The following is a 54,681-nucleotide window of genomic DNA, read 5'->3' as shown; positions in this document are numbered from 1 at the left end:
CAAAATAGAACCGTAACTTCGGGAGAAGGTTCGCTCCTGACAGTGAAGTCCCTTGCGGATGGAGCAGTTGGGAGTCGCAGTGACCAGATGGCTGGGACTGTTTATCAAAAACACAGCACTCTGCAAACACGAAAGTGGACGTATAGGGTGTGACACCTGCCCGGTGCCGGAAGGTTAATTGATGGGGTTAGCGCAAGCGAAGCTCTTGATCGAAGCCCCGGTAAACGGCGGCCGTAACTATAACGGTCCTAAGGTAGCGAAATTCCTTGTCGGGTAAGTTCCGACCTGCACGAATGGTGTAACCATGGCCATGCTGTCTCCACCCGAGACTCAGTGAAATCGAATTCGCCGTGAAGATGCGGTGTACCCGCGGCTAGACGGAAAGACCCCGTGAACCTTTACTACAGCTTGGCACTGAACATTGAACCTACATGTGTAGGATAGGTGGGAGGCTTTGAAGGCGTGACGCCAGTTGCGCTGGAGCCGTCCTTGAAATACCACCCTTGTATGTTTGATGTTCTAACGCAGGGCCCTGAATCGGGCTCGCGGACAGTGCCTGGTGGGTAGTTTGACTGGGGCGGTCTCCTCCCAAAGAGTAACGGAGGAGCACGAAGGTTGGCTAATCCTGGTCGGACATCAGGAGGTTAGTGCAATGGCATAAGCCAGCTTAACTGCGAGACGGACAGGTCGAGCAGGTACGAAAGTAGGTCATAGTGATCCGGTGGTTCTGAATGGAAGGGCCATCGCTCAACGGATAAAAGGTACTCCGGGGATAACAGGCTGATACCGCCCAAGAGTTCATATCGACGGCGGTGTTTGGCACCTCGATGTCGGCTCATCACATCCTGGGGCTGAAGTCGGTCCCAAGGGTATGGCTGTTCGCCATTTAAAGTGGTACGCGAGCTGGGTTCAGAACGTCGTGAGACAGTTCGGTCCCTATCTGCCGTGGGCGTTGGATGATTGAAGGGAGTTGCTCCTAGTACGAGAGGACCGGAGTGAACGAACCTCTGGTGTTCGGGTTGTCACGCCAGTGGCACTGCCCGGTAGCTAAGTTCGGAATCGATAACCGCTGAAAGCATCTAAGCGGGAAGCGAGCCCTGAGATGAGTCATCCCTGACCCCTTGAGGGTCCTAAAGGGCCGTTGGAGACCACAACGTTGATAGGTGGGGTGTGTAAGCGCGGTGACGTGTTGAGCTAACCCATACTAATTACCCGTGAGGCTTAACCATACAACACCCAAGAAGTGTTCTGGGCCTTGTAGCGAATGAACGAACTACTCAAATTCAGTGATAGTGACAAGCCAAGCGCAACATCACTACTCACGTCAGCTTTCCAAGATTGAAGAATTTGCCTGGCGGCCATAGCGCCGTGGAACCACCTGATCCCATGCCGAACTCAGAAGTGAAACGCGGTAGCGCCGATGGTAGTGTGGCATTCGCCATGCGAGAGTAGGACACTGCCAGGCACCCAATACAAGAAACCCCGCTCATCGAGCGGGGTTTTTTATTGTCTGAAAATCAGCAAATAGCCTGATAATTGCCCCGTTTTATTACTATCCCTTTGAATTCCTCGTCTTCCCCGTCTGTTTTACTCATAAAAAACGGTCGCAACAGCTTAAAATGGCGCTTTATTTCGTCGGAGATAGCCCATGTTTTGTCCAAAATGCGGCGGTCAAACCCTGCAGAGCGTCAGCCCCAAAGAGCTTCGTTGTGGCTGCGGTTTTCATTTTTTCCAGAATGTGGCGACGGCGGTAATGGTGGCGCTTTGCTGGCAGGATGAGGTGCTGGTTGCGGGGCGTGCCCGCAATCCGGGCAAGGGGTTGCTGGATCTGCCTGGCGGATTTGTCGATCCCGGCGAGTCGCTGGAGGTAGCGCTGGTGCGCGAGTTGCAGGAGGAGCTGGGACTCGATGTCAGCGCTCAACCTTTTACCTATCTTGGTTCCTTCCCCAATATCTATCCCTACGATGGCATTACCTATCACACCTGTGACACCTTCTTTGCCATCAGGCTGAGTGAAAAACCGGTCATCCAGCCGGCTGACGATGTGGCCGCCTGTCAGTGGTTGAAGATCAGCGATATCCCCTTGTCCCGCTTTGCTTTCGAGTCGACGCGCACCGCTATGGCGCGGCTGCAGCAATCCTCTTTGCAAGCCTGATCCCTGCTGATGACGATGGGGATTGGCAGCGACCATCCCTGTCTCATCCTTGTCCGCTTTTGTCTCGTAGACGCCATTCGTCAGACGGTGAGTGGTATAGTCAGCAGTGGATCCGGATTCAAGGAGCATATCGTGAAGAAGATAGTTCTCATCTTGCTCGGCATCGCCGTGGCGGCCTTGCTGGCCATAGTGACGTTGATAAGCCTTATCGACCCCAATCAATTCAAGCCCCAACTGGCTGAACAGGTGCGCAAGAGCACGGGCCGGGAACTGGTGATGGCGGGGGAGATTGACTGGCGTTTCTGGCCGAGTCTCGGCCTCTCGCTGGAGAAGGTTGCTCTGCGCAATCCGGCCGGTTTTGCCGAGCCGGATCTGGTTCGTTTCGAACAGGGGGAGGCCTCGGTGGCCCTGTTGCCGCTGCTCTCCCATCGTCTGGAGATTGGTAAGGTGACCCTGAGTGGCGCCCATCTGTTTATCCAGACCAAGGCGGATGGCAGCTCCAATCTGAGCGGACTGATCAAGGATGCCACTGCTGATGCAAGCGAACCGGTCGTCCCTGCAACCCCTGCGCCAACCTCTGATAGCAAGCACTGGCAGATCAGCTTGCAGGGTGTCGCGCTCTCCCAGGCCAGTGCGCTGGTACAGGATGATCGCAGCGGCACCTCGCTGCGACTGGATCGCCTCGATCTCGATATGGGGCAGCTGGCCACCGGTCAGTGGGTACCCGTAACGCTAGCCGCCAAGGGGAGTGCCGACAAGCTCGCTTTCGATGTTAAAGGGCAGACCCAGGTCAAGCTGGCGCAGGAGGTGATGGCCAGTGAACTGAAAGACTTGAGCCTCAGTGGCAGCCTGAGTGACCCGTCCCTGCGACTCGACAGTTTCTCCATCAAGGGGGATCGACTTGCTCTGGGTGAGTGGAGCAATCTCACGCTGGCGCTGAAAGGAGCCAAGGGGGAGGGGCAACAAGCTTCACTGGCTGGCTCGCTGGAGGGTACGTTCAAGGGGCGGCTCGATAAAGAGATGAAGCTGGCCGAGCTCTCCGATATGGTGCTGACAGCCGCGCTGGAAGGTGATGCGCTGCCGCGCCCGCAAATGAAGCTGAAACTGGCCGGTTTTGCCCGTGCCGAGCTCGACAAGCAGTTGATTACCCTGAGCAAGCTGGTGATGAGTGCTGATGAGGCGCTGCTGAGTGGTGATGGAACCGTGCAGCTTGGTGCCGTTCCCGCAATCAGCTTCGATCTCAAGGGGGAGAAGCTGGATCTCGACAAATGGCTCGCCAAATCGGCACCTAACACACCTGCGCAGGCGAAAGAGGACAAACCGGCGGCCGGTGTTGCCAATACCGCGGTAAGTGGAAATAAAGCGGTAACTGGCAAGAGCGAAGCCCTCTCCGCGGTCGAACCGGATCTGGGCGCGCTCAAAGGGGTGGATCTGGATGGTAGGTTGCAACTCGGCAGCCTGCGCCTGAAAGGGCTGGATCTCGGCGCAGTCGATCTGCAGGTGGATCTGGCAAAAGGGCTGCTGATGCTCAAACAGTTCAGCGCGACCGTGGCAGGTGGTCAGGTAAACGCGAACGGGGTACTCGACGCACGCCAGCAGCCCGCCACCTACAAGGTGCACAAGCAGGTGGCCGGAGTGAACATTCGTCCCTTGTTGCAGACTCTGGCCCAGAGTGAGCTGCTGGAGGGCAAAGGCGATCTCGATGTGCAGGTGCAAGGACGTGGTCTCTCTGAGTTGGCACTGCGCAACGGGATGCAGGGCAAGATTACCTTGAAGCTGAGCGACGGTGCCCTGCACGGCATCAACCTGCCGGAGATGATCCGCGAGGCGCGGGCAACCCTCAGCGGCAAGGGGGCCGAACAGGTGAAGGAGGCGCGCAAGACCGACTTCAGTGCCCTGACCGCCAGTTTCCAGATTGCCGATGGTATCGCCCGCAGCAACGACATCCAGCTCTTTGCCCCGGCCTTGCGGGTCAAGGGGGAGGGGCAGACGGCGCTGGTGCCGGAGAGCCTCGACTTCCTGTTCCTCACCTCCATCGTCGAGAGCAGCAAGGGGCAGGGGGGCAAGGATGTGGATGAGCTCAAAGAGATCACCATTCCGGTGCGGATCGCCGGTCACTGGCAGGCCCCCAGCTATCGGCTCGACGTAAAGGCGCTGCTCAGCAACAACAAGCTGCTGGAGGATAAGGCGCGCAAGGAGGCCGAACGCGGCCTCAAGAAGCTGCTGGGTGACAAGGCCGACAACGAGGCCGTCAAAGGGGTGGCTGACCAGCTGCTCAAGGGACTGTTCAAATAGGTGACGGTTCATATGGGCTGGCGGGAGCTGTGCCAATGCCGTTAGCGGTTGACCGGATGTCAGCGCCATTGAAAAATGGCGCTGACATTTTTTATGGCGCAGTGACCTGCTGCGCCTTGATCCGGAATCATCTCGAGTTGAACCCATGCGCCTGATCCTGCTGCTTTGCTCCCTGATCTGCTACGGCATGGCGTATCCTGTGCGGGCCGGGCCGCTGGCGGATCGTCTGGCTGGCGAGCTGGCGAGGCAGGCTCCCGAACAGGCGCGGCCTCTTGACGAGGTGCAGCGGCTCGACCGTCGCCTGATTGCTCCTGACTCCCTTCATCCCGCCTGGCAGCGCTATCCGCTGCGCCAGTTGCGGGCCATCTATCGTTACCAACAGGAGTGCGGGACAGAGAATGACTTGCCCGCCGAGTGGCTGCCACTGCTGCGGGCGCTTTGCGGCCAAGGGGCTGCGCCCTCGACCCGCTGGTTTGCCGCCCACCCCATCTATCCGTTGGGTGGCTCCAGCGCGGCTCGCTGGCAGGATGGTCATTCGGCGGCTGGGCTCGACGCTCTGCTCCATGTGCGGGAGCGGCGAGATCAGTTGGGGCAGCTTGGCGAGCTTGACGATGACAACCTCGACGCCCTGCTGCGGGGTGATCGCTGGCTGCTGCAATCGGGTCAGCTCTGGCTGCTCGCAGATCAGCAGTGGCGCCGTTATGGCGCCGGGCAGTGGCAGCCGCTGGCCGAGCGGCTTGGCGTGACGCTGGATAGCCGGGTCGATGGCTCCTGCCAGGAGCGGGTTGGGGGGATCTGCATCAACGAGCGCCCAACGCTCCATTGGCAGTGGCTGGCGCTGGCCAGCACGCTTGGCTTTATCCTGTTGCTGGGGTGGGCCAGCTGGCAGCGCTGGTGCCTGCTGCGGGAGCGGCGCGTCGCGTTGCAGATGCTGACCCACGAGCTGCGCACTCCCATCATGGCGCTCTCCGGCATCAGCGAGGAGCTGCGCCACGATTTCGACCGGCTGCCCCCTTCCGCCCAGCAGAGCGTGGGTCAGCTGCTGGGCAGTGTCGCCCGCCTGCATCAGCTGGCGCAGGCCAGTCGCCACTATCTGGCGGCAGAGACCCTCGAGGATGAGCGGGTGGCGGTTAGTCTGGCCGAGTGGCTCACCCTGGCCTGCGAGCGGCATGACGCCACCTTCTGCCTTGAGCGGGAGATGACTCTGGCGCTCCCCTTCTACTGGCTCGATCTCGCCCTCGACAACCTGCTGCGCAACGCCAGCCAGCATGGCCGCGCACCGGTTCGGGTCTTTGCCAGCTGGCAGGCGGGGCGCTTGATCCTCGCCGTTAGCGATAGCGGCGAGCTACCGAGTTATCGGCTCGCCACCCTGCTGCGCCGCGGTGCCCGTGCCGATGGTCTGGGGCTGGGGCTTGCCATCGTGCGCCATCTGCTGCGCCGTCTTGGCGGGCGGATCACCCTTTCCGGCCCGCCCACCACCTTCACCCTGACGCTGCCCTGCCAACTCTGGAGCGACCCCGAATCATGAAGACCATCCTGCTTGTCGAAGACGAGGCATTGCTGGCGGAGAATCTGCAACGCTATCTGACCCGCGAGGGGTATCGCTGCCTCTGGTGCGACACTCTGGCTGCTGCGGAGCAGCAGTGGCTGGCGGCGGATCTGGTGCTGCTGGATCGCACCATGCCGGAGGGGGATGCTCTCGACTGGCTGCCCCAGTGGCTGGCGCGCAAGGCGCTGCCGGTGATCGTGCTCACCGCAAGGGTGGAGGTAAGCGATCGGGTGGCCGGGCTCGATGCGGGGGCGCGCGACTACTTGACCAAGCCCTTCTCCCACGACGAGCTGCTGGCGCGGATCCGGGCTCAGCTGCGCCAGCTGGGGGATGGCACTCAGGCGGTGGGCGGCTTGCAGCTCCATCCCGCCCGGATGCAGGCGAGCTGGCAGGATGCGGATGTGAGCTTTACCCCTACCGAGTTTGCCCTGCTCACCCTGCTGGTGCGAATGGCGGGGCGGGTGCTGAGTCGGGAGGAGATCCTCAATCGGGTGTGGGGCTATCAGGCGTTCCCCTCCACCCGCACGGTTGATACCCATATTCTGCAACTGCGCCAGAAGCTGCCCGGGCTGGCCATCGAGACGGTGCGCGGCATCGGCTACCGACTGGAGGTAGAGCAGTGAAGCGCGCAATACTGGCCGCGCTGCTGTTGGCTCTAAGCACTGGCTGCGTTATGGCAACTGAACGTGCCGATCCACTGCAACCGGCTACCCTGGCGCTGTTGCAGGGGGATAACCGGCACGCCTGGCAATCTTTGCAGCAGGCATGGCCTGCGCTCAACAGCGATGCCGAGCGCCGCAGCTGGCAAGGAATGCTGGCTGCGCTGAGTGCCCAGCATTGCGGCAAGGATTTCCCGCTCACTCTGCCTGATGGGGTGAGCGAGCTGCGCCTTGAGCTGATCCAGCGCGATGCGCCGCTGCTGCGGGATTATCGGGTGCAGCTGACCGGGGAGGGACCCATCACAGCCGCTGAACTTATCGATCCCGCTGGCCGCAACCGCTTGGAAGGTGCTCAGTGGGAGGCGGAAGAGAATAAAGGGGTCAGGGTCGTGGGGGCCGATCTGCCGAAGCCTTTACCAGCCGGACTCTATCAGCTGCGGCTGACGGTGGCGGGCAAGGAGTGGCAGGTGGCGTTGCCGCTGCCTGCGGTGCAGGATCTGGATTGGCTCTCCCGCTCGCCGCAGGCGGTGGCCAATCCCCCCTCTAATCCCGCTTCGTGTACTCCGCTCTGGCTCGATCAGGCGGTGTTGGCCCGCCCGCAATACACCCTGCTCTGGTGGCACCGCATTGCGCCCGATGAGCCGGTGAACTGGCCTGCTGCCACGCCCGACAGCTGGCGTACCCTCTCGCTGGTGCAGACCAGCCAGCGCGGCCAGCTGGTGTTGCAGCTGAGCCACAGTCAGGCGGGGCCGGTGGAGTGATGCCGGGTGATTGAGTCGCTGCTTCTGGCAAAGATTGTTTCGCAGGTGCAATGACTGTTACTTTTTGCTGATGTTATTTGCAACAATTGGCCAGTGGATGGTGGTGGCTATCAAACAGGAAATGGCAGAGCAGCCTCTCCGCTTCTGCTCTGGGCTTAATCCTGACATTGGCCTGACAATCTGAGCCTGCCGATCTGCTGCAATGGCGGCTCCCGTTTGTATCAGGAATCTCCGACCATGACTTCTTTCCCCGTGCTAACGAGCCGGATCCGCCCGCTGCTACTGTTGGCGCCGCTGTTCTCCCTGCCTGCCGAGGCGCTGACCCTTGCCAACGATCAGTGGCGCATCGAGCTGGATCCCGCCACCCTGGCGGCCGAGGCTGTGCTGCCATCGGGCAAGCACCTTCTCATCTCTTCTCCCGGCCCGCGTCAGCCGGTCACCGCCTTGCAGCAGGAGGGGGAGCGTGCCAGCTGGCTGACCCGCGCCGATGGCGAGGTGCGGGCGTTGGCTCGCCTCGAGGGCAACCGCCTGATCCTCACCCTGAGCCGTGCGAGTGCTGGCGAGCTGGTGTGGCCGCGAGTGCCGGCAGGGGCACAGGCGCTGATGCTGCCGATCCACGAGGGCTTTCGCATTCCGGCGACTCATCCCGCTTGGAGCAAGGCGCTGGCGCAGGAGTATCAGGGGATCAACACCACCGAAGATCTCACCCTGCCGCTGGTCGGGCTGGATCACGGCGATCAGCAACTGGCGATCCTCTTTGCCAATCCCTTCAACAACCGCCTCACCTTTGCCCCGAAGCAAGATGGCATTGCCCTCACCGCGACCCATAGCGTCAATCGTCTCAATCTTACCGACCCCTATGAGGTGGCGGTATTGCTGCAGCCGGGCAATGACTGGCTGGCGGCCGGCAAGGCCTATCGCAGCTGGTTGCAGGCGCGGGGCGAGCTGGTCTCGCTCGAGAGCAAGCTGGCGGCGGTGCCGGATGGCAAACGGCTGATTGGCGCCTCTCACCTCTACCTCTGGGGCGAGCGACTGCTGGTGCCACAGGATGTGAAGAGCTGGCCCGCGTTGCGCCGCCTGATCCCTGCCGACTGGCTCAAGGGGGAGAGCAAGCGTGCGCTGCAAGCGTCCGATCTCGAGCGCAACCGCTACCTGCAAAATCTGGTGTTGGCCGGAGTTGAGCAGGCGCTTGCGCTGCGCCACCCGGGTCAGCAACTGGCCGATTTCACCGCCCGGCGTGCGCTTGCGGCCACGCAACTGGGCGCTGCGCTCAATGACCCGCAGAGTTGGGGTGATGGCAGCTCGGCCAAGATGATCGCCACTCTCAAGCAAGCTGGACTACCAAAACTCTGGCTGGGTCTGCCCCAGTGGACGGCGGGCTTTGCTGCGCCAGAGGGGATTGAACTTGCCAAAGCGGCGGGCTATCTCATCGCACCTTACGACTCCTACGATACCGCGCTGCCGGAGGAGAATCGGCAGCAGAGCTGGCTCACCGCACAGATGGGGCAGGATATCTACCTGCGCTGCGGCATCATGCAGGAGAACGGTCGGCGCAAGAGCGGTTTTCAAAGCAGCGGCGTCTACACCAATCAGGCCTGCGTGCGCCCGGTGATGGAGCAGCGAGTGCCAAAATTGCAGCAGGCGAGCCACTACAACAGCTGGTTCCTCGATGTGGCGGCGACCGGCATGGTGTTTGACGACTTCGACCCGGCCAAGCCAACCACTCAGGCGCAGGATGCGGACAACCGGATGGCGGGGATGGCGTGGATTGCCAAGAGTCAGGGTGTGCTGGTGGGCTCCGAGGAGGGCGGCGCGGTTGCCAACCGCACCGCGGCCTTTGCCCACGGCCCCCAGACCAGCGGCTTTGGCTGGCATGATCCCGATATGCGCCGCAACAAGCGCTCCCCCTTCTATCTGGGGGTCTGGCATCCCGAGTTTCAGCCCGATTACTTCTTTCGCCAGAGCCACCTCAAGCCCGAGTATCAGGGACTCTACTTCGATCCGGCGCTGCGGTTGCCGTTGTTCCAGAGCGTCTTTCACGACAGCATAGTGACCACCCACCACTGGACGATGGACAGCCTCAAATTCAAGGAGAGCCGCCAGGTCACCGAGCTGTTGCAGCAGCTCTACAACGTGCCGCCGCTGCTCAATCTCAGTCTGGATAGTGCCGGTACGCGCATTCCCTACCTCAAGGGGCTCGATGCTTTCTTCCGTCCGCTGCATGAGAGGCTCTACAACCAGCCCCTTACCGGTTTTCACTGGCTCGATAAAAGAGGTGTAGTGCAGCAGAGCGAGTTTGCCGATGGCACCCGACTGATCGCCAACTTCGGCCCGGCCACCGAGCTGACAGGGATAAAGCTGGCAGCGCACAGCGTGCTGGCGCTGCTGCCCGATGGCAGGCAGTTGCAGTTTGTTTCGCAAGCAGATTGATTGGCGGATCACTCATCGGCTGTAGCAGAGACCACAAGGGCCCGCCTGAATTGCTTCAGGCGGGCCCATTTTGATTGCAGTCGGCGGGAATTACTCTCCCAGCAGCTGTTGCCAGACCGCCAGCACATGGCTGCGCTCACTATGCAGCTGATCGTCGCTCACCTTGCGGGAGATCTCCGAGAGGTTGAGGCGATGGCCGAGGTTGCGGATCTCCAGATAGGCTTGTTTCAGCCCCTCCGCCTGCTCCAGCGTCAGCACCCCCGCCATGACGCACTCGTCGAAGATGCGCACGTTATCGGACCAGCGAGTGAGGGCATCGGGCTCGCCGCAGGCGTGGGCCAGCACCAGATACTGGGCGATAAACTCGATATCCACCATGCCGCCGGGGGACTGCTTGAGGTCGAACTCGCCGGCGCCCGCCTTGAGCAGGTGGTCCCGCATCTTGTGGCGCATCTCGCGCACCTCGCGGGCCAGGGTCGGCAGATCCCGCTCCTTGGCCAGCACATCGCGGCGGATGCGGGCAAACTCGGCAACGATGGCGTCATCGCCATAGATGGGGCGAGCCCGCACCAGCGCCTGATGCTCCCAAGTCCACGCCTCGTTTTGCTGGTACTGCTCGTAGGCCGACAGCGACGAGACCAGCAGGCCGGAGTCGCCGGAAGGGCGCAGCCGCATGTCGATCTCGTAGAGGATGCCGGAGGGGGTGCGGGTGCTGAACAGGTGCAGGATCCGCTGGGCGAGGCGCAGGTAGAACTGGCGGCTGTCGATGGGCTTGCGACCATCTGTGTAGCTGTTGGGGTCGCCGCCGTGCAGGAACACCAGATCGAGATCCGAGCCGTAACCGAGCTCGATACCGCCCAGCTTGCCATAGGCCACCACCGCAAAGCCGCGCTGGCCGCTCAGTGCCACCTCGGGTGGCACCCCGTAGCGCTCGCTCATCTGGGCCCAAGCCTGATTGACCACCTCTTCGGTGATCGCCTCCGCCAGCCAGGTGAGGTGGTCGCTCACCTTCATCAGCGGCAGGGCGCCAGCGATGTCGGCCGCCACGATGCGCAGCAGTTGCACCTGTTTGAACTGGCGCAGCGCCTCCATCTGCTGCTCCACGTCCTCTTCGGGGATGCGCAGCAGGAACTGGCGCAGCTGGGGCTTGTATTGATCGAGCGGGGTGGGGTGATAGAGGTGCTGGGGATCGAGCAGTTCGTCCAGCAGGATGGGGTAGCGGGCCAGCTGTTCGCTCACCAGATGACTGGCATCGCACAGCCGCACCAGCTGGCGCAGGGCGGCGGGGTTCTCCGCCAGCAGTTGCAGATAGGCGCTGCGGGTGAAGATGCGGGTCAGCAGCTCGCACACCCGCTCAAACAGGCGGGCAGGCTCACGGCTTGCTACCACCAGTCGCAGCAGCTCGGGCATCAGCCAGTCCAAGGCGATGCGCCCCTGCGGGCCCACCTGACGGCGTTTGTACTCCTCCTTGAAACGCAGCAGCGCGGCGCAGAGCGGGGCGGGCTCGGCCACCCCCTGCGCGGTCAGCAGTTTTTCCAGCTCGGTGGCGTCGAGCTCGGTGCGCCACAGATCGAGCCAGAGCTGCTCCAGATGGGCGGGAGCCTCTTTCTCTTCCCCCACCACGGCGGCGAACTCCTGATGGACGGCGGCCATCTCCTCATCCAGATGAGCCATAAAGGCGCCCCAGTCAGCAAAGCCGAGGGCGGCGATCAGCCGCTGGCGATCACGCTCCTCGGTGGGCAGGGTCTGGGTCTGCTGATCGCCGATCTCCTGCAATATGTTCTCGACCCGGCGCAGGAAGCGATAAGCCGTCAGCAGGCGGTCGCAATGAGCGGATTCGAGGGCGCCGCACCGGGCGATGGCGGCCAGCGCCTCGGGCAGGTGACGCACCCGCAGCGCCGGTTCACGACCGCCGCGAATAAGCTGCAGCGCCTGGGCGATAAACTCCACTTCACGGATGCCGCCAGCCCCCAGCTTGATGTTGCCCTCCAGCCCCTTGCGGCGCACCTCGGCGGCGATCATCGCCTTCATCTGGCGCAGGCCGTCGATAACGCCGAAGTCGATATAGCGGCGAAATACGAAGGGGCGCAGCATCTCGGCCAGCTCCACCGCGTGCTCGCATTGGGGGCCCAGCACCCGCGCCTTGACCATGGCGTAGCGCTCCCAGTTGCGGCCGTGATGCTGGTAATAATCCTCCATGGCGGCAAAGGAGATGGCCAGTGGCCCCGCATCGCCAAAGGGGCGCAGCCGCATGTCGACCCGGAACACCTGACCATCCTGGGTGGGCTGGTGGAGGGCGTTGATGATGCGCTGACCGAGCTTGATAAAGAACTGCTGGTTGGCGAGCTCGCGCCGTCCGCCGACCGTGTAGCCGTTCTCGGGGAAGGTGAAGATAAGGTCGATGTCCGAGGAGAAGTTGAGCTCGCCGCCCCCGAGCTTGCCCATGCCGAGAATGAGCAGCGGCTGCGGGTTGCCATTGCCGTCCATCGGGGTGCCCAGCTCGCCGCACTGTTTGGCGTAGAGCCAGTCGCGGGCAGAGCAGATCAGCGTATCTGCCAGCTTGGTGAGGTGGATAAAGCTCTCTTCTACTGTCGCGTGGCCCAGCAGCTCGCGCCAGGCGATCACCAGCATGCGGCTGCGGCGGAACTGGCGCAGGATGCGCTTGAGCGCCTCTTCATCACTCACCTCGGTGAGCAGGGCGGTCAGATCGCTCTGGTAGGCGGGCCACCGCTCGGAGCGCTCCAGATCTCCGGAGGCGAGCAGTTCGGTCAGCAACTCCGGCTGTTTGAAGAGAGAGTCGGCGACAAAATCGGAGAGGCCGAGCAGGGTCAGCAGGGTCTGGCGCACCGGCTCGGGCTGGTTGCCGTAGTCGGGGGCCAGTTCAGTCAGCCGTTGCCACTGGCGCTGGGCCAACTCCTGCAGCAGGGGGGAGAAGGCGGAGAAAGAGGGAGAGTGCTGGGCCACGGTTGCCGTCCTTGTGATTAACGAAACTGCCGGATAAAAAGCTGGCTGCCAATCTAGCACCGTCAGGCCCCCGCGTCACAGCGCAGGGGCGAGAAGCATGATCCAGAAAGGAAAATGGGTTGCTGGTGGGGATATGAAGAAAGGCCCCGCAGGGCCTTTCTGTCTATGCGCTGTGGTCACGCCAGCTTGAAGGACTGGATCTGGCTGTCGAGCTCCTTGCTGTGCTGCTCGACCAGTTCGGAGGCCTCTTGCAGTTCGCGCAGCACCACGACGGAGCCTTCGGCGATCTGCTTGACCTGCTCCAGATTGCCGCGCATCTCTTCGGCGACCGAGCTCTGCTGCTCGGAGGCCGCGGCGATGTGGCGGTTCATGTCGGCGACACCCTGTACCCGCTGCACTATGGTGGCGAGCTGGGTACCGGCCTGGGTCACCTGTTCCACCCCCTTGTCGGCCTGCTGTACGCTTTGGGCCATCAGCTCGCCAGCCTGATGGGCATTGCCCTGCAGCTGTTCGATCATCTTCTGGATTTCGACGGTGGCGGCCTGAGCCCGGTTGGCCAGTTCACGCACTTCGGAGGCCACCACGGCAAAGCCACGACCCGCTTCACCGGCGCGAGCCGCTTCGATGGCGGCGTTCAGTGCCAGCAGGTTGGTCTGCTCCGAGATGCCGCGAATGGTGTCGACCACAGAGCCAATGCGCTCGACCCCCTGCTCCACCTCGTTGACCACGGTGGCGGAGCGCTGGATGTTGCCGGAGAGGGTGTCTATGGTGCTGACGGTGTCGGCGACGCAGCGGCTCCCCTCTTCCGCCAGTTGGCTGGTTTCGGCGGTGGCGTGAGAGGCCTGATCCGCATGGGCGGCCACTTCGCGAATGGCACCGACCATCTGGCTCATGGCGCTGGCCAGCTGTTCGATCTGGGTGAACTCTTCGTTGATCGCTTCGTTGGCCTCTTCCATGCAAAGGGTCACCTGGGAGGCGATGTCGTTGAGCTCCTTGCAGGCGGCGCGCTGGTTGCCAAACACCTCTTTGAGGTTCTCCTGCGAGTGGGAGACCGCCTTGGCGATGTCGCCGAATTCGTCACGAGACTTGAGCAGTACCTTGTGGCTGAGGTCCCGCTTGGCGAAGCGTTCCAGCAGGCCCACCAGATAGTGCACCTGCTTGACCATCAGGCGGGAGCCGGTGAGCAGCAGGATCACGAACAGCAGCCCCATGATGGCGGTCTCCATCAGACCGGTCCAGAGCAGGCGATTGGAGATCGCATCCGCCTTGGCGGGATCGAGCCCTTCGCTGAGCAGGGTCGCTTCCAGATTGTTGGCGTCAAACCAGAGTTTTGTCAGTAGCAGGAGGGTACTGAACACCATCAGCAGCACCACTTTGGGTACCAACCGGATGTTGCTCATTCTTTTCTCCAGCAGGTTCAGCTGCATTGTCATTCTCCTTTTAAAAGCCGTTTTTTCCTTTGCCCTCAGGACTATCGGCATTATCTTCTCTTTTATTAATTTGCACTGTGCTTAAAGTTGGAAAATGTATGCGACATCACTTAACTCATCTGCGGGCGATGGATCTGCTGATGGCATTTCTGTCGATAATCTCGGTTGTGCTGGTGACGGCCCGCTGGTGGGGCCATGAGAGCCTGACACCACAGACTCTGCAGCTCTTCTATGACCTCGACAGTCTGATCTGCTACTTCTTCCTCGCGCACTTTGCTTATGGCTGGATCCGGGCCTCCGATCGCAAGGCCTATTTCAAGGCCAACTGGATCTATCTGCCGGGTAGCCTGCCGATGGCGGAGCAGTTGCGCTGGGCGCGGTTGATCCAGCTGTGGCGGGTCTATCAGCTGTTCAAGGAGCACCCGGATCTCTGGGCCATGTTTCGTCGCGAGCGCAACGAGACTACTCTCTCTGGCATCCTGTTCCTCTTCTTCCTGCTGCTGGGGGTGGGCTCCGGCGTCATGTACTGGATTGAGTCAGGCCAGCCCGGCAGCCAGATTGAGACACCCTATGACGCGTTCTGGTGGACGCTGGTGACCCTCTCGACAGTGGGTTACGGCGATCTGGTGCCCAAGACCGAGGAGGGGCGGTTTGTCGCCAGCCTGCTGATCCTGTTCGGAGTCGGTCTGTTCGGTGCCATCAGCGGTTTTATGGCCAGCCTGTTTTTGCAGCCCAACAAGGGGGATGGCGAGACCGACAAGTGGCGTCATCACTACAACAATCAGCAAGAGGAGCTGCTGCGGGAGATCCGCGCCCTGCGCAGCGAGGTGCAGGAGCTGAAAAACAAGTGAGACCGCAGACGGGCAAGTTGCGAGGTAACTCGCAACTCTGCGCTCTTTATCTGGGGGGAGGTGCTTTTTCTTTGCTTGTCCTTTAACCTGCTGGCGGCTTAACATTCAACCTCTTGTCCAAACCTGAAAAAGAGAATCGATCGACCATGCGCGCCCTTCTCGGGATTTTGATCTGCTTGTGTGCCCAACAGGCACTGGCCGATACCCGTTATGTTTCAGACAACATCTTTACCTATATCCACAATGGCCCGGGTACCCAGTACCGGATCCTTGGCAGCGTCAAGGCTGGTGAACCGCTGGAGGTAAAGGCGGTGAACAGCGAGGCCGGTTTCACCCAGGTGGTGGACGGTCGTGGCCGCGAGGGGTGGATCAAGAACAGCGAGCTGCAGAGCCAGATCAGCCTGCGCGAGCGTCTGCCCCAGGTGGAAAAAGAGCGCGATGAGCTTAAAGATCGCTTGCAGAACCTCAACGGTGACAACGAGAAACGCTTCACCGAGAAGGATGGCCAGATCGCTGCCCAGAGCAAGGAGATCGCTGCTCTCAAGGCTCAGCTGGTCAGTCAGGGTGAGGAGATGAGCAATCTCAAAGAGCAGAATGATGCCCTGACCCAGAGCTACGACAACCAGGAACATGACATGCAGATGGACTGGTTTATCCGTGGTGGTGCCATGGTGGGTGCCGGTATCCTGCTTGGCATCCTGCTGCCCATGCTGCCCCGTCGTCGCAGCCGCGGCGATCGCTGGATGAACTGACAGCATCTGGCTGAATGAATTGCTGAGAAGGGTCGCCGTGGCGGCCCTTCTTGTTTTGGGGCGTATTGGGCGAAATGCGTGGCTGCTTTGCGATAGAGCGGCGGCAGATCGTATACAAAATGAAGTCAGATGACCCTCACGCTTGCTGGCGTATTGGCTTCAAAAGGGAATTCATGGGGGGAATGAGCGATCTTTGTTAAAGAGTGGCAACAAATTCATTTCATATAGGGTGCAACATTGTATACATTATCGGCGTTTCGGCGGCGCGTCCGCCTTTGTCGATATCAGCCCTAGGGCGTACAGGAAGACCCCATATGTTCAAAGCTACTCAAGTGCTTGCCGCTGACTATATCCCCTCCGATCTGGCCGCCCTGCGCGAAGCCATCACCCAAAACTACGTGGTAGATGAAAATGCCTATCTGGCCGAACTGTCGGCCATGTTGCCGGGGGATGGCGCCTCGCTGGAGCAGGTGACCCAGCGTGCCCGTACCCTGGTGACCAAGGTGCGCAAGGAGAGCGGCTCCGGTGATGGTATCGACGCCTTCCTGCAGGAGTACAGCCTCGATACCCAGGAGGGGATCATCCTGATGTGTCTGGCCGAGGCGCTACTGCGCATTCCCGATGCCGAGACCGCCGATGCCCTGATCAAGGACAAGCTCTCCGGCGCCAACTGGTCCTCCCATTTCCGCAAGAGCGACTCCACTCTGGTCAACGCCTCCACCTGGGGGCTGATGCTGACCGGCAAGATCATCAAGCTCGACAAAAAGCTCGACGGCAACCCGGCCAACCTGCTGGGGCGGATGGTCAACAAGCTGGGGGAGCCGGTGGTGCGCTCCGCCATGTACGCCGCCATGAAGATCATGGGCAAGCAGTTCGTGCTGGGGCGCGACATGAAAGAAGCGCTCAAGGCGAGCCGCAAATCCCGCGAGCTGGGCTACACCCACACCTATGACATGCTGGGTGAATCGGCCCTCACCTTGCAGGATGCCGACAAATACCTGACCGATTATCGCAACGCCATCGAGGCGGTGGGCAATGAGCGGATCAGCGACGGTGGCCCGGCCCCCTCCATCTCCATCAAGCTCTCGGCCCTGCATCCGCGCTATGACGTGGCCAACCGCGAGCGGGTGCTCGGCGAGATGTGCGAGCGGCTGGTGGGGCTGGTACGGCTGGCCCGCGACAAGGATGTGGCCATCAGCATCGATGCCGAGGAGATGGACCGACTCGAGCTGTCGCTGGATCTGTTCGAACAGCTCTACCGCTGTGACGCCAACCGTGGCTGGGGCAAGCTCGGCATGGTGGTGCAGGCCTACTCCAAGCGCGCCCTGCCGGTACTGTGCTGGCTCACCGCACTGGCTCGTGAGCAGGGTGACCTCATTCCGGTGCGACTGGTAAAAGGCGCCTACTGGGACAGCGAACTGAAATATGCCCAGCAGGCGGGCCTGCCCGGCTACCCGCTCTTTACCCGCAAGGCGGGCACCGATATCTCTTACCTCGCCTGTGCCCGCTACCTGCTGAGCGAGCCGACTCGCGGCTTTATCGCCCCCCAGTTTGCCACCCACAACGCCAATACAGTGGTCAGCATTCTGGAGATGGCGGGCGATCGCCAGTTTGAATTCCAGCGTCTGCACGGCATGGGCGAGGAGCTGCACAACGCCGTGCTGAACGACAATCCCGGTCTGCACTGCCGCATCTACGCGCCGGTCGGCGCCCACAAGGACTTGCTGCCCTATCTGGTGCGCCGCCTGCTGGAAAACGGGGCCAACACCTCCTTCGTTCACAAGCTGGTGGACCCCAACACCCCGGTGGACTCGCTGGCCGAGCATCCGCTGCGCACCCTCAAGCGCTACTCCGGCTTTGCCAACGACCGCATTCCGCAGCCGGTGAACCTGTTCAGCGACCGCAAGAACTCCAGCGGCGTCAACATGAACATCCTCTCCATCCAGCGCCCCTTCTTCGCCCGCTTGAAAGAGCTGGAGAGCAAGCCGTGGCTGGCGGGCCCCATCGTCGATGGCGAGACCCTCAAGCGGAGTGAGGCGCGCACCGTGCTGAGCCCGCAGGATGTGAGCCTCACCGTCGGCAAGATCCACTGGGCCGACGAGCAGGCGGTGGAGCAGGCCTTGGCATCCGCCCACGCCGCCTTCCCGCGCTGGCGTGAAACCCCGGTGAGCGAGCGTGCCGCCGCGCTGGAGAAGCTGGCGGCTCTGCTGGAAGCGAACCGCGAGCAGTTTGTCTCCCTCTGTACCCGCGAGGCGGGCAAGCTGCTGCAAGATGGCATCGACGAGGTGCGCGAGGCAGTAGACTTCTGTCGCTACTACGCGGTGCAGGCCCGCAGCCTGATGGGGCAGGCGACCCCGCTGCCCGGCTACACCGGCGAGCAGAACGAGCTGTTCCTGCAGGGGCGTGGCGTCTTTGTCTGCATCAGCCCGTGGAACTTCCCGCTGGCGATTTTCCTCGGCCAAATCGCTGCTGCGCTGGCCACCGGCAACACCGTCATCGCCAAACCGGCGGAGCAGACCGGCCTTATTGCCCATCTGGCGGTGACTCTGGCCCATCAGGCTGGGATTCCTGGCGACGTGCTACAGCTGCTGCCCGGTGACGGCGCCACCGTGGGTGCCAAGCTGACAGCGGATCCGCGTATCGGCGGCGTCTGCTTCACCGGCTCCACCGAGACCGCCAAGCTCATCAACATGACCCTGGCCCAGCGCGATGGCGCCATCCTGCCGCTCATCGCCGAAACCGGCGGCCAGAACGCCATGATTGTCGACTCCACCGCGCTGCCGGAGCAGGTGGTGCGCGACGTGGTGAGCGCAGCCTTCCAGAGCGCTGGTCAGCGCTGCTCGGCCCTGCGGGTGCTCTATCTGCAGGAGGAGATTGCCGAGCGGGTGCTGGAGATCCTCACCGGCGCCATGCAGGAGCTGAAAGTGGGCAACCCGGCTGAGCACAACACCGACGTAGGCCCGGTGATCGATGCCGATGCCAAATCCGGTCTCGATGCTCACCTCGCCTACATGATCCCGCGTGCTCGCCTGATTGCCCAGGCGCCGATGCCCGCCGCGACCATGGAGGGACACTTCGTTCAGCCGACTGCGCTGGAGATCGGCTCCATCCGCGAGCTGGCCAAGGAGCAGTTCGGCCCCATCCTGCACGTGGTGCGCTACGCCACCCGGGATCTGGACAAGGTGATCGGCGACATCAACGGCACCGGCTATGGCCTGACGCTGGGGATCCACAGCCGCAACGAATCCCACGCGGAGGAGCTGGCGAGCCGCATCAACGTCGGCAACGTCTACATCAACCGCAACCAGATCGGCGCCATGGTCGGGGTGCAGCCGTTCGGCGGCCAGGGGCTCTCCGGCACCGGCCCCAAGGCGGGTGGCCCTCACTATCTCGGGCGGTTTGTTACCGAGAAGACCCGTACCATCAACACCACGGCGGTGGGCGGCAACGCCTCCCTGCTGGCGATGGGCGATGCCTGATCCGCGTCGATAGAGGCCGGATACGGGATACCGGATAACAACGGGCCGCCTTCGGGCGGCCTCTTTATTTGCACCATCCGTTTTTTACGAATGGGACAATCGGCCACGGCGGGGTCGTCAGCGACCCGTGCTGGTCGTAAGATGGGAGCCATTCGCGTGGCGTTTGCCCCTTGGCGGGCCCGCCGTAGCCAGGGTTTTGTTTTAACGAGAGTGTTTATCTGATGTCATTAACCGAACAAGCCCGCTGGTTCGTGCTGGGGGGCGATCATCTGGTACTGCTCGATCAGCAGGGAGAGGTGCCACAGGGTAGTAAAGCGTGCCTGCCCGCAGCGCTGGCCGGTGCCCATTTCGAGCGTTTCGACGAGTGGCAGGGGCTACCCTGCTATCTGCTCGATCTGGGGGCTGAGGCCGACACGACTATGATGGCCCCCCTGCGCCAGTTGATGGTGGCGGGGGACGAAGAGGGCTTTCGTCTCGCGGGCCGTGCCTGGCAGCTCGTTACCTTCCGCCGCACCCACCGTTTCTGCGGCGAGTGCGGCGCCCCCATGACCCCGAAGGCGGGGGAGTGGGAGCAGGTGTGCCACCACGGCCACACGGCCTATCCGCGCATTTCACCCTGCATTATCGTGGCGGTGCGCAAGGGGCCGGAGATCCTCTTGGCGGCCCATCGCCGTCACTATCAGGCGGATGATCCCATGTATACCGTGCTGGCCGGGTTTGTGGAGGCGGGAGAGAACCTTGAGCAGTGCGTAGCGCGGGAGGTGTTCGAGGAGAGCGGCATCCGGGTGCGCAATGTGCGCTATGTGGCGAGCCAGCCCTGGCCCTTCCCTCACAGCCTGATGATGGGCTTTACCGCCGACTACGAGAGCGGCGAAATCAAGGTGCAGGATGACGAACTGGTCGCTGCCGCTTTCTTTGCCGCCGACCAGCTGCCGCGTTTGCCACCCCACGGCACCATTGCCCGGCGGCTGATCGAGTTGTCACTGGCTGGCGAGGGGTAACGGCGCTTATCTTTTCGCCAACCTTTTTGCACTTCATTTTAAAAACGGGGCGCTCTGGTTTGCGCCCCTTCACATCTTTGCAACCGCGCGCCCATTTGCCACGTTTTGGGCAGTCCGCTCCGGTGGGCAAAGTGGTATTATGGTCGCCATTTTATGCGTGATACGAACTCAGGAACTGGGATGAAAGAGCTGAAGAACGATCGATACCTGCGCGCCCTGCTGCGTCAGGATGTAGACATGACCCCGGTATGGATGATGCGCCAGGCAGGGCGCTATCTGCCGGAATACAAGGCGACTCGCGCCCAGGCGGGGGATTTCATGTCCCTGTGCCGCAATGCCGAGCTGGCCTGTGAAGTCACCCTGCAGCCGCTGCGCCGCTACCCGCTCGATGCCGCCATCCTCTTCTCCGACATCCTGACCGTGCCCGATGCCATGGGGCTGGGTCTCTACTTCGAGCAGGGTGAAGGCCCGCGCTTCGAGCGCCCGATCACCTCCATGGCCGATGTGCAGGCGCTGCCCATTCCGGATCCGGAAGATGAGCTGGGCTACGTGATGAACGCGGTGCGCACCATCCGCCGCGAGCTGAAGGGCGAAGTGCCGCTCATCGGTTTCTCCGGCAGCCCATGGACCCTGGCCACCTACATGGTGGAGGGGGGCAGCTCCAAGGCATTCACCAAGATCAAGCAGATGATGTACGCAGAGCCGCAAACCCTGCACCTGCTGCTCGACAAGCTGGCCGACAGCGTGATTGCCTACCTCAACGCCCAGATCAAGGCGGGTGCACAGGCGGTCATGGTGTTCGACACCTGGGGCGGCGTGCTCACCCCGCGCGATTACCGCGATTTCTCCCTGCAGTACATGCACAAGATTGTCGATGGCCTGATCCGCGAGCACGACGGTCGCCGCGTGCCGGTCACCCTGTTCACCAAGAACGGTGGCCAGTGGCTGGAGCAGATCGCCGCCACCGGTTGCGATGCGCTGGGTCTGGACTGGACCACCGACATTGCCGATGCCAAGCGTCGGGTCGGCGACAAGGTGGCGCTGCAGGGCAACATGGATCCCTCCATGCTCTACGCCACTCCCGCTCGCATTCGTGAAGAGGTCGCCTCCATTCTGGCCGGTTTCGGTCACGGCAATGGTCACGTATTCAACCTCGGTCACGGCATCCATCAGGATGTGAACCCGGAACATGCCGGTGTGTTCGTCAACGCGGTACACGAGCTCTCCGCCCAGTACCACGGTCGCTAAGGCTGGGGCGAGAAAAGAATAGTTTGTTTGAAATCCGGGGCCGCAAGGCCCCGTTTTACATTAAAGAATGGCGCTGCGACACGAGAGCGTGGCGCCCGTGCAGGAGGCAAGATGAGCAGCAAGTCACTGGATTGGGGTATCGATCTTGGCGGTACCAAGTGTGAATGCGTGGTGCTGGAGGGCGACGAGGTGCTGCTGCGCCACCGCATCTCCACCGAGCGGGCTGGCGGTTATGACCATATGATCGGCCAGATCGCCAAGCTGGTGGCAGAGTGCGCCGAGAAGATTGGCCAGCGCCCGGCCATCATCGGCATGGGCACCCCGGGGGCGCGGGATCCGCAGACCGGCCTGATGAAGAACTGCAACACCACCGAGCTCAACGGCAAGCCGTTCAAGGAGGATCTGGAGCGCAAGCTGGGCGTGCCGGTGCTGATCGCCAACGACGCCAACTGCTTCGCGCTGGCAGAAACCCATCTCGGTGCAGTGCGCCAGCACCATCCCGATGCGAAAGTGGTGTTCGGCATCATCATGGGCACCGGGGTCGGCTCCGGCATCGTCATCAACGGCCAGATCCTCAACGGCCACCACGGCATCGCCGGTGAGTGGGGCCACAATGTGCTTTCCCCTGATGGCCCCGAGTGCTACTGCGGCAAGCGTGGCTGCGTCGAGACCCTGATCAGCGGTCCGGCGCTGGAGGCCTGGTACGAGGCCAAGGCCAAGCGCCGCCTCTCGCTTGCCCAAATCGCGGCTGCCACCGCCCACGATCACATCGCCAAGCTCACCATCGATCGGCTGCATCTGCTGTTTGGTCAGGCGCTGGCCAATGTGGTCAATATTCTCGACCCGGATGTTATTGTCATCGGTGGCGGGGTGGGCAATGTGCAGAGCCTTTACAGCGCCGGACGGCAGACAATTTTGCCCTTCCTCTTTAATCCCCGCTTCAGAGCCCCCATTATTGCTCCTGCCCTTGGTGACAGTGCCGGGGTATTCGGGGCCGCACTGCTGGCCCGCGGTGAATTCAAGGAGGCCCTGCTGTCGTAGCCGGGGCTCCCGGGCGGCCGGTGTGCCGCCCTGTTGCTGGTTCAAGGAAACGGATTCTCGATGATCAAGATTGCCATCAATGGTTACGGGCGGATCGGTCGCAACGTGTTGCGAGCCCTCTATGAAAGCGGGCGCGACAAGACCATCAAGATCGTCGCCATCAACGAGCTGGCGGCCCCCGAGGCCATGGTGCACCTGACCCGTTACGATACCAGTCACGGTCGCTTCCACCATCCGGTGCAACTGGCGGGCAACAGCATGCTGGTGGGGGAGGATCTTATCTCCCTGTTTGCCGAGCGGGATCCGTCAAAGCTGCCGTGGCGGGCGCTGGGGGTGGATGTGGTGCTCGATTGCACCGGGGTGTTTGGCTCGCGGGCCGATGCCGAGCTGCATCTGGCGGCGGGGGCGGGCAAGGTACTCTTCTCCCACCCGGCGGATGCGGATGTGGATGCCACCGTGGTCTACGGGGTCAACCATCATACCCTCACCGGAGCGGAGCGGATCGTCTCCAACGCCTCCTGTACTACCAACTGCGTGGTGCCGGTGATTGAAACATTGCATCGAGAATTCGAGATAAATTGTGGTACTATTACGACAATTCATTCGGCCATGCATGATCAGCAAGTCATCGATGCCTACCACAGTGACTTGCGCCGAACCCGTGCTGCCAGTCAGTCCATCATTCCGGTGGACACCAAGCTGGCAAAGGGGCTGGAGCGTATCCTGCCCCACTTCGCCGGCAAGTTCGAGGCGATCGCGGTGCGGGTGCCGACCATCAATGTAACAGCGATGGATCTCAGTATTACTGTTCGTAAAAAAGTGACAGTTACTGACGTAAATCAAGCCCTGCAACGGGCATCCAGAGGTACATTACACGGTATTCTGGATTACACGGAAGAACCGCTGGTCTCCGTAGACTTCAATCATGATGCACACTCCTGCATCATTGATGGTACCCAGACCCGGGTGAGCGATGCCAACCTCGTCAAGATGTTGATGTGGTGCGATAACGAATGGGGCTTCGCGAACCGGATGCTGGATACCACCCGGGCCATGATGGCCGCAGGCTGAGCCTGCCCCGGGCGAAAGGTTACTGTTTTTAACATTACCTGGAAAATATAGAGGACTGAATATGTCTGTTATCAAGATGACTGACCTGGATCTGGCGGGTAAACGCGTTCTGATCCGTGCTGACCTGAACGTACCGGTAAAAGACGGCAAGGTCACCTCCGATGCACGTATCGTTGCGACTCTGCCGACCATCAAGCTGGCTCTGGAAAAGGGCGCCAAGCTGATGATCACCTCCCACCTGGGTCGTCCGACCGAGGGTGAATACAACGAAGAATTCTCCCTGGCTCCGGTTGTCAACTATCTGAAAGACGCTCTGTCCTGCCCGGTTCGCCTGGCCAAGGATTACCTGGATGGCGTAGAAGTCGCTGCCGGTGAGCTGGTTGTGCTGGAAAACTGCCGCTTCAACAAAGGCGAGAAGAAGAACACCGAAGAGCTGGCCAAAAAATACGCCGCCCTGTGTGACGTCTTTGTAATGGATGCGTTCGGTACTGCTCACCGCGCCGAAGGTTCCACCTACGGTGTTGCACAGTTCGCTCCGGTCGCCTGTGCCGGTCCGCTGCTGGCGGGTGAACTGGAAGCCTTGGGCAAAGCCATGCTGAAGCCCGAGCGCCCGATGGTTGCCATCGTTGGCGGCTCCAAGGTCTCAACCAAGCTGACCGTTCTGGAATCCCTCTCCAAAATCGCTGACCAGCTGGTTGTCGGTGGTGGCATCGCCAACACCTTCATCGCTGCTGCCGGTCACAACGTCGGCAAGTCCCTGTGCGAGCACGACCTGATCGACACCGCCAAGAAACTGGCTGCCGAGACCAACATTCCTGTGACCACCGACGTGGTTGTAGGTGCCGAGTTCTCCGAATCCACTCCGGCGACCATCAAGTCCGTCTCTGACGTGACCGACGGCGACATGATCTTCGACATCGGCCCGGATTCTGCCAAGGCCCTGGCTGACATCATCATGAACGCCAAGACCATCCTGTGGAACGGCCCGGTTGGTGTATTCGAGTTTGACCAGTTTGCTGAAGGCACCAAGGTTATCGCTGAAGCCATCGCTGCTTCTCCGGCCTTCTCCATCGCTGGCGGTGGTGACACCCTGGCTGCCATCGACAAGTTCGGCATCGCTGACAAAGTCTCCTACATCTCCACTGGCGGCGGCGCCTTCCTGGAGTTCGTAGAAGGCAAGGTACTGCCGGCTGTTGCGATTCTGGAACAGCGCGCCAAAGCCTAATTGACCCGGAACGGGGGGCAAAAGCCTCCCGTTTCGTTTATCATGTGCCCGCTGTGCCGGTTCATGATGAACCCCCCATTTTTTATTAACGGCATACGAGACAGGACGATTAAACATGTCTAAGAAAATTTTCGACTTCGTAAAACCCGGCGTGATCACTGGTGATGACGTTCAGAAAGTGTTCGCCATCGCTAAAGAGAACGGCTTTGCTCTGCCGGCAGTAAACTGCGTTGGTACCGACTCCGTGAACGCCGTACTGGAAGCTGCCGCCAAGGTTAAAGCGCCGGTTATCGTTCAGTTCTCCAACGGTGGTGCCGTGTTCACCGCCGGTAAGGGTCTGAAGCTGGAAGGTCAGAAAGCTGCCATCCTGGGTGCCATCTCTGGTGCCAAGCACGTTCACGCTGTTGCCGAAGCTTACGGCGTGCCGGTCATCCTGCACACCGACCACGCTGCCAAGAAGCTGCTGCCGTGGATCGACGGTCTGCTGGAAGCGGGCGAGAAGCACTTTGCTGAAACCGGCAAGCCGCTGTTCTCCTCCCACATGCTGGATCTGTCCGAAGAGTCTCTGGAAGAGAACATCGACATCTGCTGCGAGTACCTGACCCGCATGGCCAAGATGAACATGACTCTGGAGCTGGAACTGGGTTGCACCGGTGGCGAAGAAGACGGCGTCGACAACAGCCACATGGATCAGTCCGCTCTGTACACCCAGCCGGAAGATGTTGCTTACGCTTATGAGCGTCTGTCCAAGATCAGCCCGCGTTTCACCATCGCTGCCTCCTTTGGCAACGTACACGGTGTATACAAGCCGGGTAACGTCAAGCTGACCCCGTCCATCCTGGACGCTTCCCAGAAGTACGTTTCCGAGAAATTTGGCGTTCCAGCCAAGTCTCTGGACTTCGTATTCCACGGTGGTTCAGGTTCCACTCTGGAAGAGATCCGCGAGTCCATCTCCTACGGCGTAGTGAAGATGAACATCGACACCGACACCCAGTGGGCAACCTGGGAAGGTCTGCTGAACTTCTACAAGAAGAACGAAGCTTACCTGCAAGGCCAGCTGGGCAACCCGGAAGGCGCCGACAAGCCGAACAAGAAGTACTACGACCCGCGCGTATGGCTGCGTGAAGGTCAGACTTCCATGATCAAGCGTCTGGAACAGGCTTTCTCCGACCTGAACGCCATCGACGTACTGTAATTCGTTACAGCACCTTGATTGCATGAAAAGGCGCCCTTCGGGGCGCCTTTTGCATTTCTGTGATCCGCACCGGTTGGTGAGTGGAGGGGGAACTGGGTATTATCGAAACAACTTTGCTTATTTTATTAAACAATTTGCAACCAAGGCAGGATGCTGAGTATGCAGGCAGGAAAGCACAACGGATATCAGGAGCACGTCGCCTCCTACTACGCGGCCACCCGCAACGACTCGCAACAGTGGCCCGAGCTGGAGGGGGAGCACAAGGCTGACGTCTGCATCATCGGCGGCGGTTTTACCGGTCTTAACACCGCCATCAATCTGGCGGATGCTGGTTACAAGGTCGCCGTGCTGGAGGCCAACCGTATCGGCTGGGGCGCCTCCGGGCGCAACGGCGGTCAGCTTATTCGCGGTATCGGCCACGATACCAGCCAGTTTGCCCGCTGGATTGGTGAGGATGGGGTGCGCGAGCTCGACCTGATGGGGCTGGAGGCGGTGCAGCTGGTGCGCGAGCGGGTGGAGCGTTTCAATATCGACTGCGATCTCACCTGGGGCTACTGCGACCTCGCCACCCGTCAGCGTCATCTGGCTGGCTTCGAGGAGGATCTCGCGCATCTGGCGAGCCTCGGCTATGAGCACGAACTCAAGCTGGTACCGCGGGAAGATATCCATAGCGTGGTGGGATCGGATCGCTATATCGGCGGCCTCATCGACATGGGCTCCGGCCATCTCCATCCCCTCAATCTGGCGCTCGGCGAGGCGCGCGCCGCAGCCAGCCTAGGGGTTTCCCTGTTTGAACACTCCCGGGTGACCCATATCGATTACGGCAAGCAGGTGGAGGTGACCACCGCCCACGGCCGGGTCACGGCCGACTATCTGGTGATCGGCTGCAACGCCTATCTCAATGACCTCAATCCGGAGCTGGGAGGGCGGGTGCTGCCGGCCGGTTCTTACATCCTCGCCACCGAGGTGCTGGATCGCCGCTTGCGCCAGCGCTTGCTGCCGCAAAACATGGCGGTGTGCGATCAGAACGTGGCGCTCGACTACTACCGCCTCTCCGCCGACGGTCGTCTGTTGTTCGGCGGGGCCTGCAACTACTCGGGAAGGGATCCCCGCGATATCAAGGCCTTCATGTTGCCCAAGATGCTGCGGGTCTTCCCCGAGCTGGCTGGTACCGCCATCGAGTTCCAGTGGGGCGGGATGATCGGCATTGGTGCCAACCGGCTGCCGCAGATTGGCCGCTTGAAAGCTCACCCCAACGTGCTCTATGCCCAGGCCTACTCGGGTCACGGTCTCAACGCCACCCATATGGCGGGCAAGCTGGTAGCCGAGGCGATCCGCGGCGAGAGCCGGGGTTTCGATCTCTTCGCCAGCGTGCCCCATATCACTTTCCCGGGTGGCCCGGCGCTGCGCTCTCCGCTGCTGGCACTGGGAATGTTGTGGCACCGGATGAAGGATATCTTCTGACGCCGATTGTCAGCCTGCGCAGTGATGGCTGAGCGCCGGCTCCCTTGCCAGCCCTTGTTTATAGCGGGTTGGCACAATCGTTCCGCCTGATAGACCAAAAGATGCATTCGCGCCAATCTCGTCCGGTTGGCGCTATCTTTTAGGTGTGAGAGCGGTTATCTGCCAAGGGGACGAGGGTGTGTCTGCTTGCCGGAATACTTGCCGAGAAAGAGCTGAGGACGGGGAGAGGAGGGCCAAGATGGAGATAAATGTGGTCGCGTCAGGCGGGCTCAGCCCGCTGGCGCAACGGCAGGGTTCTCCCGCCGTGCAGGCACAGGAGCGGGCTGCGACTTCACCATCAACGGGCAGTGACAGCCTGGTGCGCGACCTTAGCGCTGTGCTGGATGAGCTGGGGCTGTCACCACAAGGGGAGAGCAGCGGCGGTGGCACTATTTCAATCAGGGATTCGCTGGAAGCGTTCATCAACACCATGATGGGCTCCCTGCAACAGCAGCAGGAGCAACAGTTGGCATTGCAGCAACAACAGCGGCAAGAGCAGGAACAGCGCAAACTCGCCATCGCCGACAGCAGCGAAAACCCGCTCAAGCGGGATCTGGCGCGTCTGCTGGAGACGCTGGATCAGCAGGGCGGACAGGAAAAAGCGAGCGAGCAAGGAGCCGAGCGTGAAGCGGTCAACCCCTTGCAGAGCCAGCTGACCAAGCTGCTGGAGAGCAGTGGTGCGGCAGAGAGCGGGGTCACCCTCAAGGAGGTGCTGTCAGGGTTGTCCAGCAAGCTGCCGAGCGAACCTGCCGAGCGAAAAGGCTATCGGGTCGATACCCAGGTTTGAGCTGGTTGGCAACGGCAGTCCAGTCGTTGCAGTGCGTAAGGGGCGGGCAGCCCTTTATTGGGCCGGTTCCGCCAGTCGCCACCCCTGTTCGTCCTTCATCATCCACACCTCGGCCTCTTGTGGCAGCACTTGGCCCGCCTCGAACTCACCATATTTGCGCTCGAGCTCCATCAGCCCCATCTCCTGCTGGAAGGGGCCGACACGGTCATAAATCAGATCTTCGTCGTACAGCACCTGCAGCTGATCCAGTCCCTGCTTGAAGTGGAGCTGGTAGCTCACCTTGACCAGATAGACCCCCTCCATCCGCTCCTCCTTGCTAAGGATGGTGAAGTCGCTGATATCGAACAGGTTGGCATCCGTTTCGGCCAGCAGCTTGGCGGTGACCTGCTGGCGGATATCCTCTTCACCGGGCCCTGCACTGCAGCCATAAAGCCAGAGGGCTAGCAGGGGGATGAACCACTTTTTCATCAAAACTCCGGACGGGCGAGACAATCGAAGGGCAAATTCTGCCATGCTGCCGGTCATATACAAGGGATTGCCAGAAAAATCAGTGCGTAACGTATAAGGCTGCCCCCTGTCTGTCTACAGGGGCGCCGTTGGTCAGCGTAGCTGATCGAGCCTGCCCAGAAACTCCGCCGGCCCCATAAAACCGGTGACCCGCTGGCCTGTCAGCTCCTTGCCCTCGCGGTCGAAGAAGATGAGGGTCGGCAGCCCCAGCACATTGAGGCCGTTGAGCAGCTCGATATCGGCATCGTCGTTGGCGGTAACATCCGCCTGCAGCAGCACCATCTGGCCGAAGCGCTCCCGCACAGCTGGATCGCTGAAGGTCTTGTGCTCGAACTCCTTGCAGGCGACGCACCAGTCGGCGTAGAGGTCGAGCAGCACCGGCTTGCCGCGGGCGGCGGCCAGCTGCACCTTGAGATCATCCAGCGTCTTGACGCGGATAAACTGCGGCGCCGTTTGACTGGCATCCGTCGTGATGGCAGCAGGGGGGGCCGGTTGCAGCAGATCCTTGCCCACTACCACGGCGCTGATCATCGCCAGCAACAGCACGAAGCCGCGCACGCTTTTGGCCACCGAGTGGGGTTGGTGCTGGTTGTGGTGATAGAGGTAGCCGCACAACAGCAGCCCCCAGCCGAGCCAGGCGAGAGTGGCAATCTGATCGCTCCAGAGCCGTGACAGCAGCAGGATCGGCACTGCCAGCAGGGCAAAACCAAACAGCTGCTTGATCACATCCATCCAGGCGCCCGCTTTGGGCAGTAGCTTGCCACCCGAGGTGCCTAGCAGCAGCAGCGGTAGCCCCATCCCCAGTGACAGCGCATAGAGTGCCGCCCCGCCGAGCCAGAGATCGCCGCTCTGGGCCACGTAGATCAGCGCCCCCGAGAGCGGCGCCGTAGTGCAGGGGGAGCAGACCAGCCCGGAGATCATCCCCATGATGGCGACCCCGACCACAGAACCACCCTGCTGGCGGTTGGAGAGGCCGGAGAGCCGGGTCTGCAAACTGCTCGGCAGTTGCAGGGTGTAGAGGCCGAACATGGAGAGGGCCAGCAGCACGAACATCACCGAGAGGCCGAACAGCACATAGGGGTGTTGCAGCGCCGCCTGGAATTTCAGCCCTGCCGAGGCCACTACCAGTCCCAGCAGGGTGTAGGTGACCGCCATCCCCTGCACATAGACCATGGAGAGCAGGAAGGCGCGACCGGTAGAGAGGCGATGGCCGGCACCGGCGATGATGCCGGTCAGAATGGGATACATGGGGAAGACGCAGGGGGTGAAGGCGAGCCCCAGTCCCAGTGCGAAGAAGGCGACGATGCTGAGCCAGAATCCCTGATTGCCGAGGGCTGCGGCCAGCTGATCTTGCTGGCTAACCGGTGCGACGCTTTGTGCCGTTTCAGCAGTGGGTGCGGTGGTTGCCGTGACCAGCGGGGTTACATCGATCAGCTTGTCGGTCGGCGGGTAGCAGAGGCCGTCGGTGCAGCCCTGATAGCGCACCCGCAGGGTGGCGCCGTCGCCCACTTCTTTGAGCGGCACCGCGATGCTCACCTGCTGGTAGTAGACCCGGGTCTTGCCGAAGAAATCATCTTCGTGCTCGGTGCCTTCCGGCAGGGTCGGCTCGCTGAAGGTGAGGTTGTTCCCCTTGAAGCGCAGGCTATGGCGATAGAGGTAGTAGTCGTCGGCGATGTGGAGGGTTAGCAGCAGCTGATCGCCGCGCTGTTCGCTCTCGATCTGAAAGGCCTCATCGACCTGTAAAAATTTGGGTTTGGCGTTGGCTTCAATGCCCAGCGAGCTGAGCAGATCGGCGCCGCTGGCGTGGGCAGGGGAGCTGCCCACTGTTGTCATCAACAGGGCGCAGAGCAGCAGTGGAGAGAGCAAGCGGGTGAACGTCATGCGGTCTCCCCATTGAGCCAGTCCAGATAGGCAGGTAGTCCGGCACTTACCGGCAAGGCCAGCAGCTCGGGCACCTCATAGGGGTGATGGGCTTGAATACATGCCTGCAGCTCGGCAAAGCGCGATTGGCGGGATTTGATGATGAGCTGGATCTCGGTGGCGCGCTCCACCTTGCCTTGCCAACGATAGACGGAGGTGATGCCCGGCAGTTGATTGATGCAGGCGGCCAGCCGCTGGTTCAGCAGCTGTTCGCAGAGAAGGTCGGCACTGGTTTGATCTGGGCAGGTGCAGAGCACCACAATGGCGTCGGTCATAAAGCGGATCTTCACCTCGTTGGGGTAAACCGGGCAGGCGCCCTTGCCGTCTCATCCCTGTCTGCGGATGAAGGTGAAAAAAGCGCCTGAAAATCAGCGGCTACTATACCCCAGAGCCGCTTCAAATAGCATCTGTAGCCATTTGTGAGCCAGCGCCAAAAATTTGTGGGGGGCATGAGATAGACGCTGTCATGGGGACAGGGCAGAATGAGCGGGCTTGTTCCCAATTGACGTAAGGAAATGTATGACCCAACAGAATGAGCAGCAGAGAAACCGCATGTTGAGCCTGCTGCGCGAAGGTGAGCGCCGCATGTTGGTTCAATTGGCCGGGCTGCTGCGCACGACCGCCGATGAAATCAATGCCGAGCTGGAGAAAGAGGAGCTGATGGCCACCCTGGAGCAGCCCATTACAGTGGAGTATCTCAACGGCGTGGTGCAGCACCATCTGTTCGAGCGCAAACACAAGGGAGATATGGCGGTTGCCCAGCAGATCCTGAGCGATTATCAGAGCGAGCTGGAAGCGCTGCAGGCCGCCCAGGCTCAGCCTGAAGAGGCTGCCGCTGCCGACGAGAGCGGCGAAGAGCTCAAGGCCCAGGCTTGAGCGACGGGCAGGCCTGAATCCTTACCTCTGAATCAGCCGGCCTGCCAGCGCTGACGCTTTTTGCGGCCCCATCATGTCTGCCATGATGGGGCCGTGTCGTTTCTTCTGTAGTCTTTCCTTGTTGACCTTCACTTCTCGGTTTCAATCCAACTGATTCGTGCCTTAGCGCACCTCTTGTGGCATGCCGTGCGGCACTTCGCGGGGGATGGGGAACACCTTGTCATAGCCCCAGTTGTAGACGAAGGCATAGATCAGATAGAAGACGACGAAGCCCAGATCCAGCACCAGCGCCTCCAGCATGCTGACGCTCAGCCACCAGGACATGACCGGTAGTGCGACGATCAGCAGACCGCCCTCAAAGCCGAAGGTATGCAGCACCCGTTGCCACAGGGTCTTGTGGGTATGGCCCTGATATTTGAGCAGCAGCTTGTCGACCCCGATGTTGTAGATGTAGTTCCAGACGGTGGCCAGCACCGAGAAGAACAGTGCCAGCGGGCCCATATGGTTGAGCCCGACCCCGGTAACCCAGCTGGCCAGCGGGGCGGCAATCAGCAGGCCAATAAATTCAAAGCCAATCGCATGGCGCAGGCGATCGTTACGGGTACGCATAAGTCACTCTCTCAATCAGGTTCATTCACGGATTGCTGGTTAATCTATAGATCTTTAGCGATAGATTCATGTTGGTATCCATCGCTAAAATAGATGGATGAGAGAGCTTGTCGGAGGGCCATAAGATGACGCCATCACTGGAACAACTGAGGATCTTGCTGGCGGCCGCCGAAACCGGCTCGTTTTCCGCTGCCGCCCGCAAGCTGGGCAAGGCGCAGTCGGTAGTGAGCAGCGCCATCGCCAATCTGGAGATCGATCTGGCGCTCACCCTGTTTGACCGCAGCGGCCGCTATCCGCAGCTGACGGAGGCGGGGGCCCGCATGGTGCAGGAGGCGGGGATCCTGCTGGCACAGAGTGAACGGTTGCAATCCATTGCCGGGGAGCTGGCGGCCGGGGTGGAGACGCGCCTCACACTGGCCATCGATGATGATTCCCACCTCCCCTGGCTCGGCACCCTGCTGGAGGAGTTCGCCACTCGCTACCCGACCGTGGAGCTGGAGCTGCTCTTCCCGTTGATGGAGGATGTGACCGAGATGCTGGTGACTGGGCGTGCCCAGCTCGGCATCAGTTATCAGAAGGTGCATCCCCAGCGGGAGATTGTCGCCCGTTCGCTGGGGGAGGTGACCATGCCGCTGGTGGTGTCACCGGATCATCCGCTGGCCCGCAAGCAGCCGCTGCGGGAGGTCGATCTGCAGGGAGCACGTCAGCTGATGGTGACCGGCCGACGGGAAGGGAGCGAGCGTCAGCGTTTTCGCATCTCGGCTCAGGTGTGGTGGGTCGAGGGGGATCTCGGGGTGCTGGAGCTGGTCAAGCGGGGCCTTGGCTGGTCCGCCATCCCGGAATTTCTGCTGCATCAGCCGTTGGCTCGCGGCGAAGTGGTGGTGCTGGAGCCGGACTTTATCGCCAGCCACGCGCTGGCGCTGGAGTTGCAGTGGCATCGCGCCCGCCCGCTGGGGCAGGCGGGGCGCTGGCTGAAGGAGGCACTGCTGGCGCGGGTGCCTCGCTAGCCGACCTTACTCGGTCAGGGCGTAAGGCAGGGGTTGCAGGGTGAGGCGAGAGCCTTCATCCTGCTTGAGGCGGAATTGGGCGTCAGCCTCGGTATCTTTCGGCAGTACGGCGGTGAGCCACACCTGCCCGGCCTGTTGCCAGGCGTTGAGCACCATGCCGCTGCGGCGCCAGTTGTCACCCAGTTGCAGCTCCAGGGTATCGCCGCTGGCAACTGGCTCGCCGGTAGTCCCCGCCAGCAGGAACAGGGCGCGGTTGTTGGCGCCGCGATACTTGGCGCGGGCCACCGTCTCCTGCCCCATGTAGCAGCCCTTGTTGAAGCTGATGCCGTCCAGTGCCTGCAGGTTGAGCATCTGCGGGATGAACTCCCCCTGATGCACCGCTTCCATGTGTGGCAGGCCCGCCTTGATCTCGAGCCCCCACCAGAGTGACTCGTCACCTTGCGGCAGGGCGTCGGCTTGCTGATTGCTCACCAGCAGCCAGCGATCCTGTTCGATCTTCACCACCATGCCGCCAGCGACCAAACCGCTCTGCTCCAGACCAAACTGCGCGGCGACCCACGCATCTGTGCCCTTGCCAGCCAGACCGGTGGCGTGGCGTTCGTCGGCGGCAATCTCCACCTTGGAGAAGACGGCAAATTTCTTCAGCTCCGGCAACTGACGTTCCAGCACTGAAGGGCTGGTCAGTAGCAGCAGACTGTCGTCGAGGCAGAGCAGGCGGAAATTGCTCCACAGCTTGCCCTTGGGATCACAGTGGCCGCCCGGGGTCTGTTGCCCCGGTTGCAGGGCGTTGACATCACAGGTGACCTGACCTTGCAAATATTTGGCGCGATCCTGGCCGCTGATACGGGTGATGGCCAGCTTGGTCAGGGGGAAGCGGGTCGGCTCGGCAGGAAAAACAGGTGGTTGCAGGCTCACGATGGTATTCCAGAGAGAAAGTATGTGAGCTGCATGGTAAAGACGTAACTAATGTTTGTCAGCCGGAAAATCCAGCTGGTACCATCCCCCGGTCTTTGTAAGGAGAGTGCCATGTTGAGCCCAGTTGAAAAATCCCGCCTGAAGTGGGCCTGCCGTCGCGGTATGCTCGAGCTGGATGTGATCTTTATGCCCTTTTTCGAACACGAGTTCGACTCCCTGAGCGAAGCCGATCAGCAGACCTTTATCCGCCTGCTGGCGAGCGACGATCCGGATCTGTTCAAATGGTGCATGGGTCATGGTGTCCCTGCCGATCCCGCATTTGCCGCCATGATCCCGATGATCCTGGAGCGCAATCAGGCGCGCCACGACCGCCAGGGGTAATACCGTGGAGCGGGTGATCATGACGGTTCACCCCTCCCGCCATCAGCAATATTTGCTGGTGGCCCTCTTTCTGTTGCTGCTCTGGCCGGTGGCTGGCCTGATTGCCGGTTGGCAGTGGGCGCTGTTGCTGCCCGTCTGGCTGGCGGCGCTCTGGTTGAGCTGGCGCTCCCTAGCCGCGCCCCCGTTCGAGCTTGTCTGGGATGGTCAGTGGCTACAGTGGCAAGGTTGCCGCTATCAGCTCGACAAGAAAAGCCGCATTCTGCCCGGCGTGCTCAGGCTGGCGCTTTGTCCCGAACCGCAAGAGAGTGGAGCCGTGTCGCCACGGCAACTGTGGCTCTTCTCCGATGCCCTTCCCCCCGAACATTACCGCCTGCTGGCGCGAGCCATCCACTTTCTGCCGTCCCGGCGCTGACGCCTGCTTTCCGTGATGACCATGCGCTGATTTATCGCGATAAGCTGTTGCCATGTGGCTGGCGACACTCTTTTTGTGGCTGAAAAGCGGTTGAAAACAAGTGACCCCGCCGGGGCGGGGTCACTGATAGCTGCAACGCTTGGCAGGAAGGGGGATTAATCCCGCTCCGGGGTCAGCACGGTTGGCTTGGAGTCCGGCAGCATATCCGGATAATCCAGGTTGTAGTGCAGGCCGCGAGACTCCTTGCGCTGCAGGGCGCAGTTGACGATAAGCTCGGCCACCTGTAGCAGGTTGCGCAGCTCCAGCAGGTTGTTGGAGACGCGGAAGTTGGCGTAGTACTCCTGCACCTCCTGCTTGAGCAGGTCGATGCGGCGCTTGGCGCGGGCCAGGCGTTTGTTGGTACGCACTATCCCCACGTAGTCCCACATCATCAACCGCAGTTCGTGCCAGTTGTGCTGGATCACCACCAGTTCGTCGGAGTCTTCCACCTTGCTCTCGTCCCACACCGGCAGGCGCGGCGGCTCCACGCTCATCGGCAGCTTGGCCAGAATGTCGGCCCCCGCCTGATGGGCATAGACCACGCATTCCAGCAGGGAGTTGGAGGCCATGCGGTTGGCGCCGTGCAGACCGGTGTAGGTCACTTCACCGATGGCATAGAGGCCGGGGATATCGGTCTGGCCGTTGTTGTCGATCATCACGCCGCCACAGGTGTAGTGGGCGGCCGGCACGATGGGCATCGGCTCCCTGGTGATGTCGATGCCGACCGCGATGCAGCGCTCGTAGATGGTCGGGAAGTGCTTGATGATGAAATCGGCCGGTTTGTGGCTGATGTCCAGATACATGCAGTCCGCCCCGAGCCGCTTCATCTCGTGGTCGATAGCGCGGGCGACTATGTCCCGCGGTGCCAGCTCGGCCCGCTCGTCAAACTCCGGCATAAAGCGGCTGCCGTCCGGGCGGCGCAGATAGGCCCCCTCGCCACGCAGCGCTTCGGTCAGCAGGAAGTTGGGATCATCGGGGTGGAACAGGCTGGTGGGGTGGAACTGGTTGAACTCCAGGTTTGCCACCCGGCAGCCAGCCCGCCATGCCATGGCGATGCCATCGCCAGAGCTCACATCTGGGTTGGAAGTGTACTGGTAGACCTTGGAGGCGCCGCCGGTGGCCAGTGCCACGAAACGGGCGCGGATCACCTCGACCTGCTCGGCGTTGCGGTTCCAGACGTAGGCGCCCAGTACCTTGTTGCCCGGCAGGTTGAGCTTGCGGGTGGTGATGAGGTCGACCGCGTTGAAGCGCTCCATCAGCTGGATATTGGGGTGGGCGCGCACCTGATCGATCAGGGTCAGTTGCACCGCCTTGCCGGTGGCATCCGCCGCGTGGAAGATGCGGCGATGGCTGTGGCCCCCTTCCCGGGTGAGGTGGTACTGGGACTCGCCGTCGGCGTTCTCCTCCTGATCGAAGGGGACCCCTTGCTGAATGAGCCACTGGATGGACTCGCGGGCGTGGCGTGCGGTGAACTCCACCACTGCCGGGTCACACAACCCGGCGCCCGCGTTGAGCGTGTCGCTCACGTGGGATTCGATGCTGTCGGTTTCGTCGAAAACGGCAGCGATGCCTCCTTGCGCATAGAAAGTGGCCCCTTCACTGATGGGCCCCTTGCTCAGAACCAGGACTTTGGCGTGGTCTGCCAATCGCAACGCGAGGGACAAACCAGCGGCACCGCTGCCAATGATCAGTACATCGCAAAGGTATTCAACACTTGCTTTCATAAGTATCATTGGCCTGGATTAAGAACTGGCACCATGGTAGCCCAAGCGAGGGCGAGGATGCAGCCTGCATCACATTTTTTTCAATTGAAGCGAACTTTCTCTGATTCTCCCTGTCTGAACTTGTGCGCTTAGGAAGGGCCGGAAAAGAAAAACGATAACCTGATGGGGGTTTTACGGCTCTGATGAGCGACCAGAATCTACTGGACGAACAGCTGGTTGAACGGGTCCAGCGCGGCGATAAAGCAGCTTTCAACCTGTTGGTAAAAAAATACCAGCATAAGGTGGTCAACCTGGTTGCCAGGTATGTCAACAATCCCGGTGATGTGCCCGATGTGGCGCAAGAGGCCTTTATAAAAGCCTACCGTGCATTGCCGACATTCCGTGGCGAAAGTGCTTTTTACACTTGGTTGTACCGAATTGCCGTGAACACGGCGAAGAATTATCTCACCTCCCAGGGGCGCAGGCCGCCCAGCAGTGATGTGGAGGCTGACGAAGCGGAGTCTTATGGTGGTGGTGAAGCCTTGCAAGAGGTCTCAACCCCCGAAAACCTGGCGCTGACTGACGAGATCAAACGCACCGTGTTTTCAGCCATAGAGGCATTGCCGGAAGACCTGAGGACAGCTATCACCCTTCGCGAACTGGAAGGGCTGAGCTACGAAGAGATTGCCGAAATCATGGATTGCCCTGTGGGTACGGTCAGATCCCGTATCTTCCGGGCGAGGGAAGCAATCGATAAAAAGCTGCAACCTCTGATCGAGAATTAACTGGGGAAAGACGGGTTAACTTATGGCAAATAAAGAGCAAATCTCTGCCCTGATGGATGGTGACCTGAGTGACGCAGAGGTACTGAACGAGCTGGAGATGGACTCCGACTTGCAAGATACCTGGGGTCGTTACCACCTGATCGGCGATGCCATGCGGGGTGACCTGCCGGTCAATCTGCAACTGGATCTCAGTGACAGCATCATGGCTGCGCTGGAGGATAAGCCCACCATACTGGCACCCAAGCCGGTCGAGGCGGCTCCCGTGCTGCAACCTGCCGTTGCGCCGGTCAAGACTGATGCCAATGTGGTTCCGTTGTTCCGCCGTGTCGGTCAGCAGCTGGGTCAATATGCCATCGCAGCGTCTGTGGCCGCTGCAGTTATCTTCGGGGTGCAGCAGTATCAGGGACAAGATGGCGTTCCGGCCAATCCGGTACTCAATACCATTCCAATCGGTGGCAGTGCGGCGCCTGTGAGTGTTCACTATCCGCAACAGGATGGCGCCCGTGCCCGTCAGCAGGGGCTGACCGAACAGCAGATGCAGGAGCAGCGGGAGCGGATCAACGCCTTCCTGCGTGACCACCAGTTGCAGCAGCGCCTGTTGCAAGACAGACAGATCCAACAATAACGAATTGTCAGGGATACAAACGTGCGCCAGTCCAGCCGTATTTTGCTGGCCTCTCTCCTGCTGATTAGTGCCAAGGCCTCGGCCGACGATAAGTCGGCCGAGGCCTTGTTGCAGCAGATGCAGAGTGCCGTGCAGCAACAGAATTTCGAGTTGTCCATGGTCAAGGCCCGTCAGGGGCGTCTTGAACCGATCCGGATCAGCCATGCCGTGATCAACGGCAAGGAAGTGGCCCACCTCAGTTACCTCGACGGCAAGGCGATCGAGTATCTCCAGCGCCAGAACGAATACACCTTCTTTGAAAACAGCCACGATCCCTACACCCTGAAGGATGCCCGCTTCCCCGGCATCTGGTCGACCCTGGTGAAGATGCCGCTGGCACAGGTGCTGGAGAGCTATGATCCTGTGCTGGCCGGCCGCAGCCGGGTTGCCGGTGTGGTGGCGCAGGTGGTAAGGCTGGTGCCTAAAGAGGCCGACAAATATGGTTTCGTGCTCTGGATTGATGAGCAGAGCCACTTGCTGCTGCGGATCGACATGGTCGAGCGGGAAGGCAATCTGGTGGAGCAGGTGCTCGGTGTCGAGCTGGATCTGCAGAGCAAACCGGCCCCCTGGCTGGTGAAGCTTGCCAACAGCAAGCAGCCTCCGGCGCTGGCGCTGGAGGATGCCTATCCGGCGCCACAACAGCAGTTGAACTGGCAGATCACCTGGCTGCCCGATGGCTTCAAGGTGCTGTCGCAAGACCGGCACCAGCTGGTGACCACCAGTATGCCGGTGGACTACATGATGCTCTCCGACGGGCTGGTGGATCTCTCGGTCTACGTCTCCCGGGTGGATCCCAAGCAGGCGGTGCGCCAGCAGCTGATCCGCCAGGGGGCGACCTCGCTGGTGAGCTATGTCAACGAGGTGGGGGTCGAGATCACCGTGGTCGGTGAGGTGCCTGCCGAAACCGCCAAGCGCATCGCCGAGTCGGTCCAGCCGCTGGCCCGCAACGAAGCGGTGCAGTAACGGGGGATGCGGGGTTCTTCACCGCTTGCCGAGCGTGGCGAGTCGTGGTCAGATCCCCTGATTGTGTGAACCCGAGGTGTTGCCGTGAATGAGATGAGTGAAGAGCTGGCGACCGTGGTGGCCATTGAGGGTGACCATGCCTGGGTGGAGTGCGAGCGTCGCTCCGCCTGCAGCGGTTGTCAGCAGCAATCCAACTGTGGTACCGGCACCGTGGCCAAGGCGTTTCCCCTGAAAGCTCCCCGCTTGCGAGTCAGGCTGACCGCCGAGGTGCGGGTTGGCCAGCAAGTGAGGCTCGGTATCCCGCAGGAGAGTCTGCTGCGCGGGGCTGCGCTGGTCTATGTGCTGCCGCTTTTCTGTCTGTTGGCCGGCGCTTTGCTGGGGCAGCTCTGGCTGGCGCCGCTGCTCTCGGGCGGGGAGGGGATCACCATCCTCTGCTGCCTGCTGGGGGGCATGCTGGGCTTTTTACTGGTTCGTTACTTTTCCAACCGCCTGGATCAGGGGCGCTACGGCCCGCAGATGCTCGGCGTGGTAGTCCCTGTCCGCATCCTCCCCTGACCGAACAGGCGCTATTTCACTGGCGCTGGCGACTAAAGAATGGCCGTCAGCCGGGTTATCCAGTAAAATCGCGCCTCCATAACTGACCTTAACTAATTTTGAGTGACTCTTGCTCGATGAAACACATTCGTAACTTTTCGATTATTGCGCACATCGACCACGGTAAATCGACCCTGTCGGACCGTCTGATCCAGACTTGCGGTGGCTTGTCCGACCGCGAGATGCAGGCTCAGGTGCTTGACTCCATGGATCTGGAGCGCGAGCGCGGCATTACCATCAAAGCACAGAGTGTGACCCTGAACTACCAGGCACAAGACGGTAACACCTACCAGCTGAACTTTATCGACACCCCGGGCCACGTGGATTTCTCCTACGAGGTCTCCCGCTCTTTGGCGGCCTGTGAAGGGGCGCTGCTGGTGGTGGATGCCGGCCAGGGGGTTGAGGCACAGACTCTGGCCAACTGCTATACCGCCATGGAAATGGATCTGGAAGTGGTGCCGGTGCTGAACAAGATTGACCTGCCGGCCGCAGAACCCGAGCGGGTTGCCGAGGAAATCGAAGACATCGTCGGTATCGACGCGGTCGATGCGGTGCGCTGCTCCGCCAAGACTGGTCTGGGTGTTGATCTTGTGCTGGAAGAGATCGTCGCCAAGATCCCGGCGCCGGAAGGTGACCCGGATGCCCCGCTGCAGGCGCTGATCATCGACTCCTGGTTCGACTCCTATCTGGGCGTTGTCTCTTTGGTGCGGATCAAGAACGGTTCCCTGAAGAAGAACGACAAGATCAAGGTGATGAGCACCGGTCAGGTATGGGGTGTCGATCGTATCGGTATCTTTACGCCCAAGCAGGTGGATACCCAGGGTCTGGGTTGCGGCGAGGTAGGTTGGGTTGTCTGCGGCATCAAGGACATCCACGGCGCGCCGGTGGGCGATACCCTGACTCAGGCCAAGAACGGTGCCGACAAGGCGCTGGCTGGCTTCAAGAAGGTGAAGCCGCAGGTTTATGCGGGTCTGTTCCCCATCTCCAGCGATGACTACGAGTCGTTCCGTGACGCCCTCGACAAGCTCTCCCTGAACGATGCCTCCCTGTTCTTCGAACCGGAGAGCTCCACTGCGCTGGGCTTCGGCTTCCGTTGTGGCTTCCTCGGCATGCTGCACATGGAGATCATTCAGGAGCGTCTGGAGCGTGAATACGATCTGGATCTGATCACCACGGCGCCGACCGTAGTGTACGAGATCGAGCTGACCGACGGCTCCACTATCCATATCGACAGCCCGGCCCAGATGCCTGCCATCACCAGCATCAAGGAGATGCGCGAGCCGATCGCCGAGTGTCATATCCTGCTGCCGCAGGAGTACATGGGCAATGTGATCACCCTCTGTATCGAGAAGCGTGGCGTGCAGACCAACATGGTCTACCACGGCAAGCAGGTGGCGCTGACCTATGAAATCCCGATGGCGGAAGTGGTGCTCGACTTCTTCGACCGTCTGAAATCCACCAGTCGCGGTTACGCCTCGCTGGACTATGGCTTCAAGCGTTTCGAAACCTCCGACATGGTCCGTCTGGATATCATGATCAACGGTGAGCGCGTCGATGCCCTGGCCATCATCACCCACAAGGACAACGCCCAGTATCGCGGTCGTCAGGTGGTGGAGAAGATGCGTGAGCTGATCCCGCGCCAGATGTTCGATATCGCAATTCAGGCGGCCATCGGCAACCAGATCATCGCTCGCAGCACCGTCAAGGCTCTGCGTAAAGACGTAACCGCCAAGTGTTACGGTGGTGACGTGAGTCGTAAGAAGAAACTGCTGAACAAGCAGAAAGAAGGTAAGAAGCGGATGAAGTCCCTCGGCCGTGTCGACGTGCCGCAGGAAGCCTTCCTCGCGATTCTCCACGTCGGAAAGGATTAATAGATGGCAAGCACGTTTTCCCTGATCCTGGTGGTGGTCTGCGCGATCACCGGTGTTATCTGGTGTCTGGACAAGATGATTTGGTCCAAGCAGCGCGCCGCCAAGATTGCCGTGGCTCGTGCCCATGGCGGTGCCCACCTGGATGAGAAGACCCTGGCCAAGGTCGCCCCCGTACCGGTCTGGATTGAACAGACCGCTGGGGTCTTCCCGGTCATCACCTTTGTGCTGATCCTGCGTTCGTTCATTTTTGAACCGTTCCAGATCCCGTCAGGTTCCATGATGCCCACCCTGCTGGTGGGCGACTTCATCCTGGTGGAAAAATTTGCCTATGTCTGCGGGACCCGGTGACCAACACCAAGTTCCTTGAGACTGGCGAGCCCAAGCGTGGCGACGTGGTGGTGTTCAAGTATCCCCTTGAACCGCGCGTTGACTACATCAAGCGGGTGGTCGGCATGCCGGGTGATCGGGTTATCTATCGCAACAAGGAGCTGATGATCCGGCCCAAGTGCGAGGAGCAGGAAGGGAAAACGTGCCCGGGCTTCAAGAAGCTCGACGTCAAGTTTGAACAAAGAGGCGAATTTACCCAGATGGGGATCCCCCTTGACCGCTATACCGAGCAGTTGGGTGATGTCTCCCACGAGACCCTGCGCAATCCGCTGATGCCCGACATGGTTGGCCGTTACTATCGCCAGCCCGGCACCTACCCCGACGAGTGGGTGGTACCGGAAGGCCAGTATTTCGTGATGGGCGACAACCGCGACAACAGCACCGACAGCCGCTTCTGGGGCTTTGTGCCCGAGCAGAATCTGGTCGGCAAGGCGGTCGCTATCTGGATAAGTTTTGAATTTGAGCGCGAAGAAGGCTCCCTGCTGCCAAGTTGGGTACCGACAGGTGTGCGCTTCAACCGCATTGGCGGAATCAAGTAAATGAATATCAAGATGAACAGACTGCAGTCCCGTCTCGGGCATGTCTTTGCGGATCTGGAACTACTGACCCGGGCGCTGACTCACCGCAGCGCCGGTTCCCGTCACAATGAGCGACTGGAATTTCTGGGTGACTCGATTTTGAGTCTGGTGATTGCCGACGATCTCTTCCACCGCTTCCCGCAAGCGGCGGAAGGGGATCTCAGCCGGATGCGCGCCACCCTGGTGCGCGAGAAGACCCTGGCCGAACTGGGCCGGGAGTTTGACCTTGGTGATCACCTGATCCTCGGTCCCGGCGAACTCAAGAGCGGCGGTTTTCGCCGCGAATCCATTCTGGCCGACACGGTCGAGGCGGTGATCGGTGCCGTCTATCTGGATACCAATCTTGAGACGGTGCGGACACTGCTGCTGAGCTGGTATGCCAGCCGCCTGGAAGAGATCAAGCCGGGCATCGAGCAGAAAGATCCCAAGACCCGTCTGCAAGAAATTTTGCAGGGAAGCCGCAAATCCCTGCCGACCTACACCGTGACCAATGTCAAGGGCGAGGCCCACAACCAGGAGTTCACCGTCCAGTGTGACGTGGAAGGTCTGGATGGTCCCCTCGTCGGGGTCGGCACCAGCCGTCGCAAGGCCGAACAGGCCGCGGCGCAGCAAGCATTGGAAAAACTGTCATGACAGATACCACCTACTGCGGCTTTGTCGCCATCGTGGGCCGCCCGAATGTGGGCAAGTCCACCCTGCTCAACAAGCTGCTTGGCCAGAAGGTCAGCATTACCTCGAAGAAGCCCCAGACCACCCGTCACCGGATTTTGGGGATCGACACCGAGGAGAACTACCAGACCATCTATGTGGATACCCCGGGTCTGCACATTGAAGAGAAACGGGCCATCAACCGCCTGATGAACCGTGCCGCCACCAGTTCGCTGGGTGATGTGGCCATGGTGGTGTTCATGGTCGACGGTACCCACTGGACCAAAGACGACGAGATGGTGCTGGGCAAGCTGCGCAATCTCAAGTGCCCTGTGGTGCTGGCGGTCAACAAGATTGACAACGTTAAAGAGAAAGAAGATCTGCTGCCCCACCTCGAGTGGTTGGGCCAACAGATGAACTTCGCCCATATTCTGCCCATCAGTGCCGAAAAGGGCACCAACGTGGAGAAGATCCGTGAGTGGGCCAAGGATCTGCTGCCGGAAAACGTCCATTTCTTCCCGGAAGATTACGTGACTGACCGCTCCTCCCGCTTTATGGCCTCCGAAATCATCCGCGAGAAGCTGATGCGCTTCACCGGTGAGGAGCTGCCCTACTCGGTGACGGTGGAGATCGAGCGCTTCAAGGTGGAAGAGAACGGCCTCTACCACATCCACGGCCTCATTCTGGTCGAGCGCGATGGCCAGAAGAAGATGGTCATCGGCAACAAAGGTGAGAAGATCAAGACCATCGGCACCGAGGCGCGCCTCGATATGGAGCGTCTGTTCCAGAACAAGGTGCACCTCGAGCTGTGGGTCAAGGTCAAGTCGGGCTGGGCTGACGATGAGCGCGCCCTGCGCAGCCTCGGGTATGGTGACGACTGATTGCTGACCCCGGCTTTCGTCATCCACAGTCGGCCCTATCGGGAGACCAGCCAGCTGGTCGAGGTCTTCACCCAGGATAGTGGCCGATTTACTCTGGTGGCTCGCGGTTCTCGCGGGCCACGCTCCCCTCTCAAGGGGTTGCTGCAACCCTTTACCCTGCTCACCATCGCCTGGCGCGGCAAGGGTGATCTCAAGAACCTCACCCAGGTCGAATGCCCGGATCACTCCCTGCGTCTCGGCGGCGATCGTCTCTTCTACGGCCTCTATCTCAACGAGCTGGTTTACTACCTGCTGGAAGCGCACACCCCGTTCCCTGAAGTGTTCGATGCCTATGCCCGTGCCATCATGGCGCTGGCCGACGGCGAGACGCCGGAGCTGCCGCTGCGCCGCTTCGAGTTCCTGCTGTTGCAGGCGCTCGGCTATGCGGTGGATTTCGAATACACGGCGGACGACGAGTCGCCCATCGAGCCGACCTTGCTCTATGGCTTCGAGCGTGAATTGGGCTTTGTTGCTTGCGAGCGGGCGCCGGATCCCCGTACCCTGTTTCTCGGTGCCCACCTGCTCGCCTTTGCCGAGGGACGTTTCGATACCCCTCCCTTGCTGCAGGCGGCCAAACGTTTCAGCCGATTGGCGTTGCAACCCTATCTGGGCAAGCGCCAGCTAAAGAGCCGGGAGCTGTTTTTAAAACGCAAAGCCAGCATGCAAGGCTGACACAGATTACAGACATACGGATATTGGCGCGGGGTGAATCGCTGACCGCGCAGTCAACAGATGAAGCCTTTCAAGGAGTTCTCAATGAGTGAAATCTATCTGGGTGTGAACATCGACCATATCGCCACCCTGCGCAACGCCCGTGGCACCCAGTATCCGGATCCGGTACAGGCCGCGTTCGTGGCCGAGCAGGCCGGGGCCGATGGCATTACCGTGCATCTGCGTGAAGATCGCCGCCACATCACCGACCGCGATGTGGAGATCCTGCGCCAGACTATCCAGACCAGAATGAACCTGGAGATGGCGGTGACCGAAGAGATGATCGGCATCGCCTGCCGCATCAAACCCCACTTCGTCTGTCTGGTGCCGGAGAAGCGCACCGAGGTGACCACCGAAGGCGGTCTGGACGTGGCCGGTCAGCTGGACAAGGTGACTGATGCCGTTGCCCGTCTTTCCGCTGTCGGGGCCCAGGTTTCGCTCTTTATCGATGCCGATCCCATCCAGATCGATGCGGCTGCCGAGAGTGGTGCCCCCTTTATCGAGATCCACACTGGCCGTTATGCCGATGCCACCACAGATGCCGAGCGCAACGCCGAGTTCAAGCGCATCGCTGCCGGTGCCTCCTATGCCGCTGGCAAGGGCTTGAAGGTCAATGCCGGTCACGGCCTGCACTACCACAACGTCAAGGCCATCGCCGCCATCCCCGAGCTCTATGAGCTCAACATCGGCCACGCCATCATCGGTCGTGCCGCCTTCGATGGTCTGGCCAAAGCCGTGAGCGACATGCGCCTGCTGATGCAGGAAGCCCGTCAGGGGATCTGATGCTTCGGGCACTGGCAACGCACAGTGGCCATATGAAACAAAAGGGACGCCATGGCGTCCCTTTTGTTGTTTCTGCCGATGGGAATATCGCACTCGTCAGACCTGCTGCTGCGCCCATCTTCCCAGACGTTGCAGCGCCTCGCCGAGCAGCTGGCGGGAGGTGCCTATGTTGATCCGCACATACTCTTCGCCATCGCTGACGTAGTGGGAGCCATCTTCTATGATGACCCCCGCTTCGACTGCCCACCTGCGGGTCACCTCGCTTGCGCTCATTCCGCTCCCTTTGGTATTGACCCAGACCAGATAGGAGGCATCCATCGGCATGACTTGGAAGTCGGGCAGATTCTCCCTGAAGTAGCGCGCCAGCAGGGCGTAGTTCTCTCTCAGATAGAGATTCAATTCGGCCAGCCATGCATCGCACTCGTTATAGGCGGTGATAATTCCCCAGAGCCCGAACACATTGGGAGAGGTGATGGAGTTCTGCTCAAGGCGCGCTCTGAAGCGGTTTCTTATCTGCGGATTTGGAATGATGCTGTAGGAGGTTTTCAATCCGCCCAGATTGAATGCCTTGTTGGGCGAGCTCATCAGCATCATGTTGTTGCAGTAACGCTCCTCCAGTGCCAGAAAGGAGACGAACTCGCCATGGATGATGTGCTCTGCATGCACTTCATCGACCATCATCAACACCTGATGGCGCAGACAGATGTCGGCAACGGCTTCCAGCTCGGCCTGACTCCAGATCCTGCCCGACGGGTTATGGGGCGAGCAGAGAAAATAGATTTTGGGCTTGTGGCTAATGATCTGCTCCTCCAGCTTCGCCAGATCGATCCGGTATCGTCCTTTGTTCAGGGCTAACGGGTTGGCGACAACCTTGACCCCCTGCCTTTCGGTCGCCTTGGCAAAGGGATCATAGACAGGGGTGTTCATGATGATGCTGTCACCCGGCTGGCAGAATGCCTGCACCGTGTAGTGCAGGGTGGAGACGGTACCATAGGAGAGGGTGATCCACTCCCGTTCCACCGCGACCTTGTGGTGGCGGGCCTGGAAGTTGATGACCGCCTCGTAGAAATCATCGATGCAGTGGGTGTAGCTGAAGGTGCCCCAGCTGATGATTTCGCTGAACTTGCGAGCCACAGCCGGCGGCGATTTGAAATCCATATCGGCAATCCACATGGGAATGCTGTCGGCGGGAACGGGGCCAAAGCGGCTCTCGATCACTTTCATATCCCACTTGCGGCATTTGTCGCTGATGCGATCTGCCAGCTCGTCGAAACGGGAGGATTGCAAGTCGGCAGAGGGGGTTGGGAGGCGCAGGGCCTCCCGATCTTTACAGGAGAGCATCGAGATTATCCTTCACGGTTTGAACCTGAGCGCCAATGATGACCTGCACGCTGTGCTCGTCGATCTTGACGACGGAGAGGGCGCCAGCCTGTTTCAGGATCTTTTCCTGCAGCTTGCCCATATCGTGTACCACCAGTCTCAGCCGGGTAACGCAGTTGTCCAGGCTGACGATATTTTCCTTGCCACCGAGGGCACTCAGGATCACGGCTGGGTCATGTTTCGCAATCTGGATATCATCGACCTCATCCCTGCCGGGGGTCTTGATGTCATATTTCTTGATGTACCAGTAGAAGACGGTGAAATAGATGGCAGACCAGATGAGGCCAATGGGAATTATCAGATACCACTTGGTTTGCCAGCCCTGCATGATGCCGAAAATAAGCAGGTCGAGTGCACTGCCATCGGTATTGCCGATGGTGACGCCACACATGGCCACTACAAAGAGCGCGGCGCCGGTCATAAAGACATGGAACAGATAGAGTACCGGCGCGACAAACAGAAACAGGAATTCGATGGGTTCGGAAATACCGGTCACGATAGAGACCAGTACCCCGGAGATAATCAGGCTCTTGATTCTGGTTCGATTGCCGGGCGTGGCTGCCATATACATGGCTAACGCTGCGGCAGGCAGACCGAATATAAAGGTCGGCATAAACCCTTGCGACAGGAAGGCGGTTGCTGCCGGGCTGATGGGTTCACCCGCTTTCAACTGGGCGAAGAAGATATTGAGAGCGCCGGAAATGGTTTCGCCATTGACCAGCTCGGTGCCTCCTGCCGGGGTGAAGCGCACCATGGCCAGCATGATGTGGTGCAGACCGAGCGGTTTGAGCAGGTTGATGGCCACTCCGTAGAGGAAGGCGCCAAAAGAGCCGGCAGAGATGATCATGTTGCCGACCGCAGTAATACCGAGCGCCACATAGTGCCAGAAGAGCGGCATGGCGAGACCGATCAGTGACATGACCAGCACAGTGATAATGGGCACGGAGCGCAAGCCGCTGAAGAACGAGAAGGCGTCGTGCAGTTTGAGGTTATAGAAACGGCGATGGATGAAGTAGGTCACGATCCCTGACACTATGCCACCCAGCACACCCATGGAGAGGGTCTGAACCCCCATCACCATGGCTTGCCCCGCCAGTTTGATATTTTCCGGCGAAGCCAGTTGATTGGTACTGGCGAGATAGAAGTTGATCCCGATATTCATCGCCATATAGCCGACGAAACCGGAATAGGCCGCGACACCCTTGTTCTTTTCGGTCAATCCCATCGGAATGCCGATGGCAAACATGATGGGCAGATAGGTGAAGCCGAAGCTGCCTACGGTTGCCACCAGATTGAAGACGAGCTGGGTATATTCCCCACCAAGAAAAGGAAAATTATCTATGGTGGAGGGGCTGGTAATGGATGATCCCACTCCCAGCAGTAATCCCATGAATGCCATCAGAGAGACGGGAAACATAAATGTTTTCCCCAAACTCTGGGCAAATTCCCATACCTTATTTCGCAAGGATGCGCGAGCCATCATTATTATCTCCCAGACCTGTTACCGTAATTTTATTGTTATCAAATCTTGTTATTGCTCATGCACATACGGATTTTCGTCTCGACGACTTCCTCCATGGCTGCCATGGCGGGCACCAGATACTGGCGCGGGTCGCTGGCATCCGGATGAGAGCCAAGGAAGGCTTTCATCGCATCGGCGAAGGCGATCTTCAGTTCGGTCGCAACGTTGACCTTGCAGATCCCGAGCTCGATGCAGCGGCGCACATCGGCTTCCGGTACGCCTGAGGCGCCGTGCAGCACCAGCGGAATATCCACCTGCTCGCGAATGGCGGCGAGGCGGGCAAAGTCGAGGCGGGGCTCCTCCTTGTAGAGGCCGTGGGCGGTACCGATGGCCACCGCCAGCGAGTCGATACCGGTGCGGCGGACAAACTCGGCAGCCTTGAGCGGATCGGTAAATTTGGCGTGAGCGGCATCGACGATGAGGTCATCCTCCTGACCGCCCAGCTGACCCAGCTCCGCTTCGACGCTGGCCCCCATGCGGTGGCAGAAGGTGACCACGCTGCGCACCTTCTCGATGTTCTCTTCAAACGGAAAGTGCGAGGCATCGATCATGGCGGAGCGAATCCCCGCTTCGACCTTGCTGTGGATGTCCTGCTCGTCTTCGTGGTGATCCAGATGCAGCACCAGCGGGATACGGTACTCATGGGCCGCGGCCTGACAGATGGAGACCAGATAGTCGACCCCGGCATGGCGATAGGTGCCCGGGGTGCCAGCCAAAATCACCGGAGATCGCATGCGAGCGGCGGTGCGAGCCACCACCTGCACGGTTTCCAGGTTGTGGATGTTGAAAGCCGGTACGGCGTAGCCGCGGCGCTGGGCATCTTTGAGCATTTCATGGGAAGAGATCAGATACATAGTGACTCCTGAGCGTCCTGATTGACGCGAGATCCTGAGAAAAGGGAGGAGAGCTGGGTCGGGTTTATCTCCCGGCCAGCCACCCAGATGTGTTGTTGATTGAGTTCAGTGGTGAGGGCGAGCAGGTTGGCCTGTTTGCCAACTGCCAGTGAACCGAGACGATCGGCAATGCCGAGCATCTTTGCTGGTGCCAGCGAGGCCATTGTGATGGCTTCATCGAGCGGCACATCCGCCAGCTGCACCATGTTGCGTACGGCGCCAAGCAGGGTGAGGGTGCTGCCCGCCAGACCGCCGGTTTCGGTGCGTACCACGCCGTTTTTCATCTCGACCCGATAGTTGCCAAGCAGATAGTGACCGTCTGGCATACCGGCGGCGCGCATCGCATCGGTAACCAAGAGCAGGCGCTGGCCGGCACAGCAGTGACAGAGCTTGAGCACGCTCGGGTGGAGATGATGGCCATCGGCGATCAGCTCCAGCCAGGCTGCGGGATGGACAAGGCCCGCACCGACCATGCCGGGTTCGCGGTGGTGCAGGCCGCGCATGCCGTTAAAGCAGTGCACCAGCCCGGAGGCGCCCGCTGCCAGTGCCGCCATGGTGGTGTCGTGATCCGCCGCCGAGTGGCCCAGCATTACCCGCACGCCGTTTGCGGCAAGATGGTGAATGGCCGCGATGGCGTTGGGCTTTTCCGGTGCCAGCGCGACCACCTTCAGGCTGCCGCGCGCCAGCTGTAGCAGATGGTTCAGCTCGGCAATATACAGCTCACGGAACAGCGCCTGATCGTGGGCGCCCTTGTTGTCCGGAGTGAAGTAGGGGCCTTCCAGATAGCAGCCGAGCAGCTCGGCGCCCGGCATGCCGCGGGCAACGCCATCGGCAATCCGAGCAAGTGTTTGCTCTATCTCGGGGAGTGGGGCGGTGACCGTGGTGGCAAGGAAGGCGCCGACCCCTTCTGCCGCCTTGGCCATCGACAAGGTTGCCAAGGCATTGTCCTCGCTATCCATGACATCGACGCCTGCACCGCCGTGGACATGACCGTCGATCAGCGCAGGCACCAGCAGCTCGACATCTCGCGCCGGATCGCCATCCGTGATGGGGTCGATGGCGGTGATGATGCCCCCTTCATGGGTCAGCTCCTGATGTTCCAGCCAACCCTGTTCGGTCAGCAGGCGACGGGCACGGATCCGTGAGGTCATCAGATGCCCTCCTCGGCGAGAGCGACATCTGTCTGACGCTCTTTACCCATCTCATCTGCCAGCGAGGTGAGCCCCCGGTGGCCACAATCAAGGGCCTGCCGGCGGAATTCACGGGCGCTGAGGCCATCGCGCTCCAGCGCCATCTCCAGCAGCAGTTGCAGGTTGGTACCGGTAATAACCTCCCGCTCTGGCTGGTGCAGTGAGAGGGTTGAGGCGACCCGAAACGGGGTGCCGCCGAGCAGGTCGGTCAGGAAGACCACGCCATCCCCCTTGTCGACCTCTGCCAGCGCCGCTTCGCACTGTGCCTGCAGCTGGGCGGTGGTGGAGCTCTCGGGAAAGTCGATGGCGATAACCGCGTCCTGTTCGCCGAGGATCTGCAGCATGGCGCGCTCCAGACCGCTGGCGAAACCGCCATGACCACAAATGATGATGCCCAACATAGTCTGTTCCTTTACTGCAAAGGGGGCCGGCTTGCTGCCGGCTCCGGATTAGAGGAAACCGGCGAACTTGCCGACGATACCGAGTACCACCGTGATGACGATGAGGCGCAGCGGGCTCCAGCCTTTGCGGATCAGGGCGTACATCGCCAGGGTGTAGAGCAGCGGCAGGAAGGCGGGCATCAGCTTGTCGAGCACATCCGCCTGCAGTTTGACGACAGCATCACCGGCAGTGATCTCCAGCGTGGTGCCAAGACGCACATAGGTGGCGACCAGCGCGCCGATCACCGTCATACCGACGATGGAGGCAGCATGGCCCACCTTGCGGGTATTGGCCTTGATGACCGGAATTGCCGCCACCCCCATGCGGTAGGCGTAGTGCGCCAGACCAAAACGCAGGCCGAAGTGAACCACGTTGAACAGCAGGAAGAAGACTACGGCACCCATGATGGAACCTTGCAGCGCCAGATCTGCCCCTATGCCGCCGCAGATGGGGAGCAGGGTGAGCCAGAACATGGCATCGCCAATCCCGCCGAGCGGTGCGCCTACGGCAATCTTGGTGCTCTGGATGCTGTTGACGTTCTGCTTGGAGCGCTCCATCGCCAGCACGATCCCCATCACGAAGGTGACCAGGAAGGGGTGGGTGTTGAAGAAGCCCATGTGCCCTTTCATGGCCCGGGAGAGATCCCGCTGATTGGTGTGGATCTTCTGCAGTGCCGGCAGCAATCCATAGAGCCAGCCGGAGGCCTGCATCCGCTCATAGTTGAAGGAGGCCTGCAGCAGCAGGGAGCGCCAGGCAAAGCGGTTGATATCCTGCTTGGTCAGCTCGGCGCCAAGCTGCTGATCTTCATAGGTGTCGTCGGATTGTGGCCGGGTATTGTGCGGTTCGGCGCTGGAGATGATCCGCGCAGCTGTGTTGTTAGATGCCATCTTCGGTTTCCTCCTGAACAGGACGAGCTTGCGGGGTGGTGGTGCGCATGAAGTCGATCAGGGCCATGGCCAGCGCGGCGGCGGCGATGGCCAGCACCGGCAACTGGAGCCAGGCGGCAGCGACGAAACCGAGGATGAAGTAGGGGATATAGACGTTCTTCATCATGATCTTGAGCAGCACGGCAAAACCGATGGCGGGCATGATGCCGCCAGCAACGCCGAGGCCATCGATGAGGCGGGCGGGCAGCACGTCGATGGCTGCCTTGGCATGTTCGGCCCCGAAGTAAGTGGGCAGGAAGGCACAGAGGAAGTAGAAGGTGCCCAGCGCCAGCAGCGCCAGGTAGTTGACCCGCTCGATACCGCGCACGTCAGCCGCTTCGGCCATGCGATCGCAGCGGGACATGACCCCCGACATCACCGAGAAGAGGAAGGTGATCCCCATCTGCACGGCCACGGCGAAGGGAACGGCAACCCCGACCGCCACATCCGGCTTGACCCCGGTGGTGATGGCGAAGGTGGCGCCGACTATGGTGCCGATAATGACGTTGGGCGGTTGCGCCCCCGCCAGCGGGGCCAACCCCATCCAGACCAGCTCCAGGGTACCGCCCACCAGAATGCCAGTGGGCAGGTCGCCGAGGATGAGGCCAACCAGCGGCCCCAGCACCACGGGACGGTGGAAGTGGGTCAGACCGTTGAACAGGTCGAGTCCGGCGAAAAACGCCAGGATGCCAAGCAGCAGACCTTGTAACAAACTGATTTCCATCACAATTGTCCTTAATCAGAGCAAATTGAAAATGTCCTGTGCCGGTTCGGTCGGCACGCCCTGGACATAGCACTCGACACGGGCGTCCCGCAGGGCGCGAAATGCGGTGATGTCCTGTTCGTCCACGGATACGGTCTTGTGGATTTGACGCTTGCCGTCGGCGTAATGCATGTTGCCGACGTTGATCCGGGAGATGGGGACACCTCCCTGAACCAGGGTGTTGAAATCGGTCGGGTTTTTGCAGACCAGCAGGATCTTCTGGCGATCCGCCGCCTTGTGGATGTTGTCGATCACCTTCTGGAGCGGCCAGAACCGCACCGCAATGCCTTCGGCCAGCACCATCTCCATCAGGTTCTGCTGGATGGGGTCCTCTGCCACCTCGTCGTTGGCGACCAGCACCAGATTGGCACCGGCAAAGCCGACCCACTGGACACCGACCTGACCGTGGATCAGACGCTCATCGATCCGGCTCAATACGATATTGGGCATCACAGCACTCCTTCTTGGTGGAACGGGTAGATATTGACCCCCTGTACGACCCGGTTGACCTGACCGGTGGGGCAGGGATTGTCCGGGCTGATCCCCAGTCCCAGCGAGGTATGGAAGGCGTAGTACTGGGCATAGAGCAGGTAGCAGAAGGCGAGCTGGGCATCGTCGCCATGCAGAGTGTGGGGCAGGTAGATGTGCTCCCCCTCCTCGATGGCGGGATGGCGCTGGTCAGCGATGGCAACTACCCGGGCAGCCTTGCCATCGCTTCGCAGCTCGCGCAGCAGATCCAGATCGTATTGCCGGGTGTAAGGGTCGTTGGAGATGAGCAGCACGATGAGCGTCTGTTCGTTGACGACCGATTTCGGACCGTGGCGAAAGCCGGTGGGGGAGTCGAACATGGCGACCAGACGGCCGGCGGTCAGCTCCAGCAGTTTGAGTGCCGCCTCCTGCGCCACCCCTTGCAGACTGCCGCTGCCAAGATAGATGACCCGCTCGGGCAACGGCTCGTTCCAGGCCGGTACGCGCTGCACAATCTGCTCCAGAATGGCGTCACTGGTGGTGACCAGCTGCTCGCAGCGCTGGCGGTTGAACCGCTCTGGCAGAAAGAGAGCCAGACAGCTCAGCATCATGCTGGTGAGGCTGCTGGTCATGGCGAAGCTGCGATCATTGGTCTGGGGCGGCATCAGCAGGGCCAGAGAGTGGGCATCTTGCTGGCAGCGGCGATAGAGCGCCCCTTCACCGTTGCAGGTCAGCACCAGATGGTGGCAGTGGCTGAGCAGCTGACTGGCCAGTTCGACCGCAGCCACGCTCTCGGGGCTGTTGCCGGAGCGGGCAAAGGAGATAAGCAGGGTCGGGCAATCTTCGGCCAGATACTCGGCCGGGTCGGTGACGATATCCGTGGTGGCGATCGCCTCGACCCGGGCATGCAGGTGGGCCGAGAGATAGGGGGCGAGCGCCCGACCGGCAAAGGCGGAGGTGCCAGCCCCGGTCAGGATAATGCGCAGCTCTTGCCGGGCGAGCAGGGGGGCCAGAAAACGGGTCAATGCTGGACGGCACTCCTCGACCATGGTGAGGGTCTCGCGCCAGGTGGCGGGTTGCTGGCGAATTTCACGGGCAGTCGCCAGGCCATTGGCACTGCGCAACATCTCTTCTGGATAACCAAGGATCATGTCTGCAACTCCTTATACAACGGGGTCGAGCTGGGAATGGCGGCGAGAGGCCGCAGTGCAGGCGCTGGCGTAGTGCCGCAGCACCTCCTGCACCTGATCGAGAATGAGGTCATGGGGATTGGCCGAGAGCGTGCCCTGACGCACCTTGCGATACTGCAGGGGCAGATGCTGGCTCAGCAGTGGCAAGGGAATGGGCTCCGCCGCCAGATTGGCCAGCAATCTGGCGTAGCACTCATCGACCCGGCTATCGGGCCAGTAGTAGCGAATGCGATCCGAAT

The 54,681-nt window shown here is 60.8% G+C and carries 48 protein-coding genes, 2 rRNA genes and 1 pseudogene (2 of these 51 running past the window's edge); 33 read left to right on the top strand and 18 right to left on the bottom strand.

Annotated elements, in window-relative coordinates:
- From ACTG2J_RS16975 to ACTG2J_RS16940, 8 genes are all read left to right on the top strand, one after another.
- Positions 1 to 1,229, top strand: a 23S ribosomal RNA gene (locus ACTG2J_RS16975); it begins 1,661 nt to the left of the window's first position.
- A 121-nt stretch (positions 1,230 to 1,350) separates the two neighbouring features.
- A 5S ribosomal RNA gene (rrf, locus tag ACTG2J_RS16970) occupies positions 1,351 to 1,465 on the top strand.
- A 183-nt stretch (positions 1,466 to 1,648) separates the two neighbouring features.
- Positions 1,649 to 2,155: an NUDIX domain-containing protein gene (locus tag ACTG2J_RS16965; RefSeq protein WP_107683479.1), complete on the top strand. Its 507-nt coding sequence runs from the start codon at positions 1,649 to 1,651 to the stop codon at positions 2,153 to 2,155.
- A gap of 132 nt (positions 2,156 to 2,287) precedes the next feature.
- Complete coding sequence (locus ACTG2J_RS16960; protein WP_439997697.1) at positions 2,288 to 4,450, top strand: AsmA family protein; 2,163 nt, start codon at positions 2,288 to 2,290, stop codon at positions 4,448 to 4,450.
- 145 nt (positions 4,451 to 4,595) lie between these two features.
- Positions 4,596 to 5,978 carry a DUF3404 domain-containing protein gene (locus tag ACTG2J_RS16955; RefSeq protein WP_439997696.1) on the top strand — a complete coding sequence of 461 codons (1,383 nt, stop codon included), beginning with the start codon at positions 4,596 to 4,598 and terminating at the stop codon, positions 5,976 to 5,978.
- Positions 5,975 to 6,622, top strand: coding sequence for a response regulator transcription factor (locus ACTG2J_RS16950; RefSeq protein ID WP_439997695.1), 648 nt, complete (start codon positions 5,975 to 5,977; stop codon positions 6,620 to 6,622). Before ACTG2J_RS16955 ends, ACTG2J_RS16950 begins: the two co-directional genes overlap by 4 nt.
- A gap of 50 nt (positions 6,623 to 6,672) precedes the next feature.
- Complete coding sequence (locus ACTG2J_RS16945) at positions 6,673 to 7,419, top strand: DUF2861 family protein (protein WP_439997694.1); 747 nt, start codon at positions 6,673 to 6,675, stop codon at positions 7,417 to 7,419.
- A 237-nt stretch (positions 7,420 to 7,656) separates the two neighbouring features.
- Positions 7,657 to 9,849, top strand: a complete 2,193-nt coding sequence (locus ACTG2J_RS16940) for a glycoside hydrolase (RefSeq protein WP_439997693.1) — start codon at positions 7,657 to 7,659, stop codon at positions 9,847 to 9,849.
- Positions 9,850 to 9,939: 90 nt separating this feature from the next.
- On the opposite strand, the gene glnE is transcribed toward ACTG2J_RS16940, so the two are convergent.
- Together glnE and ACTG2J_RS16930 are read right to left on the bottom strand one after the other, a co-directional pair.
- Entirely contained in the window at positions 9,940 to 12,813 is a 2,874-nt protein-coding gene (gene glnE / locus ACTG2J_RS16935; protein ID WP_439997692.1) for a bifunctional [glutamate--ammonia ligase]-adenylyl-L-tyrosine phosphorylase/[glutamate--ammonia-ligase] adenylyltransferase, read from the bottom strand.
- Positions 12,814 to 12,989: 176 nt separating this feature from the next.
- Positions 12,990 to 14,240 (bottom strand): methyl-accepting chemotaxis protein, encoded by a 1,251-nt coding sequence (locus ACTG2J_RS16930; protein WP_005362726.1) that lies wholly within the window; start codon positions 14,238 to 14,240, stop codon positions 12,990 to 12,992.
- Positions 14,241 to 14,341: 101 nt separating this feature from the next.
- On the opposite strand from ACTG2J_RS16930, the gene ACTG2J_RS16925 reads away from it, so the two are divergent.
- The 11 genes from ACTG2J_RS16925 to ACTG2J_RS16875 all read left to right on the top strand — a co-directional run bounded on the left by ACTG2J_RS16925 (position 14,342) and on the right by ACTG2J_RS16875 (position 28,396).
- Positions 14,342 to 15,094: a potassium channel family protein gene (locus ACTG2J_RS16925; RefSeq protein WP_005354446.1), complete on the top strand. Its 753-nt coding sequence runs from the start codon at positions 14,342 to 14,344 to the stop codon at positions 15,092 to 15,094.
- Between the two features lie 146 nt (positions 15,095 to 15,240).
- Positions 15,241 to 15,846: a TIGR04211 family SH3 domain-containing protein gene (locus ACTG2J_RS16920; protein WP_005335443.1), complete on the top strand. Its 606-nt coding sequence runs from the start codon at positions 15,241 to 15,243 to the stop codon at positions 15,844 to 15,846.
- 314 nt (positions 15,847 to 16,160) lie between these two features.
- Positions 16,161 to 19,325, top strand: coding sequence for a bifunctional proline dehydrogenase/L-glutamate gamma-semialdehyde dehydrogenase PutA (putA, locus tag ACTG2J_RS16915; RefSeq protein WP_274161535.1), 3,165 nt, complete (start codon positions 16,161 to 16,163; stop codon positions 19,323 to 19,325).
- A gap of 221 nt (positions 19,326 to 19,546) precedes the next feature.
- A complete protein-coding gene (nudC, locus tag ACTG2J_RS16910; protein WP_274161536.1) occupies positions 19,547 to 20,326 on the top strand; it encodes an NAD(+) diphosphatase in 780 nt (259 codons plus the stop codon).
- Between the two features lie 180 nt (positions 20,327 to 20,506).
- On the top strand, positions 20,507 to 21,574 hold the full coding sequence (hemE, locus tag ACTG2J_RS16905) for a uroporphyrinogen decarboxylase (RefSeq protein WP_005335440.1): 1,068 nt from the start codon (positions 20,507 to 20,509) through the stop codon (positions 21,572 to 21,574).
- Between the two features lie 111 nt (positions 21,575 to 21,685).
- Complete coding sequence (locus tag ACTG2J_RS16900; RefSeq protein WP_274161537.1) at positions 21,686 to 22,615, top strand: ROK family protein; 930 nt, start codon at positions 21,686 to 21,688, stop codon at positions 22,613 to 22,615.
- Between the two features lie 60 nt (positions 22,616 to 22,675).
- Positions 22,676 to 23,686, top strand: a complete 1,011-nt coding sequence (gene epd, locus ACTG2J_RS16895; protein ID WP_005335438.1) for an erythrose-4-phosphate dehydrogenase — start codon at positions 22,676 to 22,678, stop codon at positions 23,684 to 23,686.
- A 61-nt stretch (positions 23,687 to 23,747) separates the two neighbouring features.
- Positions 23,748 to 24,911, top strand: coding sequence for a phosphoglycerate kinase (locus tag ACTG2J_RS16890; RefSeq protein ID WP_005335436.1), 1,164 nt, complete (start codon positions 23,748 to 23,750; stop codon positions 24,909 to 24,911).
- 115 nt (positions 24,912 to 25,026) lie between these two features.
- Positions 25,027 to 26,106, top strand: coding sequence for a class II fructose-bisphosphate aldolase (gene fbaA / locus ACTG2J_RS16885; RefSeq protein ID WP_113739613.1), 1,080 nt, complete (start codon positions 25,027 to 25,029; stop codon positions 26,104 to 26,106).
- A 159-nt stretch (positions 26,107 to 26,265) separates the two neighbouring features.
- The gene (locus ACTG2J_RS16880) at positions 26,266 to 27,570 is read left to right on the top strand and encodes an NAD(P)/FAD-dependent oxidoreductase (protein ID WP_113739614.1); all 1,305 of its coding nucleotides are present in this window, start codon (positions 26,266 to 26,268) and stop codon (positions 27,568 to 27,570) included.
- A 238-nt stretch (positions 27,571 to 27,808) separates the two neighbouring features.
- Positions 27,809 to 28,396, top strand: coding sequence for a hypothetical protein (locus ACTG2J_RS16875; protein ID WP_113739615.1), 588 nt, complete (start codon positions 27,809 to 27,811; stop codon positions 28,394 to 28,396).
- A gap of 54 nt (positions 28,397 to 28,450) precedes the next feature.
- On the opposite strand, the gene ACTG2J_RS16870 is transcribed toward ACTG2J_RS16875, so the two are convergent.
- The 3 genes from ACTG2J_RS16870 to cutA form a co-directional block, all read right to left on the bottom strand.
- Positions 28,451 to 28,864 carry a hypothetical protein gene (locus tag ACTG2J_RS16870; protein WP_113739616.1) on the bottom strand — a complete coding sequence of 138 codons (414 nt, stop codon included), beginning with the start codon at positions 28,862 to 28,864 and terminating at the stop codon, positions 28,451 to 28,453.
- Between the two features lie 132 nt (positions 28,865 to 28,996).
- Entirely contained in the window at positions 28,997 to 30,784 is a 1,788-nt protein-coding gene (locus ACTG2J_RS16865; RefSeq protein ID WP_439997691.1) for a protein-disulfide reductase DsbD, read from the bottom strand.
- A complete protein-coding gene (gene cutA / locus ACTG2J_RS16860) occupies positions 30,781 to 31,098 on the bottom strand; it encodes a divalent-cation tolerance protein CutA (protein WP_113739618.1) in 318 nt (105 codons plus the stop codon). Before cutA ends, ACTG2J_RS16865 begins: the two co-directional genes overlap by 4 nt.
- A 244-nt stretch (positions 31,099 to 31,342) precedes the next feature.
- Between cutA and ACTG2J_RS16855 the strand changes: the two genes are divergently transcribed.
- Positions 31,343 to 31,699, top strand: a complete 357-nt coding sequence (locus tag ACTG2J_RS16855; RefSeq protein WP_005362699.1) for a hypothetical protein — start codon at positions 31,343 to 31,345, stop codon at positions 31,697 to 31,699.
- 162 nt (positions 31,700 to 31,861) lie between these two features.
- Here ACTG2J_RS16855 and ACTG2J_RS16850 read toward each other — a convergent pair whose 3' ends face one another.
- Positions 31,862 to 32,308 carry a PACE efflux transporter gene (locus tag ACTG2J_RS16850; protein ID WP_439997690.1) on the bottom strand — a complete coding sequence of 149 codons (447 nt, stop codon included), beginning with the start codon at positions 32,306 to 32,308 and terminating at the stop codon, positions 31,862 to 31,864.
- Positions 32,309 to 32,433: 125 nt separating this feature from the next.
- Here ACTG2J_RS16850 and ACTG2J_RS16845 point away from each other — a divergent pair, with 125 nt between their 5' ends.
- Entirely contained in the window at positions 32,434 to 33,315 is an 882-nt protein-coding gene (locus ACTG2J_RS16845) for a LysR family transcriptional regulator (protein WP_058053237.1), read from the top strand.
- A gap of 6 nt (positions 33,316 to 33,321) precedes the next feature.
- Here the strand turns inward: ACTG2J_RS16845 and ygfZ are convergent, their stop codons facing one another.
- Positions 33,322 to 34,230 (bottom strand): tRNA-modifying protein YgfZ, encoded by a 909-nt coding sequence (gene ygfZ / locus ACTG2J_RS16840; RefSeq protein WP_439997689.1) that lies wholly within the window; start codon positions 34,228 to 34,230, stop codon positions 33,322 to 33,324.
- A 111-nt stretch (positions 34,231 to 34,341) separates the two neighbouring features.
- Between ygfZ and ACTG2J_RS16835 the strand changes: the two genes are divergently transcribed.
- Complete coding sequence (locus ACTG2J_RS16835; RefSeq protein WP_005335417.1) at positions 34,342 to 34,611, top strand: FAD assembly factor SdhE; 270 nt, start codon at positions 34,342 to 34,344, stop codon at positions 34,609 to 34,611.
- 19 nt (positions 34,612 to 34,630) lie between these two features.
- On the top strand, positions 34,631 to 35,023 hold the full coding sequence (locus tag ACTG2J_RS16830; RefSeq protein WP_439997688.1) for a protein YgfX: 393 nt from the start codon (positions 34,631 to 34,633) through the stop codon (positions 35,021 to 35,023).
- A 155-nt stretch (positions 35,024 to 35,178) separates the two neighbouring features.
- Here the strand turns inward: ACTG2J_RS16830 and nadB are convergent, their stop codons facing one another.
- Positions 35,179 to 36,786, bottom strand: a complete 1,608-nt coding sequence (gene nadB / locus ACTG2J_RS16825; RefSeq protein ID WP_439997687.1) for an L-aspartate oxidase — start codon at positions 36,784 to 36,786, stop codon at positions 35,179 to 35,181.
- Between the two features lie 182 nt (positions 36,787 to 36,968).
- On the opposite strand from nadB, the gene rpoE reads away from it, so the two are divergent.
- The 10 genes and pseudogenes from rpoE to pdxJ all read left to right on the top strand — a co-directional run bounded on the left by rpoE (position 36,969) and on the right by pdxJ (position 45,669).
- Complete coding sequence (rpoE, locus tag ACTG2J_RS16820) at positions 36,969 to 37,550, top strand: RNA polymerase sigma factor RpoE (RefSeq protein WP_005335411.1); 582 nt, start codon at positions 36,969 to 36,971, stop codon at positions 37,548 to 37,550.
- Between the two features lie 22 nt (positions 37,551 to 37,572).
- Positions 37,573 to 38,175 carry an RseA family anti-sigma factor gene (locus ACTG2J_RS16815; protein ID WP_439997686.1) on the top strand — a complete coding sequence of 201 codons (603 nt, stop codon included), beginning with the start codon at positions 37,573 to 37,575 and terminating at the stop codon, positions 38,173 to 38,175.
- A 21-nt stretch (positions 38,176 to 38,196) separates the two neighbouring features.
- Complete coding sequence (locus ACTG2J_RS16810; RefSeq protein WP_005335407.1) at positions 38,197 to 39,177, top strand: MucB/RseB C-terminal domain-containing protein; 981 nt, start codon at positions 38,197 to 38,199, stop codon at positions 39,175 to 39,177.
- A gap of 93 nt (positions 39,178 to 39,270) precedes the next feature.
- Positions 39,271 to 39,732 (top strand): SoxR reducing system RseC family protein, encoded by a 462-nt coding sequence (locus tag ACTG2J_RS16805; protein WP_111901302.1) that lies wholly within the window; start codon positions 39,271 to 39,273, stop codon positions 39,730 to 39,732.
- Between the two features lie 116 nt (positions 39,733 to 39,848).
- On the top strand, positions 39,849 to 41,642 hold the full coding sequence (gene lepA / locus ACTG2J_RS16800) for a translation elongation factor 4 (RefSeq protein ID WP_005335396.1): 1,794 nt from the start codon (positions 39,849 to 39,851) through the stop codon (positions 41,640 to 41,642).
- 3 nt (positions 41,643 to 41,645) lie between these two features.
- Positions 41,646 to 42,568: pseudogene (gene lepB / locus ACTG2J_RS16795) on the top strand (signal peptidase I).
- Positions 42,569 to 43,240 carry a ribonuclease III gene (gene rnc / locus ACTG2J_RS16790; RefSeq protein WP_005335394.1) on the top strand — a complete coding sequence of 224 codons (672 nt, stop codon included), beginning with the start codon at positions 42,569 to 42,571 and terminating at the stop codon, positions 43,238 to 43,240.
- On the top strand, positions 43,237 to 44,136 hold the full coding sequence (gene era, locus ACTG2J_RS16785) for a GTPase Era (RefSeq protein ID WP_042053921.1): 900 nt from the start codon (positions 43,237 to 43,239) through the stop codon (positions 44,134 to 44,136). Before rnc ends, era begins: the two co-directional genes overlap by 4 nt.
- Complete coding sequence (gene recO / locus ACTG2J_RS16780) at positions 44,137 to 44,847, top strand: DNA repair protein RecO (RefSeq protein ID WP_005335391.1); 711 nt, start codon at positions 44,137 to 44,139, stop codon at positions 44,845 to 44,847.
- An 84-nt stretch (positions 44,848 to 44,931) separates the two neighbouring features.
- Entirely contained in the window at positions 44,932 to 45,669 is a 738-nt protein-coding gene (pdxJ, locus tag ACTG2J_RS16775) for a pyridoxine 5'-phosphate synthase (protein ID WP_005335389.1), read from the top strand.
- Between the two features lie 96 nt (positions 45,670 to 45,765).
- Here pdxJ and ACTG2J_RS16770 read toward each other — a convergent pair whose 3' ends face one another.
- The 10 genes from ACTG2J_RS16770 to kbaZ all read right to left on the bottom strand — a co-directional run.
- Positions 45,766 to 47,010: a MalY/PatB family protein gene (locus tag ACTG2J_RS16770; RefSeq protein WP_439989328.1), complete on the bottom strand. Its 1,245-nt coding sequence runs from the start codon at positions 47,008 to 47,010 to the stop codon at positions 45,766 to 45,768.
- Positions 46,997 to 48,466 (bottom strand): maltose/glucose-specific PTS transporter subunit IIBC, encoded by a 1,470-nt coding sequence (malX, locus tag ACTG2J_RS16765; protein ID WP_231499775.1) that lies wholly within the window; start codon positions 48,464 to 48,466, stop codon positions 46,997 to 46,999. Before malX ends, ACTG2J_RS16770 begins: the two co-directional genes overlap by 14 nt.
- A 104-nt stretch (positions 48,467 to 48,570) precedes the next feature.
- On the bottom strand, positions 48,571 to 49,425 hold the full coding sequence (locus ACTG2J_RS16760; RefSeq protein ID WP_439989329.1) for a tagatose bisphosphate family class II aldolase: 855 nt from the start codon (positions 49,423 to 49,425) through the stop codon (positions 48,571 to 48,573).
- Entirely contained in the window at positions 49,416 to 50,615 is a 1,200-nt protein-coding gene (gene nagA / locus ACTG2J_RS16755; protein ID WP_439989330.1) for an N-acetylglucosamine-6-phosphate deacetylase, read from the bottom strand. The genes ACTG2J_RS16760 and nagA overlap by 10 nt, the downstream gene beginning before the upstream one ends.
- Positions 50,615 to 51,055, bottom strand: a complete 441-nt coding sequence (agaF, locus tag ACTG2J_RS16750; RefSeq protein ID WP_439989331.1) for a PTS galactosamine/N-acetylgalactosamine transporter subunit IIA — start codon at positions 51,053 to 51,055, stop codon at positions 50,615 to 50,617. The genes nagA and agaF overlap by 1 nt, the downstream gene beginning before the upstream one ends.
- Positions 51,056 to 51,103: 48 nt before the next feature.
- Positions 51,104 to 51,982, bottom strand: coding sequence for a PTS N-acetylgalactosamine transporter subunit IID (gene agaE, locus ACTG2J_RS16745; RefSeq protein ID WP_139733326.1), 879 nt, complete (start codon positions 51,980 to 51,982; stop codon positions 51,104 to 51,106).
- Positions 51,972 to 52,745, bottom strand: coding sequence for a PTS N-acetylgalactosamine transporter subunit IIC (agaW, locus tag ACTG2J_RS16740; RefSeq protein WP_005354369.1), 774 nt, complete (start codon positions 52,743 to 52,745; stop codon positions 51,972 to 51,974). The genes agaE and agaW overlap by 11 nt, the downstream gene beginning before the upstream one ends.
- 15 nt (positions 52,746 to 52,760) lie before the next feature.
- Positions 52,761 to 53,234 (bottom strand): PTS N-acetylgalactosamine transporter subunit IIB, encoded by a 474-nt coding sequence (gene agaV / locus ACTG2J_RS16735; protein WP_005335358.1) that lies wholly within the window; start codon positions 53,232 to 53,234, stop codon positions 52,761 to 52,763.
- Positions 53,234 to 54,403 (bottom strand): SIS domain-containing protein, encoded by a 1,170-nt coding sequence (locus ACTG2J_RS16730; RefSeq protein WP_204382155.1) that lies wholly within the window; start codon positions 54,401 to 54,403, stop codon positions 53,234 to 53,236. The genes agaV and ACTG2J_RS16730 overlap by 1 nt, the downstream gene beginning before the upstream one ends.
- A 12-nt stretch (positions 54,404 to 54,415) precedes the next feature.
- Positions 54,416 to 54,681: the 3' portion of a tagatose-bisphosphate aldolase subunit KbaZ gene (kbaZ, locus tag ACTG2J_RS16725; RefSeq protein ID WP_374511708.1), read on the bottom strand. The gene runs 1,048 nt beyond the window's last position; the window shows 266 of its 1,314 coding nt (coding positions 1,049-1,314); its start codon lies off the right edge, out of view; its stop codon occupies positions 54,416 to 54,418.

This window comes from Aeromonas sp. 6P (assembly GCF_051919525.1).
In the GTDB taxonomy this organism is placed as follows: domain Bacteria; phylum Pseudomonadota; class Gammaproteobacteria; order Enterobacterales; family Aeromonadaceae; genus Aeromonas; species Aeromonas veronii.
The sequence above is the reverse complement of the archived record's forward strand: the minus strand, read 5'-3'. Positions and strand labels throughout refer to the sequence as shown.

Excerpts from the sequence above, each read along its gene's own strand:
- putA (WP_274161535.1), top strand. The coding sequence starts at position 16,161 with ATGTTCAAAGCTACTCAAGTGCTTGCCGCTGACTATATCCCCTCCGAT.
- agaE (WP_139733326.1), bottom strand. The coding sequence starts at position 51,982 with ATGGCATCTAACAACACAGCTGCGCGGATCATCTCCAGCGCCGAACCG.
- cutA (WP_113739618.1), bottom strand. The coding sequence starts at position 31,098 with ATGACCGACGCCATTGTGGTGCTCTGCACCTGCCCAGATCAAACCAGT.
- ACTG2J_RS16815 (WP_439997686.1), top strand. The coding sequence starts at position 37,573 with ATGGCAAATAAAGAGCAAATCTCTGCCCTGATGGATGGTGACCTGAGT.
- ACTG2J_RS16855 (WP_005362699.1), top strand. The coding sequence starts at position 31,343 with ATGACCCAACAGAATGAGCAGCAGAGAAACCGCATGTTGAGCCTGCTG.
- ACTG2J_RS16930 (WP_005362726.1), bottom strand. The coding sequence starts at position 14,240 with ATGCAGCTGAACCTGCTGGAGAAAAGAATGAGCAACATCCGGTTGGTA.
- ACTG2J_RS16965 (WP_107683479.1), top strand. The coding sequence starts at position 1,649 with ATGTTTTGTCCAAAATGCGGCGGTCAAACCCTGCAGAGCGTCAGCCCC.
- malX (WP_231499775.1), bottom strand. The coding sequence starts at position 48,466 with ATGTTTCCCGTCTCTCTGATGGCATTCATGGGATTACTGCTGGGAGTG.
- agaF (WP_439989331.1), bottom strand. The coding sequence starts at position 51,055 with ATGTTGGGCATCATCATTTGTGGTCATGGCGGTTTCGCCAGCGGTCTG.
- ACTG2J_RS16850 (WP_439997690.1), bottom strand. The coding sequence starts at position 32,308 with ATGCGTACCCGTAACGATCGCCTGCGCCATGCGATTGGCTTTGAATTT.
- ACTG2J_RS16950 (WP_439997695.1), top strand. The coding sequence starts at position 5,975 with ATGAAGACCATCCTGCTTGTCGAAGACGAGGCATTGCTGGCGGAGAAT.
- ACTG2J_RS16865 (WP_439997691.1), bottom strand. The coding sequence starts at position 30,784 with ATGACGTTCACCCGCTTGCTCTCTCCACTGCTGCTCTGCGCCCTGTTG.
- rpoE (WP_005335411.1), top strand. The coding sequence starts at position 36,969 with ATGAGCGACCAGAATCTACTGGACGAACAGCTGGTTGAACGGGTCCAG.
- ACTG2J_RS16770 (WP_439989328.1), bottom strand. The coding sequence starts at position 47,010 with ATGCTCTCCTGTAAAGATCGGGAGGCCCTGCGCCTCCCAACCCCCTCT.
- ACTG2J_RS16880 (WP_113739614.1), top strand. The coding sequence starts at position 26,266 with ATGCAGGCAGGAAAGCACAACGGATATCAGGAGCACGTCGCCTCCTAC.
- ACTG2J_RS16875 (WP_113739615.1), top strand. The coding sequence starts at position 27,809 with ATGGAGATAAATGTGGTCGCGTCAGGCGGGCTCAGCCCGCTGGCGCAA.
- agaW (WP_005354369.1), bottom strand. The coding sequence starts at position 52,745 with ATGGAAATCAGTTTGTTACAAGGTCTGCTGCTTGGCATCCTGGCGTTT.
- ACTG2J_RS16920 (WP_005335443.1), top strand. The coding sequence starts at position 15,241 with ATGCGCGCCCTTCTCGGGATTTTGATCTGCTTGTGTGCCCAACAGGCA.
- ACTG2J_RS16845 (WP_058053237.1), top strand. The coding sequence starts at position 32,434 with ATGACGCCATCACTGGAACAACTGAGGATCTTGCTGGCGGCCGCCGAA.
- hemE (WP_005335440.1), top strand. The coding sequence starts at position 20,507 with ATGAAAGAGCTGAAGAACGATCGATACCTGCGCGCCCTGCTGCGTCAG.
- pdxJ (WP_005335389.1), top strand. The coding sequence starts at position 44,932 with ATGAGTGAAATCTATCTGGGTGTGAACATCGACCATATCGCCACCCTG.
- nadB (WP_439997687.1), bottom strand. The coding sequence starts at position 36,786 with ATGAAAGCAAGTGTTGAATACCTTTGCGATGTACTGATCATTGGCAGC.
- era (WP_042053921.1), top strand. The coding sequence starts at position 43,237 with ATGACAGATACCACCTACTGCGGCTTTGTCGCCATCGTGGGCCGCCCG.
- ACTG2J_RS16940 (WP_439997693.1), top strand. The coding sequence starts at position 7,657 with ATGACTTCTTTCCCCGTGCTAACGAGCCGGATCCGCCCGCTGCTACTG.
- epd (WP_005335438.1), top strand. The coding sequence starts at position 22,676 with ATGATCAAGATTGCCATCAATGGTTACGGGCGGATCGGTCGCAACGTG.
- fbaA (WP_113739613.1), top strand. The coding sequence starts at position 25,027 with ATGTCTAAGAAAATTTTCGACTTCGTAAAACCCGGCGTGATCACTGGT.
- ACTG2J_RS16730 (WP_204382155.1), bottom strand. The coding sequence starts at position 54,403 with ATGATCCTTGGTTATCCAGAAGAGATGTTGCGCAGTGCCAATGGCCTG.
- ACTG2J_RS16835 (WP_005335417.1), top strand. The coding sequence starts at position 34,342 with ATGTTGAGCCCAGTTGAAAAATCCCGCCTGAAGTGGGCCTGCCGTCGC.
- ACTG2J_RS16805 (WP_111901302.1), top strand. The coding sequence starts at position 39,271 with ATGAGTGAAGAGCTGGCGACCGTGGTGGCCATTGAGGGTGACCATGCC.
- ACTG2J_RS16830 (WP_439997688.1), top strand. The coding sequence starts at position 34,631 with ATGACGGTTCACCCCTCCCGCCATCAGCAATATTTGCTGGTGGCCCTC.
- rnc (WP_005335394.1), top strand. The coding sequence starts at position 42,569 with ATGAATATCAAGATGAACAGACTGCAGTCCCGTCTCGGGCATGTCTTT.
- agaV (WP_005335358.1), bottom strand. The coding sequence starts at position 53,234 with ATGCCCAATATCGTATTGAGCCGGATCGATGAGCGTCTGATCCACGGT.
- nagA (WP_439989330.1), bottom strand. The coding sequence starts at position 50,615 with ATGACCTCACGGATCCGTGCCCGTCGCCTGCTGACCGAACAGGGTTGG.
- ACTG2J_RS16955 (WP_439997696.1), top strand. The coding sequence starts at position 4,596 with ATGCGCCTGATCCTGCTGCTTTGCTCCCTGATCTGCTACGGCATGGCG.
- ACTG2J_RS16760 (WP_439989329.1), bottom strand. The coding sequence starts at position 49,425 with ATGTATCTGATCTCTTCCCATGAAATGCTCAAAGATGCCCAGCGCCGC.
- ACTG2J_RS16870 (WP_113739616.1), bottom strand. The coding sequence starts at position 28,864 with ATGAAAAAGTGGTTCATCCCCCTGCTAGCCCTCTGGCTTTATGGCTGC.
- ACTG2J_RS16900 (WP_274161537.1), top strand. The coding sequence starts at position 21,686 with ATGAGCAGCAAGTCACTGGATTGGGGTATCGATCTTGGCGGTACCAAG.
- ACTG2J_RS16890 (WP_005335436.1), top strand. The coding sequence starts at position 23,748 with ATGTCTGTTATCAAGATGACTGACCTGGATCTGGCGGGTAAACGCGTT.
- nudC (WP_274161536.1), top strand. The coding sequence starts at position 19,547 with ATGTCATTAACCGAACAAGCCCGCTGGTTCGTGCTGGGGGGCGATCAT.
- lepA (WP_005335396.1), top strand. The coding sequence starts at position 39,849 with ATGAAACACATTCGTAACTTTTCGATTATTGCGCACATCGACCACGGT.
- ACTG2J_RS16925 (WP_005354446.1), top strand. The coding sequence starts at position 14,342 with ATGCGACATCACTTAACTCATCTGCGGGCGATGGATCTGCTGATGGCA.
- ACTG2J_RS16945 (WP_439997694.1), top strand. The coding sequence starts at position 6,673 with ATGGCAACTGAACGTGCCGATCCACTGCAACCGGCTACCCTGGCGCTG.